Here is a 50,376-nt window from a genome sequence, read left to right as displayed (position 1 = left end):
ACACAGTCCATGTCGCGCTCGATGGGACTGTGTTGGTCTCGACACGCCTCCGCCTAAAGGCTCCGGCGGCTCGACCAGCGGCGCTACTCCACCACCGAGGAGTAGGCGACGACGCCGCGCTTGAGGAGGTCCATGGTCTGCCGGGCCGTGCGGCGCAGCGGGACGTCGCCGGCGGCGTCGGCGACCTGGCCGCAGAGGTCGATGAGCTGCTTGACCCAGCGGACGAAGTCGCCGGCGGCGAGCTCGACCTCGCTGAGGACGTCGTCGAGCTCGTCGCCCTCGGCCCAGCGGTAGGCGGCCCAGGCGAAGCCGAGGTCGGGCTGGCGGAGGAAGTCGAGCTTGTGGTCGCGCTCGAGGGCGTCGAGCTGGCCCCACAGCCGGACCGTCTCGGCGATGACGTCCTTGACCCGGCCGCCGGGGAGGCGGGGCGGGGTGGCGTCGTCGGCGCGACGGGCCTCGTAGACCAGCACCGAGAGGGCGGCGGCGAGCTCGGAGGGGGTCAGGTCGTCCCAGAGGCCCTCGCGGAGCGCCTCGGCGGCGACCAGGTCCATCTCGGAGTAGAGCCGCATCAGGTGGGTGCCGCGCTCGGTGACCGTCTCGCCCTCGAGGTAGTCGAGGGCGACCAGGACTTCGCAGACCCGGTCGAAGGTGCGCGCGACGGTGTTCGTACGCGCCTCCACCCGGCGGCGCAGCGTGTCGGTGTCGCGTGACAGCTTGAACCAGCGCTCGGCCCAGCGGGCGTGGTCCTCGCGGTCGGGGCAGTCGTGGCAGGGATGCATCTTCAGCTCGCGCCGCAGCTCGGAGATCTGGGTCTCCGCCGAGCTCTTGCGCTCCTTGCGGGCGGTCGGCGACCCCTCGTAGGGCACCGGTCGCAGGTCGCGGGTCTTCTCCCGAAGCCGGGAGGCCATGTCGCGCCGCATCTGCGGGTTGCGGCCGTTGAACGACTTCGGCACCCGCAGCCGGGTCTGGGCGACGATCGGCACGTTGAAGTCCATCATCGCCAGGCGCCGCGCCTGCCGGTCCTGGGTGATCACGTAGGGACGCGGCCCTTCGGGGTCGAATCCCGGGTCGAGGACGACGGCATATCCGGCGAACTTGCCCGTCGGCACGTCGATCACGTCACCGATCTTCAGCTTCGAGAGCGAATCGATGATCTCGTCGCGTCGGTCCGAACGCCGCTCGCGGGAAGAGGACTTCTCGACGTCGGAGATCTTGCGGCGGATCGCGGCGTACGCCATGAAGTCGCCGCGGTCGCACGTCACCGCCTCCTGGTAGCCCTCGAGCGCGTCCTCCGCCTTGCGCACCTGACGGGCCAGCCCGACGACCGCCTTGTCGGCCTGGAACTGCGCGAACGACTGCTCCAGCAGCTCGCGCGAGCGCGCCCGGCCGAACTGGTGCACCAGGTTGACCGCCATGTTGTAGGACGGCCTGAAGCTCGACCGCAGCGGATAGGTGCGTGTCGAGGCGAGGCCGGCGAGCTCGCGCGGGTTGAGCCCCTGCTGCCAGAGCACGACGCCGTGGCCCTCGACATCGAGGCCACGTCGGCCGGCGCGGCCGACGAGCTGGGTGTACTCCCCCGGCGAGAGGTTGACGTGGGCCTCGCCGTTCCACTTCGAGAGCTTCTCGATGACCACCGTGCGGGCAGGCATGTTGATGCCCAGCGCGAGCGTCTCGGTGGCGAAGACTGCCTTCACCAGGCCGCGCAGGAACAGCTCCTCCACGACCTGCTTGAACGCCGGCAGCAGCCCGGCGTGGTGGGCGGCGACGCCGCGGGAGAGGCCGTCGATCCAGTCGTGGTAGCCGAGGACGTGGCGGTCCTCGTCGGGCAGGTCGGCGCAGGCCTCCTCGACGTAGGCGAAGATCTCGTCGCGCTCGTCGGGCGTGGTCAGCCGCAGGTTGGCCTGGATGCACTGGCCGACCGCGGCGTCGCAACCGACCCGGGAGAAGACGAAGTTGATCGCGGGGAGCAGGTTGTCGCGCTGCAGGGCGGTGATGACCTCCACGCGCGACGGGATCCAGACCCGCCTCCCGTTGCCCACGCGCCGGTTCCCGTTGCCCTTGCGCTTGTCCTTGGGCGTACGCCGGTCGGTCATCCGTCCGGCCGCCCAGTCGTCGCGCGCCAGCCTCATCAGCTCGCCGTTGACCGGGGCGCCCTCCTTGACGAACCCGGCCGCCGCGTCGACGTCGGAGGAGGCGAACAGGTCCATGATCCGCCGGCCGGCCATCACGTGCTGGTAGAGCGGCACCGGCCGCTTCTCCTCGATGATCGTGGTGGTCTCACCACGCACCGTGGTCAGCCACTCGCCGAACTCCTCGGCGTTGGAGACGGTCGCGCTCAGCGAGACGACCGAGACCGACTCGGGCAGGTGGATGATGACCTCCTCCCAGACCGCGCCGCGGGAGCGGTCGGCGAGGTAGTGGACCTCGTCCATGACCACGAACCCGAGGCCCATCAGGGTCTGCGAGCCCGCGTAGAGCATGTTGCGCAGCACCTCGGTGGTCATCACCACGACCGGCGCCTCGCCGTTGACGACGTTGTCGCCGGTCAGCAGGCCGACCTGGTCGGGGCCGTAGCGCTTGACCAGGTCGTTGTACTTCTGGTTGGAGAGCGCCTTGATCGGGGTCGTGTAGAACGCCTTGCGACCGGTCGCGAGCGCCAGGTGGATGGCGAACTCGCCGACGATCGTCTTGCCCGACCCGGTCGGCGCGGCGACCAGAACGCCCTTGCCTTGCTCGATCTCCTTGCACGCCTCGATCTGGAAGTCGTCGAGCCCGAAGTCGTAGAGCGAGGCAAAGTCCCGGAAGACGGGGTAGTCCTTGTCACGCTTGAAAGCGGCGTACTTCTCCGCTGGCGAGGCGTCCATGGTCCCGAGCCTATCGACCGAGGCCGACAGTCAGGCGCGCGGTGGCACGAGTACGCCGAGAGCGGACGGCACGCACTCGACATCGAGCGGCAGGGGGCCGAGGCGCTCTCCGTCGCTGTAGGCGATCACACCGGGGGCGGAGGCCTTGATCCGGCGGGCGTGGATGCGCTCGAAGGCCGGATGGGTGAGGTGCTTGGCCTGGCGTACGCCGGGGAAGACGCGCAGGAACTCCAGCCGCGAGACCGGCTTGATGAGGATGGCGTCCAGCAGGCCGTCGGCGGGGTCGCAGTCCGCCGCGATCCGCAGGCCTCCTCCGTACGACTCGGTGTTGGCGATCGCCAGCAGCATCGCCTCCTGCTCGCGAACCGTGGTCGCGCCGGTCGAGTCCTCGATCTCCAGCCGGTAGGGCACCGGCTTCCAGCTACGGATCACCGACAGCGCGGCGAGCGTGTAGCGAAGATCGCCGTGGGGCCACCTCATCGCGTTGGCCCGCTCGTTGACCGCTGCGTCGAACCCGGCGGCCAAGACCGTGGCGAACCAGGTGTCATCGCTGCGGCCGAGGTCGATGCGACGGGTGTGGTTGCCTACGACCACGTCAGCGGCGGCGAGCGGATCGACCGTCGGGATCCCGAGCGCACGCGCGAAGTCGTTGCCGGTCCCGAGCGGGACGACTCCGAGGCTGACCTCGGTCTCGGCCAGTGCCTGGACCGCGACGTGGACCATGCCGTCACCGCCGAGGGTCACGACCGTGTCGACCCCGTCGGCAGCCGCCTTCCGGGCCAGCTCGAGAGCATGCTCGGCGTCGTCACCGATCAGGTGCTCGACGACGGCCCCCGAGGCCGCCAGCCTCGCGGTGACCGCATCGAGGATCTGGTCGGCGTGGCCACGGCCGGCGGTGGGGTTGGCGAGCAGGGCGATCTGGCGCGTCACCCGGTGAAGACTAGTGGTCAGATCACCGACGGGACGTCAGGATCCCCGATCATGTCCTTGCGCTTGCTGGCCTTCCGCCTGTCATGAGCCCGGGCGATGACCTCGGAGATCCCGAAGAGGACGACCATCGGGCCGGCCATGATCGTCATCGTGAACGGGTCACCCGACGGCGTCGCGACGGCGGCGAAGACGAAGGACCCGACGATGATCCAAGCGCGGTACTTGCCCAGGGCGGCACCGGGCAGGACCCCGATCCGGTTGAGCAGGATCACGAAGACCGGGATCTCGAAGGCGATGCCGAAGACCAGCAGCGTACGGCTCAGGAAGCTGAGGTATTCGCTGAACTCGACGATGTTCGTCAGGCCGTCAGGGACGAAGGCGAACAGGATCTCCAGGCCCTTGGGCAAGGTGACGTACCCGAGCAGGACACCGAGGAGGAAGAGCGGGCCGGCGACGGCCACGAAGATCCTCGACATCTTCTTCTCGTGGGCGTGCAGGCCCGGCATCAGGAACGCCCAGATCTGGTAGAGCCAGATCGGCGCGGTGCCGATGAACGCGGCCAGGCCGCACAGCTTCAGGTAGAGCATGAAGCCGCCCGCGGCGCCGTTGACGGAGCTCAGCGAGGCAGCGCCGCCCTCCTGGTCCATCATCTTGACGGCCTGGAGGTACGGGTCCATGACCAGATCGAAGAGCTGTTCGAAGAAGAACAGCGAGACGATGAAACCGACGACCAGAGCCAGGGCAGCCTTGATCACCCGCGCGCGTAGTTCACGCAGGTGGTCGGAGAGCGCCATCCGGCCGTCGTCGCCGATGGCGTGCTTGGGGGTGCCGCTGAAGATCGCGACAACACCGGCGATGGACAAGGTCGGCCTCAGTTGCCGGAGAGGCGCTCGCGCTCGGCCTTGATCTCGGCCTCACGACGCTCGAGCTCGGCGATCCGCTCCTGCTCGGAGGCGGTCAGCTCGGCCGGCTTCTCGGCCTTGTCGCCCTTCTCCTTCTCGTCCTCGTCGCGAAGACCCTTGGTCTCGGTCTTGAAGATGCGCAGCGCCTGACCGGTGCCGCGAGCGAGCTCAGGAAGCTTGGCGGCACCGAAGACGAGGATGACGATCGCCAAGATGATGAGCCACTCGGCTCCCTGCGGCATACCGATCAATGGAGTGAACATGAACTACCTCATCTACGTCTAGGGGGAACGCCAGAAGTCTACGCGCCCGTACGGTACAGGCTGAGTGCCTGCCGCGCAGACGCGGCAAACGATTCGGTGAACTCTGTGCTCATTTGCGCCCTTCGGGCGTCGGCATCCACGCTTCGGGCGTCCTCGGCCACGAGCTCAGCGTAGGGCGCGAGCCGGAGCAGGAAGCGGGTGAGCCAGCGCTGGTCGTAGACCCGCAGTCCCACCTCGAGCCCGCCGCCGGGCAGCTCGACCGGGTCGATCACCGAGTAGTACTCACCGACCCAGCGGGCCTCGGGAGCCAGCCGCACCCGGACGACCGTGCCGTAGTCCGTACGCTCCAGCAACCCGGCCGCGTCCTCGGCGCTCGCGCCGTCCTCCGGGTCGGTGGCCACCGGAGTCGCGAGCACCTCGGCGCCCCTGATCCGGTCGAGGCGGAAGCTGCGCGGCGCCTCTGCGGTGTGGCACCAGGCGTCGAGATACTCGATGTCGCGGATCGAGACCAGCGCGCGCGGATCGATGACCCGCGATGACTCCTCGTCGCGCGCCGGGACCCAGTAGTCGATGCGTACCTGGCGACCCTGGTCGATCGCGGTCGCGATCGCGGCATGGATCTGGACGAGCGAGGTGTCGACCAGTTCCTCGCCGGGGTCGACACGCGCCGCGGCGCCCTCGGCCGCCGCCTGTTCGAGCTTGGCCAGCGTACGGTCGACGACCTCCTTGGTCGCAGCAGCCACCGCTCCGCCCCGCAGCGCACGCAGCGCGACGATCACGGCGGTGGCCTCGATCGGGGTCAGCCGCAGCTGACGGTCGAGGTAGTCGGCGTTGGAGATCCGGATGACCCGGTCGCCGTCGGGCTCGGTCAGCGAGTCGATGTCGACGTCGATCAGGTCGTCGGGGTAGCCGCCGGGCAGGCCGCACATGAAGAGCACCTGCAGGTCCTTGACCAGCTGCTTCTCCTCGACGCCGAGGTCGGCGACGGCCTTGTCGAGGCGTACGTCGTCCTCTTGGGAGTAGAGGTAGGGCACCAGCGTCAGCAGACGCCCGACCTGGCCCTTGGCACCGCTCGCACCCGTCGCACTCATCGTGCGGCTCCGTCCAGGCGCGCCACCAGCTGCTCCAGCCGCGTGCCGACCTCGCGGCGCAGGTTCTCGGGCTCCTCGACGTAGGCGTCGGGGCCATGCCCCAGCACCGCCCCGACCAGGTCGGCGGGCACCCGGGTGAGCACCACACGGTCCCAGTCGTCGCTGCCGTCGGGTCCGGTCACCCCGGACTCGGTGGAGTCAGCGGCCCGTCGCAGGGTGTAGCCGCTCCCCTGCCGCAGCAGCAGGACGGCCTTGCCCGTGGGCGGGGCCGGCGCCAGGGTCCGTGCGATATCGCGTACGTCCACCTCGGCCGGCACCTCAAAGGCGTCGAACTCACCGACTGCCCGAGCCTCCCCCAGGACGCGGGAGAGCCGGAAGATGCGGGTGTCGTCGCGGTCGACGTCGTGGCCGACGGCGTACCAACGGCCCGAGTAGCGCACCACGCCCCACGGCTGCAGTCGCCGATGTGAGGGCTCGGCCGCCCGCGACCCGCGGTAGTCGAACTCGACGATCTGCCGGTCCTGCGTCGCGGCCACGAAGACGTCGAAGGAGCCCTCCTCCGCGGCCAGCCGCGGCTGCACGATCTCCAGCGCCGAGACGTCGGTCTCGAGCCCGGCGGCGTTGAGCTTGCGTACGGCCTCCGTGGTCGCCTCCGCCATCGAGGCGTTCTCCCAGACCTTGGTGGCCAGTGCGACCACGGCGAGCTCGTCGGCCTCGAGGGTGATCGGCGGCAGCGCGAACTGCTCGGGGCTGACCCGGTAACCGATCTCGTCCTCGAAGAAGGAGTCGATCACCCCGGTCTCGATCGGCACGCCGAGGCTGCGCAGCTCCTCCTTGTCGCGCTCGAACATCTTCTCGAACGCCTCACCGTGGGACGACGGGTAGAGGACCTCGCGGATCCGCTCCTTCGACACATTGTCACGCTGCACGAGCAACATGATGAGCAGGTTCATCAACCGCTCGGTCTTACCCGCCGCCACGGTGTGTTCTCCCCCTAGAGACTCTTCTACTGCGGAGCCGGGGTGGCTTCGGCCTTGACGACGTCGATGACGAAGTAGAGCGTGCTGTTGGCCGGGATCCCCGGCGTGCCGCCCTGGCCCGGCTTCTCCTCTGCACCGTAGCCCAGCTCCGGCGGGATCTGCAGCAGAACACGACTGCCGACCTTGACGCCCTCCAGGCCGTTGGTCCAGCCCGCGACCACCTGGTTGAGAGCGAACGGCACGGCCTCCTTGCTGAAGCTCTCGTCAAAGGGCTTCTTGGCGCCGTAGGTCATGCCGAGGTAGTTGGCGGTGACCGTCTGGTCGGTGGTGATCTCCTCGCCGTCGCCCTCGGTGACGATGGCCCGCTTGAGCCCCTCGTCGGCCTTCGGCTTGGCGATGCCGGTGAAGTCGAACCCGGTCGGCTTGCCGTTCTTCTCGACGACCTTCGGGAGCTCGGAGGCGTCGACGTCCTGCGGCGTCTTGTCGGCGGCGGGCTTCACCACGTCGACGACGACCAGCAGCGTGTCGTGGTTGCCGATGCCCATCTGCGGGTTGCCGCCCTCGCCGAGCAGGTCGGCCGAGCCGACGATGGCCTCGATCCGGTCGCCGACCTTGGCGCCCTTCAGGATGGTGCTCCACGGCTTCTCCGCCGGGAGCTCCTCACCCTCGGGCGCCTGGCTCTCGTAGGCCCAGTCCTTGTCCAGAGTGGTGGCGTTGCCGATGTAGATCTTGGCGAACACGCCGCGACCCTCCGGGATCTCCTCACCCTCGCCCTCGGTCAGCGTCTTGACCTTGGGGTCCTTGGGGTAGGCGATCGCGGACTCCCACTTCAGCGTGGGCGCCTTGTCGACCGCGGCCGAGACCGTGACGCCGTCGAAGCCGGAGACGGTCTCGTCGCCGTACCCCGTCTTCTCCTCGCCGCCGCAGGCGACCAGAGCCGGAATGAGCAGGGTGACGGCCAGCGCGCTCAGCGCGTGGCGCAGACGAGGCCGAGGAGCAGTGGGCACAGTGCAAACCTTCGTGAAATAGAGATAGACGACAGCGGAGCACACCATATCCGCCCGGTGGTTACCCCGCAGCGAAGCCACCCCGGCAGGGGTGTCACATGCCGTCGATCAGCCGCTGGACGCGCTCGTCGTACGCCTTCAGCGGGTCCTTGCACAGCACGGTGCGCTGCGCCTGGTCGTTGAGCTTGAGGTGGACCCAGTCGACGGTGAAGTCGCGGCGGCGCTCCTGCGCCTTCTTGATGAACTCGCCGCGGAGCCGGGCACGGGTGGTCTGCGGCGGCACCGACTTGGCCTCGAAGATCTTCAGGTCGGTGGTCGCGCGCTTGACCGCGCCCTTCTTCTCCAGCAGGTAGTAGAGGCCGCGGTTGCGGTGGATGTCGTGGTAGGCGAGGTCGAGCTGCGCGACGCGCGCGTGGCCCAGCGGAATGCCGTGCTTGGCGCGGTAGCGGTCGATCAGCTTCCACTTGATCACCCAGTCGATCTCGCGGTCGACCAGGGAGAGGTCGTCGGACTCGATCGCCTTCAGGCCGCGCTCCCACAGGTCGAGGGCGGCGAGCATGGTCGGGTCGGTGATCTCGCGGCGGTCGACGAACTCGCGCGCCTTGGACAGGTATTCGTTCTGGATGTCGAGGGCACTGGCCTCGCGGCCGTTGGCCAGCCGCACCTTGCGGCGGCCGGTCAGGTCATGGGCGATCTCGCGGATGGCGCGAATCGGGTTCTCCATCGTCATGTCGCGCAGGACGACGCCCTCCTCGATCATCCGCAGCACCAGGTGGCAGCTCGCGATCTTGAGCATCGTGGTGGTCTCGGACATGTTCGAGTCACCGACGATCACGTGCAGGCGCCGGTACTTCTCGGCGTCCGCGTGCGGCTCGTCGCGGGTGTTGATGATCGGCCGGGACCGTGTCGTCGCAGACGACACGCCCTCCCAGATGTGCTCGGCACGCTGCGAGACCGCGAACCCGGCACCCCGCGGGGTGTGGGTGACCTTGCCGGCGCCGACGATGAGCTGGCGGGTGACCAGGAACGGGATGAGCACGTCGGCGAGCTTGGAGAACTCCCCGGCGCGGCTGACCATGTAGTTCTCGTGGCAGCCGTAGGAGTTGCCGGCCGAGTCGGTGTTGTTCTTGAACAGGTAGATGTCGCCGGCGATGCCTTCGTCGTGCAGCCGCTGCTCGGCGTCGAGGAGCAGCCCCTCCAGGATCCGCTCCCCCGCCTTGTCGTGGGTGACGACCGAGATCACGTCGTCGCACTCGGGCGTGGCGTACTCGGGGTGGGAGCCGACGTCGAGGTAGAGCCTCGCGCCGTTCCTGAGGAACACGTTCGAGCTGCGGCCCCAGCTCACGACCTTGCGGAAGAGATAGCGGGCCACCTCGTCCGGGCTCAGCCGCCGCTGGCCGCGGAACGTGCAGGTCACGCCGTACTCGTTCTCGATGCCGAAGATGCGCCTGTCCATACCTGAAACCCTAGACGGTCGGCGGTCACTCCGGAGGCGTTCAGAGGTACGACACGGCGGGGCGCGCCGTCCACCGGCACGGCGACCGCGAGCCGGCGCCGGACGGGTCGAATCTCACATCGCTCACGAAGCCGGCGACGGGGGCGGCCAGCCCTAGGATTGCGGCTCGTGCCCTCACCGCTGTCTTCGTCCTCCACCGGCAACCAGCCGGGCGTCCTCGCGGCGCTGCGTTCGCCGCGGCTGCTGCGTACGGAGGTGCTGGCGGGTCTCGTCGTCGCGCTCGCGCTGATCCCCGAGGCGATCTCGTTCTCGATCATCGCCGGGGTCGACCCACGGGTCGGGCTGTTCGCCTCGTTCACGATGGCGGTGGCCATCTCCTTCCTCGGCGGGAGGCCGGCGATGATCTCGGCGGCCACCGGCGCGGTCGCGCTGGTGATCGCGCCGGTGATGCGGGACCACGGCTATGACTACCTGATCGCGACGGTGCTCCTGGGCGGCCTGATCCAGATCGGGCTGGCGCTGGCCGGGGTGGCCCGGCTGATGCGCTTCCTCCCCCGCTCGGTGATGGTCGGCTTCGTCAACGCGCTCGCGATCCTCGTCTTCGAGGCGCAGATCGTCCACATGGTCGGCGTGCCCTGGGCGGTCTACCCGATGATCGCCGTCGGCATCGCCGTCATCGTCGGATTCCCGCGGATCAACAAGGTGATCCCGGCCCCGTTGGTAGCGATCGTCGCGCTCACCGCCTTCACCGTCATCGGCGCGGTCGACGTGCCGAACGTCGGCGACCAGGGCAAGCTGCCCGACAGCCTGCCGACCTGGTTCCTCCCCGACGTACCTCTCACCCTCGACACCCTTCAGATCATCGCCCCCTACGCCCTCGGCATGGCGCTGGTCGGCCTGCTCGAGTCGCTGCTGACCGCCAAGCTCGTCGACGACATCACCGACACCCACTCCGACAAGACCCGCGAGGCCGGCGCCCAGGGTCTGGCGAACCTGATCACCGGCTTCTTCGGCGGCATGGGCGGCTGCGCGGTGGTCGGTCAGACGATGATCAACGTGAAGGTCTCCGGCGCCCGTACGCGGCTGTCCACCTTCCTCGCCGGCGTCTTCCTGCTCATCCTGGTCGTCGGCTTCGGCGACACCGTGGCGCTGATCCCGATGGCCGCCTTGGTCGCGGTGATGATCATGGTCTCGGTCAGCGCCTTCGACTGGCACTCGGTCCGGCCCGCCACCCTGCGGCGGATGCCGCTCTCGGAGACGGTGGTGATGCTCACGACCGTTGCGGTCACCGTCGCGACCCGCAACCTCGCGATCGGCGTCATCGTCGGGGTCCTGGTGGCGATGACCCTCTTCGCGCGCCGCGTCGCCCATCTGACCCACACGCACCGGGAGCTCGTCGAGGACGCCGACGGCAGCATGAGGGCCGTCTACCGGGTCACCGGCGAGCTCTTCTTCGCCTCCAGCAACGACCTCTACACCCAGTTCGAGTACGCCGACGACCCCGACGAGATCGTCATCGACCTCTCCGACTCCCACATCTGGGACGCCTCCACGGTCGCGACCCTCGACGCGATCACCCACAAGTACGAAGCCAAGAACAAGTCAGTACGCATCGTCGGCCTCAACGCCTCCAGCGCCGACCGGCACGAGCGGCTGACCGGTCAGCTCAGCGGTCACTGACCTCCGCGCGCAGAACTCGTGTCGCCGACGATGTAGAGATCGGCGCGCCAGCCTCGTTCCCTCGTCGAAGGCACCCGCCACAACGACGAGCACAGTACGAGGATGGCAGTCATGACACACCTGTTGAAGTTCGACCACGTCGGCATCACCGTCGCCGACATCGACCTGGTCACGGAGTTCTTCGTCGGCCTGGGCCTGGAGATCGAGGGACGTACGTTCGTCGAGGGCGAGTTCATCGACACCGTCTGTGGGATCCCCGGGGCACGCTGCGAGGTCGTGATGCTGCGTCCGCCGGGTGGCGACACCACCCTCGAGCTCGCCCGGTTCGTACGTCCCGACCACGTGCCCGGCGCGCCTGAGGCGATGGCCAACATGCTGGGCCTGCGCAACGTCTGCTTCCAGGTCGACGACCTCGACGTGGTCCTCGCGGCCATGGCGGAGAAGGGCTACGGGCTGGTCGGCGGAGTCGGCGTCTACGAGGACGTCGTGCGAATGGCGTACGTGCGCGGGCCCGAGGGCATCGTCGTCTCGCTCTCGGACCAGATCGGCTGACACCTGAGATGCGACGTGGGAGTGCTGCGGTCACCTGGTGACCTCAGCACTCCCAGGTCTCTGGACTCAGTCGATCGGCGGGGCGATCGGCGGCTCGCCGTCGTCGTCGGCCGGCGGGGCCAACGGCGCGTCGCTGACCGGCTTCTCCGCGGGCTTCTCCGTCGGCTTGTCGGCGGGCGGCTCGACGGCGGCCGGCTCGACCTCCGGGGTCGCGACGGCAGCGCCGAGGATCTCGAGCAGCGTCGCCGGCCGGATCCTGCGGAACTTGCGCGGCTGGGTGCGGTTGCGGTCGAGGACCGCGACCTCGAGGTCCTTGGCGGCGATCTCGCGGTCGTCGGTGTCGGTGTGGCCGAGCGCCGCCACCGCCAGCTTGATGGCGTCTTCGAGCGAGGCACCCTCGGTGTAACGCTCCTTGAGGTAGCCACCCACAGCCTCGGCGGCGCCACCGATGGCGGCGAAGCCGTGCTCGTCGACGACCTGGCCGTCGTAGGTGAGCCGGTAGAGTTGGTCGTCCTCGGCGGAGTCACCGATCTCACCGACGAACAGCTCGACCTCGTAGGGCTTCTCCCCACCCGAGGAGAAGATCGTGCCGAGGGTCTGGGCGTAGGCGTTGGCCAGGCCACGGCCGGTGACGTCGCGCCGGTCGTAGGCATAGCCGCGCATGTCGGCCAGCCGCACCCCGGCGATGCGAAGGTTCTCGAACTCGTTGTAGCGCCCGACCGCCGCGAAGGCGATCCGGTCATAGATCTCGCTCACCTTGTGCAGCGCCGCCGAGGGGTTCTCGGAGGCGAACACGATGCCGTCGGCGTACTGCAGCGAGACCAGCGCCCGACCCCGGGAGATGCCCTTGCGCGCGAAGTCCGCGCGGTCGCGCATCAGCTGTTCGGGAGAGACATAAAAAGGAGTGCTCATCGGCCACCCTCCAGCTCGGCGATGGGACCGTCGGGCCGCTGCAGCCTCCCGGTGATGACGGCCTCGGCAACCGCCGCGACGTCGGCGTCGGGCAGAGTGCGCCCACCGTCGGCGGTGATCACGTGGACCAGCGGGAACAGCTTGCGGGACAGGTCCGGGCCGCCGGTGGCCGAGTCGTCGTCGGCCGCGTCGTAGAGCGCCTGGACCAGGACCGCGACCAGCGTGGCCTCGTCGAGGTCGGCCCGGTAGAGCTTCTTGAGGGCGCCCTTGGCGAACAGCGAGCCGGAGCCGACGCCGGAGTATCCGGTCTGCTCGTAGCGGCCGCCGGTCGGGTCGTACCCATAGATCCTTCCTTCGCCGGCCTCGGGGTCGAACCCGACGAAGAGAGGCACCACGACCAGGCCCTGCATGGCCATCGGGAGGTTGCCCCGGACGAGGGCGGAGAGCCGGCTGGCCTTGCCCTCGATCGAGAGCGTGGTGCCCTCGATCTTCTCGTAGTGCTCCAGCTCGGTCTGGAAGAGCTTGACCAGCTCGACCGCGAGCCCCGCGGAACCGGCGATGCCGACCGCGGAGTATTCGTCGGACGGGAAGACCTTGCGCATGTCGCGCTCGGCGATCAGGTTGCCCTGGGTCGCCCGCCGGTCACCCGCGATGATCACGCCACCGGGGAAGGTGGCCGCGACGATCGTGGTGCCGTGCGGGGCGATGTCGCTCAGATTGCCCGGAACGGCGTCGCGTCGCGGGAGCAGCTCCGGGGACTGGGCCGTCAGAAAATCGGCAAAGGACGAGGTGCCCGGCGTCATGTAGGCAGCCGGGATACGGGATTCGGACATCTACTACTGCCCGCCCTTCTGGATGAAGGACTTCACGAAGTCCTCGGCATTGGTCTCCAGGACGTCGTCGATCTCGTCCAGGATGTCGTCGACGTCGGAGTCAAGCGCTTCCTTGCGCTCGTTCACATCGGTCTCGGGCGCGGTCTCGACGGACTCCTCCGTCTCGGAGGACTTCTTCGGCTGCTTCTGCTCCTGTGCCATGTCTTCAACCTATCCACTAGCACCGACAAACCTGAGGAAACAATGCCCGATTTCGCTACGGGAGGAAGCAGAAGTCGAACGTTGGGCCGAGATGTGGCACGAGTCGCGATCGAGCTCAGGAACCGGTCAGCCGGTTGAAGAGGTCGACGGCGGTCTCGGAGGAGTCGAGCAGGCCACCGACGTGCTTCTTCGTGCCGCGCAGCGGGTCGATGGTCGGCACCCGCTGCAGCGACTCGCGCCCGGGCAGGTCGAAGATGACCGAGTCCCAGCTGGCCGCGGCGACGTTCTCGGAGTACTTCTCCAGGCAGCGGCCGCGGAAGTAGGCCCGGGTGTCGGTCGGCGGCTCGTGCATCGCCTTCTCCACCAGGTCGTCGGTCAGCAGGCGCTGGATCCGCCCGGCACGGACGAGACGCTGGTAGAGGCCCTTCTCGGGCCGGATGTCGGCGTACTGCAGGTCGATCAGGTGGAGCTTGGGGTCGTCCCACTCCAGACCGTCGCGGTCGCGGTAGCCAAGGAGCAGCTTGTACTTGGCCACCCAGTCGAGCTCGGTGGCGCACTCCATCGGGTCGCGCTCGAGGCGGTCGAGCACCGACTCCCAGCGCTCCAGGACGTCCTTGGTCTGGTAGTCGGCGTCGGAGCCGTAGCGCTCCTCGACGAACTTCTTGGCCAGGTCCAGGTACTCCATCTGCAGCTGGACACCGGTCAGCTTGCGACCGTCCTTGAGCGTGATCAGCGTCTTCAGCGACGGGTCGTGGGAGACCGCGCGCAGCGCCGAGACCGGGCCGTCGACGCTGAGGTCGCGGGTGATGTAGCCGTCCTCGATCATGGCGAGCACCAGCGACGTACTCCCGAGCTTGAGGTACGTCGAGATCTCCGCGAGGTTGGCGTCGCCGAGGATCACGTGGAGGCGGCGGTACTTCTCCGGGTCGGCGTGGGGCTCGTCGCGGGTGTTGATGATCGGCCGCTTGAGCGTGGTCTCCAGCCCGACCTCGACCTCGAAGAAGTCGGCGCGCTGGGAGATCTGGAAGCCGTGCTTGGGGCGCTCCTGGCCGATCCCGACCCGCCCGGCGCCGGCGAAGACCTGCCGGGAGACGAAGAACGGGGTCAGATGCTTGACGATGTCGGCGAACGCGGTCGAGCGGCGCATGAGGAAGTTCTCGTGCGCACCGTAGGAGACACCCTTGTTGTCGGTGTTGTTCTTGTAGAGGTGGATCTGCGGGTTGCCCGGTAGCCGCGCGGCCGCGCGGGAGGCGTCGAGCATCACCTGCTCACCCGCCTTGTCCCAGCGCACCGCGTCCAGCGGGTTGGTCACCTCGGGGCAGGAGAACTCCGGGTGGGCGTGGTCGACGTAGAGCCGCGCACCGTTGGTGAGGATGACGTTGGCCAGCCCCAGATCCTCGTCGGTGAGCTGGCTGGGATCGGCCACCTGCCGCGACATGTCGAAGCCGCGCGCGTCGCGCAGCGGCGACTCCTCCTCGAAGTCCCAGCGCGCTCTCCTCGCCTTCAATGTCGAGGATGCGTACGCATTGACGACCTGGCTCGAGGCCACCATCGGGTTGGCCTGGGGCTGTCCGGCCACGGAAATTCCGTATTCGACCTCCGTGCCCATCACCCGTCGTACGCTCATGCCTGCAAGGCTACCGGCCACGTGCACGAAGGCACGTGAGCATCCACACGCCACGCTGAGGTTTGCCCGAGGTTGTTCGGCTGGGCGGCACCAGGAGGAGACCGCTAGTGAAACGCCATGTCCGGGGGTATGTCGTCGGCGGAAGCGGGTCATGGTGAGGTTGGGCCATGGGAACTCCTGAGATCCGGCGGGCCACCGCCGACGACCTCGACGACATCTTCTCGATCTGCCTGCTCACCGGGGCATCGGGCGAGGACGCCACCGAGTTCTACGACGACCCCCGACTGCTGGGGAACATCTACGCCGCTCCCTACATCGTGCTGCGTCTCGGGCTCGGGTTCGTGGCGGTCGACTCCGAGGGCGTGGTGGGCTACGTCGTCGGCACCCCGTTCACCCGCGCCTTCGAGAAGGAGTGCGAGGAGGACTGGTGGCCCGCGCTCCGCGTGGTCAACCCCGATCCGGGGCCTGATCACGACCGGAACGACTGGAACGCCCGGCTCCGCTCCCAGATCCACCGCCCGCCGCGGATGCTGGGTGAGATCCTCAGCGAGTTCCCGGCACACCTGCACATCAACCTGCTCCCCCGCGCCCAGGGCCAAGGCGTCGGCAAGGAGCTGATCGGGATGATGCTCGGCGCCTTCCACGTCGCCGGCGTACGCGGCGCGCACCTCGGCGTCGCCGCCGGCAACACCCGCGCGATCGGGTTCTACCGGCGCATCGGCTTCACCACGCTCGTCGAGGGCGAGGATTCGATGCTGCTCGGTGTCCAATGGACCGGCGAGATGGAAGAGTGATCTCCCATGGGCCTCTGGGAAGCGCGGGTGGTGCCACACATCGTGGACCGCACCTGCGGCATCGCGCAGCTCGAGCCACTGCGCGAGCAGGCCTGTGACGGCCTCCGCGGCCAAGTCGTCGAGATCGGCTTCGGCAGCGGGAGCAACATCGGCCTCTATCCACCGTCGGTCACCGAGATCATCGCCGTGGAACCCTCCGACGTCGCCTGGCAGCTCTCGGCCACGCGCCGTTCGGGATCATCGGTCCCGGTGAGCCGCGTCGGCCTCGACGGCGCCCAACTCCCGCTCGCCGACGCCTCGGTCGACACGGGGCTGGTCACCTTCTCGCTGTGCACCATCCCCGACGTCGCCGGCGCCCTGGCCGAGCTGCGCCGCGTCCTGCGCCCCGGCGGCACCCTCGGCTTCCTCGAGCACGGCCTCTCCCCCGATCCCGGCGTCGCCCGCTGGCAGCACCGCCTCGACGGCCTCCAGCAGCGCCTCTTCGGCGGCTGCCACCTCGCCCGCGACATCCCGCGGCTCGTCGAGGCCGCCGGCTTCACCCTCGACCGTCTGGAGCAGTCCTACCTCCCCGGCCCGTCACTCTCGCGGCCGTGGGGGTATCTCTCGGTCGGGCGTGCCGTTCCTTCGTAAAGGTATGCAGGTCAAGGCTCACATCCCCGGCGGAGCTCCGCCCGGGATGTGTTACTTCGTCTGCATACCTTTCGACAGGTTCAGCGCGCGGCGTACGCGTGCGGCGGTCATCGCGGCGTCGGCGAAGTCGCTCCAGATCAGGCGGATCATCGAGAAGCCAGTGATCTCGCGCAGCTCGTCCTCGCGCCGCTTCTCTGCGAAGACGACGTCGCCGGGATCCTGGCCCGGCTCGAGCAGGCGACCGTACTTGATCCGTCCGTCGAACTCGCCCAGCAGCCCGTACTCGGGCCAGGCCCAGTCGGTCACTCCCGCGATCGAGCCGTCGGCTCGACGCACCTCGTATTGAAGCTCCGGCTGCGGTAGGCCGAAGGAACGGAACAGATGCTTGCCGCGCGACTCTCCGATCGAGCCCGACCTTCCGTCCGCGAACGGAACCAGACCTCTCACTCGGTGCATGAACGGCCAGTGCTGCATGATCTCGTACGCCGCATCCAGGCGGTCTCGATCGAACGTTCCGCTCCGCAGCCCGGCGTCGAGCAGGCACCACGCGGTCTCCGTGTCGACGCGAGATGCCGCTTCGAGCACGCATCGCTCCGGAAGCACCGCCTTCATCCGGTCGGCCTCCACCACCTCATGGCCCAGGCTGAAGCCTTCGTGATGGACGACGTCACCTTCGATCCTGCCGGCGCCGCCGTCGAGACGGGTGACGTGAACCCGGTCGAGCGGCAGGTTCCAGACGTCGATGCCGTGGGCGACCACGCCTGAGGCATGGCTCAGCGCAGCAGAGTCGCCGAGCGAGCGCATCACCGCCCGAGCCCTGACCTGATGCTGTGCCACCGGGTCGAGCTCGAGCCACATGGCGCCCGGCGCGTACGCACCGCGGCGAATCCGGTGCCACTCGCCCGAACGTGCCATACGAGTGATGTCCCGCTTCGCGTATCCCACCTCCAGCGCCATCTGGGTGGTGAAGAAGCCGTCTCGCTCGATGAAGTAGTGAAGTGCATCCATGGCCGCAACCCTCACGCGGCGGTTCGAGGCGGGAAAGCCCAATTCCCTCGCCCTGTGGATAACTCCCGATCGAACCGGAGTTTGGACGGCCGGTGGCACAGGCGCACGTCGTGTTCCTTCGTCAAGGTATGCAGGTAAAGGCGCACATCCCCAGCGGAACTCCGCACGGGATGTGTTCTTTCGTCTGCATACCTTGACGGAGGAACACCCAGCGCCTCAGCGCTTACGCGTACGCAGCGCGTGGGCGACGTTGACGCCGACGAGGCCGACCCAGGAGATCACCAGGGCACCGAGGTTGTCGGTGACGCCGAGGGTGATGCTGATCGGGATGCCGGCGACGGCCGAGCCGGCGCCCAGGACGAACTGGAAGACCGAGGTGCGCGACTCGTTGCGCTCGGCGAGAGTACGGGCGGCGGCGGTGGTGCCCACCCGCTCCTGGACGGTCTTCTCGATGCGGTCGGCGAAGCCGGCTACCAGCTCCGCGTCGAACGCATCGCCCAGCTCATGGCGGGTCTCCAGCCCTGCCTCGATGTCCTTGCGCGCCATCTCGTCTGCCACGTCGATCAACCTTAGGGGATCAGATGCCGGGGTCGATGTCCCCGACGTTGTGCTGAATGTTGGTTCGCTCGGTTCGACCGGACAGCGCCGCGACCAGCGCCACGACAGCTGCCACCACGACGACTACGACGAGTGCCACTACTCCGGCCGCGATCAGCAACCACGCTGCCATCTGGCTCCCCAATCTCACCGGCGCGCGAACGCTCAAACACTAGCCCGCGAGCCGCCCACCCGCAGCCGAATAGACGCCGCTACCGGCTTCAGAGGACCACGACGAGCTTCCCGCTGGCCATGCCCTCCTCCATCCGCCGGTGGGCCTCGCGGATCCCGTCGAGGTCGTAGGTCGTGTCGATCGGCACCACCGCACGACCGGCCGCCACGTCGTCGAGGAATCCCTGAAGAACGTGGGCCGGGAGATCGTCGGCCTCCCCGGCGTACGCGGTGAGCCGAACACCTGTGGGGAGATAGTCGATCGGGTAGAACTCCTGGACGGTCCATACGTTCGAGAGCATCCCGGTGAAACAGACCGTGCCGTGGACGCGGGTGGACCGTAGCGTGTCGGGGAGCGTCGGCGTTCCGATCAGCTCGATCGCGCCGTCGACCCCTTCAGGAAGCAGGCGCCGCACCTGGGCCGCGACGTCGCCGTCGTCGACCAGTACGTCATCGACCCCGATCGCCTCGAGGGCCTCGGCCTTGGCCGCGCTCCGGGTCGTGGCGAGGACGCGAAGACCACCCCGCTTGGCGAGCACAGCTGCCGCCATCCCGACCGAGGAGGTGCCGCCTCGGATGAGAAGGCTCTGACCAGGCTCGATGTCGACTCCGACGGTCAGGGAGCCGTACGCCGTCTGCAGCATCTCCGGCACGGCCCCCAACGTCGCCCAGTCGAGGTCGGAGTGGAACGGGATGACCTGTGCGGCGGGGACGCAGGTGTATTCGGCGTAGCCGCCGTCGAACGTACGTCCCATCCCACCCATCATCGTCATCACCTGCTGCCCGGGCTCGAACTCACCGCTCGGCGCGAGATCCACGACGCCGGTGGCTTCGATGCCCAGCACGCGCGGGTACGTCACCGAGTCCCCCGCGAGCCCCAGTCGGGTGTGCAGCTCCGAGCGGTTGAGCCCGAACGCCTTGACCCGGATCCGCACCCAGCCCGGCTCAGGCTCCGGGACAGGCACGTCCCGGACCTGCAGGGCCTCCACCGGTCCGGGCGCCTCCAGCACAACAGCTCGCATGGTCTCGCTCGAGCTCATGAGTCGATCTCCTCTCTGATCCAGGCCCTCTCGGCGGCACTGGTGGCACGGGCGGTCAGCAGCAGCCCGCGACGGTAGGGGTCGCCGACCTCTTCGGCCCGGACCGGGCGGTCACCGTCGTAGAAGAAGCTCGCCGGCGTCTCCAGGAACTCCAGTCGCCGGCGCAGGACCGCATGCCGATCGGCACGGTCCGGCAGCAGCGACAAGAAGGTGAGCACGACGAAGAACCGGCTCGCGTCGGTGATGTCGTGGCCGTCGGCGGTGCGAATCGCTTCGAGCAGATGAGCCCGCCCGGCATCGGTGAGAGTGAGCGTGTGCCGACCGGCCCGACCACGCCCCGACGCCAACTTCTTGACCACATGGCCGTTGCGCTCGAGCCGGTCGATCGCAGGATAGAGCGTGCCATCGCTGACGCGGCGAGTGTGGCCGTACAGCTGCTCGATCTTCCGTCGCAGCTCGTAGCCGTGCTGGGGCCCATCGGCCAGGAAGCCGAGGACCATGACGTCGACGATGCTCACACGGCGGAACAATACCTCGAATCGAGGTATTGTTCCATCAGTCCGACTCCCCGGGCAGCCCACGATCGAGTCTCGCTCGGTCGGCAGGACTTCCGACGACGGCGGGCAGCGCGCCTACCGCTTGGGCTGGCCGAGAGCCATGGGTGGCGTATTGCCAGCCGTGGCGCCCTCGGCGTACTGCGGCGTGACCACGAAGACGAACTCGTACACGTGGTCGTTGGAGAGCTCCTCGGAGACGTAGGACTCGCCGATTCGGATTCCGTTGCGCATGAGTAGTTCTTGGTGGGCCGGGAAGGCCGTCCAGTCATTGTTGACGGAGTTCCCCAGAACCTCGAGTGCCCAGGTGTCGCTGCCGACCATTGCAGGTCTGAACTGTGCGAGCCAGCGTGCTTCGCGCAGGTAGATTCCAGGCAGGCCGGAGGCGCCTTCCCACCGGCGGATGTCGGCCTCGTCTCGGGTCTTGAGGAGCTCGTTCCATCCGGTGTGGAAGAGGAGGGCATCTCCGGGCTCGATCTGGGAGATCCCGCCGAACTCCATCGCCTGCTCGATGTCTTCGACCGTGATTCGGTAACCCTCGCGGAGCAGCGGCTTGTTGTTGGCTGCGGGTTCGGCGAGGTCGGAGGTGGCGTTCTGCGCCAGCTTGACCCCGAGAATGTCGAGCAGCACGCCCCGGGTTGCGATCGGCCCCATGTGTTCTGACCCGAGCTTGGTCGTGCCGTGGCTCTTCGCGATCTCGGGCCCGCGGTGTCCGTTGTAGAAGTACTCCCCTGCCCCGATGTGGTTGAGGTTGTCCAGCTGGGAACCGATCTGATAGGTCGTTGCAAGCGGCGCGGGGTGCTTGTTGGAGGCGAACCCCTGGAATCGCTCCTCGTGAATGCTGAGCTTGTTCTCGCCGAGTGGGTCGACCCCGACGAGGACGCCTCCGTCGTCGATGAACCCGGGCGGCGGCTCGTAGCCGGCGATGGTGAGCCGCTGTTCGTAGTTGCGGGGCGGGTTGGTCTTGAAGGCCGGGAACCCGTTCCACATGAGCTCGCCCAGGTTGTACGTCTTGACCGGTCGGTGTCGCTTCAGCAGGCCGACCGTGGCAGCGGTCTTCAGGTCGGTGACCTCGTTGAAGCTGCCTCGCTGGTCCTCAGGGCCGTACGGTCCAGGTGCCCAGTGGGACAGCTTCGAGGGATCGGCGTAGTCGAACGGGATGTCGTCGAAGTCCTGCGTCGTCGAGGGTCGCCTCGCCCGGGCCGACGGCGTCGCCGCTGCCGCGCCCGCGTCAGCGTGGGTGCCGAGGGCTGCGGCCGCGCCGACGGCACCCGCCATTCGAAGGGCGTCACGACGGCTGGGGCGGTGCTTGTCCAGGTAGTTGGTCAACAGTGCGGGGTTCACGATGAGTGCCTTTCGTCGCGAGATGGTCGGGTGATGTCAGGCCTCGTCGAGCACCCGGTCGTGGCGAAGCGAGGACCGCGCCGTCTCCTTTGCGGTGAGCACTGCCGCCAGAGTGAGCACGGCGGCGATCGTCACGTAGACGGCAACGGCGGTCGTGTTGGGGGTCTCGACGTCGCCGAGAAGCTTCAGGGCGATGATCGGCGCGAGTGCTCCGGCGAAGATCGAGGCCAGCTGGTAGCCGACCGAGGCCCCGGTGTAGCGCACCGAGGTGCCGAACAGCTCGGAGAAGAACGCCGCCTGCGGTGCGTACATCAGTGCGTGCAGCAGCAGACCCACGACCACGGCAAGGATGATCTTGGTGTCGTCCTTGCTGCCGATCAGGTCGAAGAACACCCAGGACCATGCGGCGACGCCGATCGCGCCGATGATGTAGAGCGGGCGCCGACCGACCCTGTCGGAGAGTGCTCCGATGATCGGGATCGCGACGAAGTGGACGACAGAGGCGAGCAGCAGCGCCTGGAGGATGGGGCCCTTCTCCCCGCCGGCGTAGTCGACCAGGTAGGTGATCGAGATGATCGTGAAGATGTAGTAGGAGATGTTCTCGGCCAGCCGCATGCCCATCGCCACCAGCACCTCACGCGGGTACTTGCGGATCACCTCGAGCAGCGGCATGTGGTTCGCCTCAGCCTTCTTGTGGCTCATCTCGGCCCGCGCTTCCGCATAGACCGGAGACTCCTCGATCTGCAGCCGCACCCACAGTCCGACGCCGACGAGTACGGCGCTGAGGAGGAACGGAATCCGCCAGCCCCAGGCGTTGAACGCGTCGTCGGACTGCATCATGGCCAGCAGCCACAGCACCCCGGTGGCGAGCAGGTTGCCCAGCGGTACGCCCGCCTGGACCCAGGACGACCAGAACCCGCGGTGGGTGTCCTTGCCATGCTCGGCGACCATCAGCACCGCGCCACCCCACTCGCCACCAACGGCAAACCCCTGCAGGAGTCGGCACGCCAGCAGGAGCAGAGGCGCAGCCAGCCCGATGGTGGCGTACGTCGGCAGCAGCCCGATCGCGATGGTGGACAGGCCCATCATCATCAGCGAGAAGACGAGCATCTTCTTTCGGCCGACCTTGTCGCCGAAGTGGCCGAAGACGATGCCGCCGAGCGGCCGGGCGACGAAGCCCAGCGCGTAGGTGCCGAAGGCGAGCAGGGTTGCCGTGACCGGCTCGGACTCGGGGAAGAACAGCTTGCCGAACACGAGCGCGGCCGCGGAGCCGTAGAGGAAGAAGTCGTACCACTCGACGGCGGTGCCGACCAGGGAGGCGAAGACGACTCTGACGACGCTGACCGGTCGCTTGCTCATCGGGGGCGAACTCACGTCAGGGGTGTTGAGGTTGGACATGTGACTCTCTCTTCGAGGGCGGGTGGGAGTAGGTCGGTGAATGCGTGGGTCGCTCACGGCTCATCGAGGACGATCACCTGGCGTACGGCGTCGCCGTTCGCGAGTGCGTCCATGGCGGCATTGATGTCATCGAGCCGGATCCGACTGATCAATTTCTCGACAGGCAGCCGTCCGCTCCGCCACCACTGGACGAAGCGCGGGATGTCCCGTGAGGGAACAGCCCAGCCGAGGTAGCAGCCGAGGACTGTGCGCGACTCCATGGTCAGCGTGAGCGGTGAGATCTCGCTGCGCGCCTCAGCTCGGGGAAGCCCGACAGTGACGGTGCGGCCGCCCGGAGCGGTGGCGGCGTAGGCGGTTTCGAAGGCACGGGCGTCACCAGCGCACTCGAGGACATGGGAAGCCGTGATGCCGAGCTTGGCCACTTCCGTAGCGGTGTAGACAGCGTCGGCCCCCAGCTCGCGGGCGAGCTGCAGCTTGTCGAGGTTGTTGTCCACTGCGATCACTTCGCCCGCGCCCTGCGCCGCTGCCGCCAGCAGTGCTGCCATGCCGACACCGCCGAGGCCGACGATCATGACGCTGTCGCCCGCGGCCGGCTGAACGGCGTTGAGAAGCGCGCCGCCGCCGGTCAGCACGGCACAGCCGAGGATCGCGGCCACGTCGGGAGGCACGTCGTCATCCACCGGCACCACCGAGGCACGGTCGACGACGGCATGGGTGGCGAAGGCCGAGACGCCGAGGTGGTGGTGCACCACGTCGCCGTCCCGGGTGAGCCGCTGGGCGCCGGACAGGAGAGTGCCGGCGGCGTTGGTGGCCGAGCCACGTTCGCAGGGCATCCGGCCATTCGTGTCGCAGGTAGAGCACTCCTGGCAGCGCGGCAGGAACACCATCACGACCCGCTGACCGATGCGGAGGTCCCCGACGTCGGCACCGACCGCCTCGACACGTCCGGCTGCCTCGTGACCGAGCAGCATGGGGACCGGCCGTGGGCGATTTCCATCGACAACAGAGAGGTCGGAATGACAGACGCCCGCGGCCTCGATCCGGACCAGCACTTCGGAGGGGCCCGGAGGTGCGAGGTCGAGGTCGGTGATGGTGATCGGGCGCGACTGCGCATAGGGGCGCTGACGCCCAAGCTCTTCCAGAACGGCTCCGGTGATCCGCACGTTGGCCTCCTCGGCTTCTTTGGGTGATGCCGGTCACGCTATGCCCGCACCAACCACCGGACCTATGGGCACGGATCCATGTGCATGGGAGGCTTATGTGCATGGATGCCATGTCATCGCGCTCCCGAGAGGACCTGCTCAGGGTTCTTCTGGACACCGCTGCCGACCTCACCGCGCTTCGAGACGTCGAGGCAGTGCTCCAGGCGATCGTTCGCCGGACTCGCGCGATCGTCGGTTCGGACATGGCGTACGTGAGCCTGAACGACGCCGGACGGCGGGAGACCTACATTCGCGCATCCGAGGGTGTGGCCACCGCTGCGTACCGGACGATCCGGATGCCGCTTGGCACCGGGGTGCTGGGCCAGGTGGCCACCGGGCTTGCGCCGTACCAGACGGCTGACTACCTCACCGACGACACCATCAAGCACCTGCCCGAGGTCGACGAGGTGGTCCGGGCCGAAGGTGTGTACGCGATCATGGGGGTTCCGCTGACCGTGGTCGGCCGCGTGATCGGGGCCCTCGTCGTCGCCGAGCGCCGCCCTCGGAGCTTCAGCGCCGAAGAGGTCGACATCGTGGACTCGATCGGCACCCACGCCGCGGTCGCGCTCGACAACTCGATGCGGTTCGAGGCGACCGAGCGGCTCGCTGAGGACCTGGGGCGTCAGCAGGAGCGCAGCGCCGAGGAGCTCGCCGTGATCACCGACGTGCTCGACCTCGACCGTCGACTCATGGATGCCGTGATGGTGGCCCCCGAAGTACATCGGATCCTGAGAATGGGTCGGTCCGCGCTGGGTTGCGACCTCCAACTGCTCGATCCCGAGGGCAGAGTCGTCGTCACTGCCACCGAAGACAGCACCGCTGCCGAGAACATCCCACCGTTGCCATCGGCCACGGTCGTCCCCGTCACCGCCGCAGCCGAGCATCTGGGCAGCATCGTCGCGCCGGTGGTCCTCTCAGATCACGACGTCACCCTTCTCGAACGGGTCGCTGTCCACGTCACGCTCGCGATGCTCTTCGCCCGAGCGCAGGAGGACACCGAGCTGCGCCTGCAGTCGGAGCTGCTCGACGACCTGCTGGAAGGACGCGTCGCGGCACGCGAGCGCATCGAACGTCGCATGCACCACTGGGGTCTGCGCCCCACAGACGGTCTCTTCACCGTCGCGATCGAGGCTCCGATGGGCGAGGCCCGGCGCCGACTGCAGACGATGAGGACCGCAGGCGTACGCGGCGCGATGATCGTCCATCGCGACCACGTCTGCATCCTGACCTCCGACCCACGCTGGCGTTCGAGCCTGACCCGCCTGTACACGGAGCGAAACTGGCCATTGCGCGCCGGCTTCGGTGGGCCGAGCACCGACGTCCGCGCGATCGCCGATGCCCACCGCTCAGCCGAGCTCGCCCTCAGCTCACTGACGACCCTGGGACGCGAGGGCGTGATCGACGGGTCAGAGCTCGGAATGCTCGGAGCTCTCCTCGACCTCGATCGCCGCGGTCACCTGCCACGTGGCCTCACAGCCATCATCGATCCACTCCTCGACTACGACGCCGCCCGAGGCACCGACCTGGCTCACACGGCATTCCACTACCTCGAGACCGACGGCAACATCGCCCGCACCTCTCAACTACTCCATGTGCATCGGAACACCATCCGCCAACGACTCGAGCGGATCACGACCCTGCTCGGTGCCGGCTGGGACGCCTCCCCCCGTCGTCTCGAGATCCACCTTGCTCTCCGCGTGCTCCAAGCGCGCGGCGACCTCGGCTGATCCGAAGCTGCCGGGCAGCCGGCAGAGGATCGGCCAGCGCCGAGCAGTTCCGCGTGCCCGCAGCGCATAAACCCTATGCGGGTCTGGTCTTGGACGTCGCAGCGCAACGGGCATCAGGGTGGACGGCAATCAGGCCGCGTTGGACGGCCTGCGGCGCTCTGGAGGAGTTCCATGATGTCTACCCGATTCATCGCAGCAGGCTTGTGCGCGGCCGTCGTTGCGGCCTGCATCACGTTCGTACCGTCGAACTCGCCGGCCGCCGCGGCGGGAACGGCCGTGCCCGGCGACCCCTTGACCGGCGACGGCGCGGTGGTGCGCGCCGTACTGACCGCCCGCGATCTCGCCTCTGCGACGCCGACGGCAACCGTGGCCGACAGCGCCTTCGCACTCCCCGCGAACGCGGCGCCTCCGTCTCACGAGTTCCAAGGAGCGCTGACGCTCAAGGGCCTGGCCACCGCTGGTGGCATCTCGGTGATCCGCGACCCGTACCGCTACAGGTCGATCGCGACTGTGCGGCACCTGCCTGAGATGACGCTGCCCTTCGTCCAGAACGGCAGTCATCTGATCCCGGCGAAGCGCGGCCTCCAGATAACCGGCAATCCGAGCTGGAACTACATCGTGAGTCCTGGCCGGGCCTGGGACGAGGATGGTGACGGTGGTAAGACCCGGGCCGCGTTCCCGTTCGCCCTGGTGGAGCGGAACGCGAACTGTGTGCACAACGGGGTGATGACGTTCCTCTTCGACGGCTCGTCGAACTCGCAGGTCCGCTATCAGATCACGCAGGAGACCTGCGAGTACTTCAAGTTCGACATGTGGGGTCAGGTGGGCGCAACCTACAACCGTACGCCGGTCGCTGACGCGGCTGGCATCGCCGGCCGTTACGTGTCCGAGGTCGGCGACCGCATCCCGGTCAAGCCGATCGCCGCGCTCGCGACGGACTACCCGGGCGCCGGCATCGATGTCGGCAAGTTCGGCTCAGGCGTCACTCCGGCGCACATGAGCACGTACGGGTTCTACTTCGGTGGCACCAACTACGTCGCATCCTGTGGCACTAGAAAAGGTACGTATCCGTTCTGCGGTCAGATGGTTCTGCCGTCGTACTCGACCGCGAAGACGATGCTCGGGACAGTGGCGATGGCGCGGCTCGCACAGCGCTATGGAACCGGAGTCCCGAACGAGAGGATCTCGAGCCACGTCGCGGAAGCAGCAGGGAAGTCCTGGAGCGGTGTCACGTTCGACAATGCCGCAGACATGGCGACCGGCAACTACACCCGGGCCGGCTACGAGCTCGACGAGGGCAGCGCGACCATGGCGGACTTCTTCGCCGCCGAGCCGTATTCCGAGAAGATGGACATCGCCGCGAACGGATACCCGCGCAAGATCACGCCGGGGACCAAGTGGGTCTACCACACGTCTGACACCTTCCTGCTCGGGCGCGCGCAGCAGCAGTACCTGAAGGCTCAGGATGGAGGGACGGCCGACATCTTCAACATGGTCCGCGACCACGTCCTCAAGCCGATCAAGACCTCGCCGGAGACCTGGACAAGCGTCCGAACGGACAACTCTGCGACTGGTCAAGCGTTCGGCGGATACGGGATGTTCTGGACACAGGACAACATCGCCAAGGTCGCGCGTCTGCTCAACAACGACGGCGGAAAGTCGCCGGCCGGTACTCAGCTGCTGGCGCCGTCGGTCCTGGCCGCAAGCATGCAACAGAAATCTTCGGATCGTGGGCTCCCGACCGGGACCGGACTCATGTACAACAACAACGTCTGGGCCAAGCAATTCACCGCCTCGGACGACCCGAGCTACCTCTCGCCGTTCTACGTGCCGTTCATGTCCGGGTTCGGCGGCATCACCGTCGCGATGATGCCGAACGGCGGGACGTACTACTACTTCAGCGACGACAACGAGTTCGCGTGGAGCGCGGCCGTGAAGGAATCCAGCAAGCTGGCGCCCATGGCCGACTAGCCCGAGGACGGGGCTCGGTCCTCATCCGAGTCCCGTCCGTACCGGCGGGCAGCGAACTGCCGAAGGGAGCGGACGGTCGCGTCGATCTCGCTGGCGGCGTAGTGGTCCTGATCCCACACGGCATACAGGGTGACGGTCAGCGGATCGCCGTTGACCAGAACCTGGGCTCCGGACAGACCGTAACGTGGGTCGTCCGAGGTCACGCATACGCCCCGCCCGGCCGCGGCCAGCGCTTGGCCAAGCCGTGGGTTGTGGGTCTGGGAGACCGCGTCATAGCTCAGGCCGAGCCGCGCGGCTGCGGCGTCGAAGGTACGACGGACCGCGTGCCCCACGTGCAGGTGGACCAGGGGCATCTCGACCAGATCGACGATGTCGATCGCGGACTCGTCAAAGAGTTCATGTCCGGCCGGCACCTGTGCCCAGACGTCGACCTCGATCAAGACGTCGGCGTGGAGCCGGTGTGTTGGCACCGAGCTACCAAGGCCGAAGTCGGCGTCGCCGCGCATGACCGCGTCGTAGACGTCTGCCGGTGCGCTCTCGACAACGTCTGCGACCGAGACATGGCCTCCGGATGCGATGAACGGCGCGACGATGTCGTTGATCGTCGTCGCCGGAGCAGCCACGACGAGGTCTGGGTCGGTGCCCGTCGCGATGGCGCCGGCCATCGTCTCTGCCTGTGCTGCCCGAGCCACCAGATCGCGGGCGATCGGCACGAACTCACGCCCAGCCGCGGTGAGCGCGAGCCGTCTATCGATCCGGCTGAACAGTGTCAGGTTCAGATCGGTCTCGAGACGACGCAGCTGTCGCGACAGCGCCGGTTGCGCAACGAACAAAACCTTTGATGCCGCGGTGACAGATCCCATGTCCACGATCGCGAGGAAGTACCTCAGCAGCCGAAGGTCCATCATGCCTCCCAGGCATATCAAATGAGCTTTTCAAGTATTGGACTGTATGTGACGAGGCTCTCAGAATGGCAATTACCAAAGTCCCGCACAAGGAGCACACGTGAAACACCGACGAATCGCCGCCTCTCTGATGGCGGCGGCGAGCTTGATCTCAGTAGCCGCATGTTCTGGCGGGGGGACGGCCGGCAACGGGGGCGACGCAAGCACGGACGTCCTCACCGTCGCGTCGTCGGCTTCCGTCACGACCTGGGACCCGGTCAAGTCGTTCTCGACCGAGGCCACCTATATGGGCAACATGTACGAGCCGCTGATCTGGAAGAACCCGGCCGGAAGCGACGAGGAGTACACCCCAGCACTTGCGACCGAGTGGAGCTCGTCCGAAGACGGGCTCACCTGGACCTTCCAGATCCGCGACGGCGTCAAGTTCCACACCGGCGAGGCCGTCGACGCCGCGGCGGTGAAGGCGAGCCTCGACGCCGCCCGTGATCACGCAGGGGCGTCGTTCATCTGGACCCCGGTGAAGCAGATCCTGGCTCCGACCAAGGACGAGGTCGTCATCAAGCTCAGCTACGCCGCGCCCGTAGACCTGATCGTGTCGTCCACCTACGGGGCCTGGATCGTCGCCCCGTCAGCACTCGATGCCGTCGAGAAGGACGAGAAGTACTACGAGTCTGGTGTCGACGCCGGCACGGGCCCGTACACCCTGGACTCCTACAAGCCCGGAGAGAGGGTCGTCCTCAAGAGGTTCGAGGACTACTGGAGCCCCCAGGACGCTGCCACCTACGAGACCGTCGACGTCGCGATCACGTCCGATGCGGTGACAGCCCAGCAGATGCTCACCGCCGGCGAGGTGCAGTACTCCACGCAGATCCCGTTGGAGAACGTCGACACCTTCGAGAACGATCCGGCCTTCAACGTGGAGGTGTCGAAGTCGCCGTTCAACTTCCTGGCGTTCTTCAACACGACCCGGCCGCCGCTCGATGACCCCAAGGTCCGCCAGGCCCTGTCCTACGCAATGCCTTACGACGACATCATCGAGGTAGGCGCCAAGGGGTACGGGTCGCAGAGCCGTGGCCCGGTCCCGGACGGCATCTTCCCCTTCTCCAGCGACGTACCGCAGTACAAGCAGGACATCGGCAAGGCACAGGCCCTGCTGGCCGACGCCGGACACCCCGACGGGTTCGACCTCACCTTGACCTATGCCTCCGAGAACGCCGCCGAGAAGAGGTTCGTCCCACTCATCAAGGACGCGTTCGCGAAGGTCGGCGTCGATCTCGAGGTCAAGAGCCAGCTCTTCAACCAGCAATGGGAGGACGCCAAGGCGAACCCCGCCGAAGCGCAGGACATCTTCGTTCTCTACTACTGGCCGACCTACAGCGACGCCGGTTCGGACAACCTCTACTCGCTGTTCCACTCGTCGAAGGACCCGTACTTCAACCTCAGCTACTGGAAGAACACCGAGTACGACAAGCTGATCGACGACGCTGGCAAGCTCACCGCGACGGATCGCGAGAAGGCGCAGGCGACGTACGAGGACGCCTTGGGTGTGCTGTACGAGCAGGCGCCAGGCGTGTTCCTCTACGACGCTCAGACCGTGTCGGTCGTCCCCAAGGGCCTGGACGCCCCGGTCGCGAACGAGAACTACCCGTTCACGACCTTCTTCGCAAAGTTCAAGCCGGCGAGCTGAGCACGAGACACAGACCATGCCACTCTTCATCGCAAAGCGGCTGCTCGCCGCCGGCGCTGTGATGCTCACCATCACGTGCCTCACCTTCGTCCTCGCGCGCATGGTGCCGTCCAACCCGGCCGTCGTGTACGCGGGGCCGAAGGCCACATCCGAAACCCTCGATCAGATCAGGACGCAGCTCGGGCTCGACGATCCCCTGCCCGTGCAGTTCATCGACTTTCTCGGGCGCATCATCACCGGCGACTTCGGCAACTCACTGGCAACCAAGCAGCCGGTCCTGCCCGACCTCCTCTCACGACTCCCAGCGACGCTCGAGCTGATCGCCGCAGCAATGTTCATCGCGACGGTCCTAGGGGTCGCGCTCGGCGTCCTGGCCGCCCGTCGTCAGAGCGGCGTGCTCGACGGGGCCATCCGCTTCCTGTCGATCGGCGGCGTATCGATGCCGGCGTTCTGGCTGGGCCTATTGCTGCAGGTCGTCTTCGTCGGACGCCTGGGGATCCTTCCGGCCACCGGCCAGTTCAGTACGACGATGGCGTACTCGAACCCGGTTGATCCGATCACCCACTTCGCGCTCATCGACTGTGTGCTCACCGGCAACTGGGCAGCCCTCCAGGACGGCCTTGCCCATCTGATCCTTCCCGCGGTCACACTCGCCGCGTACCCGCTCGGGCTGATCGCCCGGATGACACGGGCATCGATGCTGGAGGCGCTTGACCAGGACTACACGCTGACCGCTCGGGCCTACGGGCTGAGTCCACGCAGCATCGTCTGGAAGCTCACGTTGAAGAACGCACTGTCATCCCCACTCACGGTCATCGGACTCTCGATCGCCTACATGCTGACGGGCACCTTCTTCGTCGAGGTGGTCTTCAACTGGCCCGGCATCGGTCAGTACGCCACACAGGCGATGTTGGCCGTCGACTACCCCGTGATCATGGCGGTCACGCTCCTCGGAGCCGCCGGCTACCTGATCTCCAACCTCGTCGTCGACCTGTTGCAGGCCGAGATCGACCCCAGAACGCGGAGCTGACCATGGCAGAGATCCTCACCGAACCGGCAACCGCCTTGGCCGAACCGCCACCCACCAGGCAGTCCTTGGTGCGCACCCTCACCCGCGATCGCCTCGCTCTGGTCGGCCTGATTCTGGTCGTCGGCCTCATCGTGATCGCCATCCTCGCGCCATGGCTGGCGCCCTACCCGGACCAAGGACGGGGTGCGGCCAACGTCGTGGACGCGAACCTCGCGCCCAGCCTGACCCACCCGTTCGGCACCGACGACCTCGGGCGCGACATGCTCAGCCGCATCCTGATGGGGGCACGACCGGCACTGCTCATCTCGGTCTCCGTCGTCGCCGCCGCGGCCGCGATCGGAGTGCCCCTCGGCGCCATCGCCGGATACCGCGGAGGATGGCTCGACAGCGTGCTCATGCGCGTCACCGAGATCTTCCAGTCCTTTCCCCCGCTGCTGCTCGCGATGGTCGTCGTCGCTCTTCTGGGACCAGACCTCAAGAACGCTGCCCTGGCGCTGGTGGTGTCGTGGTGGCCCTGGTACGCACGGCTGGTGCGGGCCGAGGCGAAGTCGCTGCGCGAGCGTCCTTTCGTCGCGGCGGCAGAGGCGATCGGGGTGCCGACCTGGACCATTCTGCGACGGCACATCATGAAGAACTCCCTGACACCGGTCCTGGTCCAAGCCACTGTCGACGTCGGGACGGTTGTCCTCGCGGCCGGGTCACTGGCGTTCATCGGTCTCGGAGCGCAACCACCGGCGCCCGACTGGGGCCTGATGGTCGCGGAGGGACGTAGCCAGATCTTCACGTCGTGGTGGGTCTCCACCTTCGCCGGACTGGCGATCTTCGTGACCGTGCTCGCGTTCAACCTTCTCGGGGACTCGCTGCGTGACATTCTCGACCCACGGAGGCACAGCCGATGAGCACCGCCCTGCTTCATGTCCGAGACCTGTCGATCGAGTTCGTCGAACGCAGACGCGTCACCAACCGTCCGGTGCGCGGCGCCGAGTTCGAGATCGGACGCGGGGAGGTGCTCGGCATCGTCGGCGAGACCGGCTGCGGGAAGTCGATCACGGCCCACGCCATCCTCGGCACCCTGCCACCGCAGGCCCGTACGTCGGGTCAGGTGCTCTTCGACGGGGAAGACCAACTGACGTTGACGGAGAAGAAACGCGCACTCGCGCGTGGGGACGTCATCTCCATCGTGTTCCAGAACCCCGGGACCGCGTTCAATCCGGTGTTCAAGCTGGGCCACCAGCTCCGCATGGTGCTGAAGAGGCACCGAGGGATCACGGGCGAGGATGCCATGACGGCGATCGTCCAACGGCTCCGCGATGTCGGCCTGACTGACACCGACCGGGTGATGAAGTCCTACCCGCACGAGCTCTCCGGCGGAATGCTCCAGCGGGTCATGATCGCGATGGCCCTGTTGTGCGAGCCCAAGCTACTGATCTTGGACGAACCGACGACGGCGTTGGACGTCACGGTCGCCCGGCAGATCCTGCTGCTGATCCTCGAGCTGCAGCGAAGCATCGGATTCAGCGTCCTGCTGATCACGCACGACCTTGGCGTCGTCAAGGCGACGTGCGACCGCGTCGCCGTCTTCTATGCCGGGCGTGTGGCCGAGACCGGGCCGACCGACACTGTGCTCAGGGAGCCGAAGCATCCCTATACCCAGGGCCTGATCGGCGCGCTTCCACGTCGCTCGGAGAATCGGCTCGTGTCGATTCCCGGCCAGGTTCCGGCGAATCTTCTGAGCGTGCAGGGTTGCGCGTTCGCCGACCGGTGCTTCGCCGTCATCGCCGAGTGTCGTGACCGCGATCCCGACCTGCGTCCGATCTCGCCCGAGCACGAGGTGGCCTGCCACCGTGGAGGTGACGTATGAACCCGCTCGTCTCAACCGATGACCTCGTCTGTCGGTTCACGTCCCGACGCTCATCGTTTCTGGCACTGGATCATGTCTCGATGACCGTCGAGCAGGGGACGTCTTTGGGCGTCGTCGGAGAGTCTGGCGCAGGCAAGACGACTCTGATCAGGTGCCTGCTCGGGCTCCAGCAGCCAACCGAGGGCACGGTCACCTTCGACGGATCCGACATCGGCACGATGTCGGCCAAGCAACGACGCGCGATGCGACGCCGTGTCGGCATGGTGTTCCAGAACCCGGTGATGGCGTTGAACCCGCGCATGACCGTCGAGGAGTCAGTGGCCGAACCCCTGCGGCTGCACACCAAGCTTCGCGGCGTGGACCTGCGCAGGCGTGTCGGGACCGCGTTGGAGTCCGTTGGACTCGCCGAGGCGCACCGCTCCCGACTGCCACACCAGATCTCCGGTGGACAGTGTCAGCGCGTCGGGATAGCCCGGGCACTCGTCACCGATCCGGAACTGGTGATCCTCGACGAACCGACCTCCGCGCTGGACGTCTCGGTACAGGCGCAGATCCTCAATCTGCTGACCGACCTGAAGGCCGAGCACGACCTGACGTTCGTCATGGTCTCCCACTCGATCGACGTGGTGCGCTACCTGTCCGATCGAGTGGTCGTCATGCTCCAGGGTCGCGTAGTCGAGGAGGGCCTCGCCGGCGAGGTCCTCACAGAGCCCCGGCACGAGTACACCCGCAACCTGGTCGCAGCCAGCCCAACCGTCGAGAGCGACAGCCTTCGCATCGCGCTCTCGAGCCGAGAGGAAGTAGTCAGTTGAGCATCCCATCCGGATCCGATCTGGACCGTACGCCAGGCCCCGGCGAGGTCAACCTCAGCAATTGGCAGGACCCGCCGTGGAACAGGTGGGGTTTCGGCCATCTCAGCGAGATCGTCCCGACTGCGGTGGTCTCACGGGTGGCACCGGCCGACCAGGTACCCGCGAGGCCCCTCGCGGCCGCCAAAGACGCGGCATTCCAGGAGGCCGTGAGGATGACGGCCGCGCAGTCGGTTGTCGTGCTTCGCCGCGGAGCCCTTGTCGGGGAGTGGTACGGCCCCGGTATGGCGCCGACATCGCGGCATGCACTGATGTCAGTGTCGAAGAGCTTGTGCGGACTGGTGGTCGGCCAGCTGATCGACGAAGGTCTTGTCGAAGAGCAGTCCGAGATCGGACGGGTGGTGCCGCGCCTGAAGCGATCGGCGTACGGAAACGCCACCATCAGGGAAGCCTTGGACATGCAGGTCGCCGTCGAGTATGACGAGACGTACCACGACCCGACCGCGCATGTCGCCCAACAGGACCGCGTCGCCGGTTGGCGCCCTGCGCGCCCGGACGACCCGGCCGACACCTACGAGTTCCTGACGTCGCTACGGTCGGCCGGTCGCCACGGCGAGCGCCTCCAGTACTGCTCAGCGACGACCGACGTCCTGGCATGGGTGGTCGAGGCGGTCACCGGCGAGCGCTACCACAACGTGCTCTCCACCCGACTGTGGTCGCGGTTGCCGACCCAGGACGACGCGGGGATCACCGTCGACCGTGGAGGCTTCGCATTCGCCAACGGAGGATTTGTCTGCACGACCCGTGACCTGGCACGGCTCGGCCAACTCGTCCTCGACAGGGGCGCCGTGAATGGCCAGCAGGTCGTACCACGTTCGTACGTCGTGGACATCCTGGCCGGCGGGGACATCACGGCCGCCAGTGGCACGCACTTCCATACAGTGCACCCCCGCGGCAGCTACCGCAGCCAGTGGTGGATCACAGGCGACGATCGCGGCACCATCTACGGTGCCGGGATCCACGGACAGTACCTCTGGATCGACCCCACGGACGAGGTCGTCGTCGCCAAGTTCGGCGCCCACCCGCGGGCTCTGTCGGCCGACGCCTTGGCCGCCAACAGCGCCTTCATGCGCTGGCTGGTCGCCCGGCATCGATAGCGAGGAGCACGGGGCGTCGTTGCACCCGTGGCGCGTACGGTCATCAGCGTCGTCGTGTGTTGACACAGTCTTGACACGGCAAGAGAGGGCTCCAGATCAAGGAGATGCCGTACGGACGACGAGCACTTGTCGAATCAACCGAGACCCTTCAGCAGACAGCAATCGGCCCGCTACCCTTTTCGCAGGTGGCGGGCCGATTGTGCAGTCCAGACGGGTTACAGATACTGACCCGTGTTGGAGACCTGCTCGATGGAACGGCCGGGCTCGGTGCCCTGCTTGCCGGTGATGAGCGTACGGATGAAGACGATCCGCTCGCCCTTCTTGCCGGAGATGCGGGCCCAGTCGTCGGGGTTGGTGGTGTTGGGGAGGTCCTCGTTCTCCTTGAACTCGTCCACGCAGGCCTGGAGCAGGTGCTGCACCCGCAGGCCCTTCTGACCGGAGTCCTCGCCGGAGTCCAGGAACGACTTGATGGCCATCTTCTTGGCCCGGTCGACGATGTTCTGGATCATCGCGCCGGAGTTGAAGTCCTTGAAGTAGAGGATCTCCTTGTCGCCGTTGGCGTAGGTGACCTCCAGGAAGCGGTTCTCCTCGGACTCCGTGTACATCCGCTCGACGACAGTACGGATCAGCTCGTCGACGGTGGCCCGCTTGTCGCCGTTGAACTCGCCCACGTCGGTCGGGTGCAACGGCAGGTCGGTGACCAGATACTTCGAGAAGATGTCACGAGCACCCTCGGCGTCGGGACGCTCGATCTTGATCTTCACGTCCAGACGGCCCGGGCGCAGGATCGCCGGGTCGATCATGTCCTCACGGTTGGAGGCACCGATGACCAGCACGTTCTCCAGAGCCTCGACACCGTCGATCTCGGAGAGGAGCTGCGGGACGATGGTGTTCTCCACGTCGGAGGAGACACCGGTGCCACGCGTACGGAACAGCGAGTCCATCTCGTCGAAGAAGACGATCACCGGAGTGCCGGCCGCGGCCTTCTCACGAGCCCGCTGGAAGACCAGGCGGATGTGGCGCTCGGTCTCACCGACGTACTTGTTGAGGAGCTCTGGGCCCTTGATGTTGAGGAAGTAGGACTTGCCGTCCGCTCCCGTCTTCGCGGCGACCTTCTTCGCGAGGCTGTTGGCGACAGCCTTCGCGATCAGGGTCTTGCCACAGCCCGGAGGACCGTAGAGCAGCACGCCCTTGGGTGGCTTGAGCTGGTGCTCGATGAAGAGGTCGGGGTAGAGGTACGGCAGCTCGACCGCGTCCTGGATCTGCTCGATCTGGCCGGCGAGGCCACCGATCGACTCGTAGGAGATGTCGGGCACCTCCTCCAGGACGAGCTCCTCGACCTCGGACTTCGGCACCTTCTCGTAGACATAGCCCGATCGCGGTTCGAGCAGCAACGAGTCACCCGCGCGGATCGCGTCCTGTAGGAGCGGTTCAGCGAGGCGTACGACCCGTTCCTCGTCGGCATTGGCGATCACCAGGGCGCGCTCACCGTCGGCGAGCAGCTCCTTGAACATCACCACCTCGCCGACCTTTTCGTACTCCATCGCGGCCACGACGTTCAGCGCCTCGTTGAGCATGACCTCCTGGCCATAGCGCAGCTCGTCGAGGTCGACGTTGGGCGATGCGGTCACCCGGAGCTTGCGCCCACCGGTGAAGACATCGATCGAGTCGTCCTCGTTGCGCTCGATGAAGGTGCCGAAGCCTGCTGGCGGCTGTGCCAGCCGGTCGACCTCCTCCTTGAGCTTGATGATCTGGTCACGGGCATCCCGAAGCGTCACGCTGAGTCGCTCGTTCTGCGACGTCACGGCGGCCAGGGAGCGCTGCGCGTCAGCGAGCCGCGCCTCCAGGCCACGCGAAGATCCGGGCATCTCGGTCAGTCTGTGCCGCAGGTCGGTCACCTCAGCTTCGAGGAAACGGACATGACTCTCAAGCTCCTCGGGGCTGCGCCCCTCGGAATGGAATCCATCGGATGTCGACATCAGCACACCTCCTCTACTCCCTCGACCCTACAAGGGTCAGGGGTAGGAGCGGAGAAGGATTTACCGGTGTTGGACACTATTCGTCGACAACGGCCAAGTTCGTGTCAACCCGTGGCACACCGGAAAGATGTGTGCCTTCGCAGAGCGGACTCAGTCCACTTCGTTGCCATCCTCGGGCAGGACCTCCACGACGGGCTCGGGAGCCGGCATGTCGGCCGGGCGCGGGCCGGTGTAGTCAGATCCGTACGCCCCGGGTGCAGGTCGGCGTGTCTTTCGCGGCGCGCGCTCGCCCGGTGCCAGCTTTCGCGCCGTCACCAGGAAGGCCGTGTGGCCGATCATCTTGTGACCCGGCCGGACCGCGAGACCCTCGACGTGCCAGTCGCGAACGAGCGACTCCCACGCCTGCGGCTCGGTGAACCCGCCGTGGGCCCGGACCGTCTCGACGAAGCGGGACAGCTGGGTGGTGGTCGCGACGTAGGCGCAGACCATGCCGCCGGGGTAGAGCGCCTCGGCCGCCGCGTCGACGCACTCCCACGGAGCGAGCATGTCGAGGATCAGCCGGTCGCAGCGGATCTGCTGGCGAGGCAGCTCCTCCTGGAGGTCGCCCAGGTTGAGCGACCAGCTCGGGTGGGACTCCCCCGCCGGGGTGCCGAAGAACTGGTCGACGTTCTTGCGGGCAACCTCGGCGAACTCCTCGCGGCGCTCGAAGGAGGTGACCTTGCCGAACGGACCCACCGCCCGCAGGAGCGAGCAGGTCAGGGCGCCGGAGCCGACCCCGGCCTCCACGACGGAGGCACCCGGGAAGATGTCGGCCATCGCGACGATCTGGGCGGCGTCCTTGGGGTAGACCACGGCGGCGCCGCGCGGCATCGAGACCACGAACTCCGACAGGAGCGGGCGGAAGACCAGGTACTCACCGCCCGTCGAGGCGGTGACGGTGAAGCCCTCCTCGCGGCCGATCAGCTCGTCGTGGTCGATGTGGCCCTTGTTGGAGAAGAAGCGCTTGCCGGCGACCAGCTCGAAGTTGTGGCGGCGACCCTTGGTGTCGGTCAGCCGCACCCACTCGCCCTCACGAAGCGGCCCGCGGTGCACGCCCGCTCGGGCCTCGGCCGGAATGTCTGGAATATCAGCGCTTGACACCCGCCGAGGCTACCCGTTCTTTCGGCCAACCCGGCAAACCGCGGCTCAGGCTCCCGCGCGGAAGGCCGCGTCGACGTCGGAGGTGACCAGTACGCCGTAGATCGAGCCGTCGGGCTCGACCAGGAGGTATTCGGGTGCCGGGGTCTTCGAGATCGCCTGGATCAGGGACTCCCCGTCGATGTCGGCCGGGAGGGTGAGGCCGTCCTCGAGCTGGCGGGTGACCGTCGAGGTGGCCATCCAGGGACGACGGTCCTCCGGTGTCGCCAGGAGCGCGCCCTCGTGGACGAGACCGATCGGCTCGCCGCCGCTGCTCACGGTGACGATGCTGCCGGCCTCGGCCTCATGGGCGCGGCGTACGGCCTCGGCGAGCGGAAGGTCGGCGGGTACGGCCAGGGTGCGGCGAGCGAGGTCGCGTGCGACGAGGAGCGGGAGCCGCATGCGCGCCCTCCCCGACATGATCGCCGCGGAGGCACCGCTCCAGAGGAAGACACCGATGATGACGGCGAAGACGTAGTGCCTGAGCTGCGGCTCGTTGCCGAGGATCTGACCCTGGATGAAGGGCCACAGCAGCACGATCACCGCGAGAACCCGGCCGGCCCAGCCGGCGACGATGCTGCCGCGGTTGCTGTTGCCGGTCGCGGCCCACACGCCCGCCTTGAGCAACCTGCCGCCGTCGAGGGGCAGGCCGGGGACGAGGTTGAGCACGCCCACGAACAGGTTGGTGAACCACAGGCCGGTGACGAACAGCCCGACCAGGCCGCCGGAGGTGAGGAACGAGATACCGAAGGCAGCGGCGGCGACGGCCAGCGAGGCCAGCGGTCCCACCACAGCGATCCAGAACTCGTCGCGGGGCCGTTTCGCCTCTTTCTCCACGGCGGTCGCGCCGCCGAGGAAGTGGAGCATGATCACGCCCACGGGGTAGCCGAGCCGCTTGGCGACGACCGCGTGGGCAGCCTCGTGCAGCAGGACAGCGCCATAGAGGACAACCGCGAAAGCGAAGCCCGCGACGTACGTCAACCAGCCCAAGCCCGGCTCCACGGCATCGATCTGGGGCGCCATCACCCAGGCGATCAGCGCCGCGATGAGGAACCAGGACGGCGTCACCAGGACGTCGCTGCCGGCGACGGAGCCGACCTTGATCGTGCCGGGGACTCGGGAGGTGGGCTCCGCCTCTTCGACCGGCTTGTCGCCGCCGGGGCGTGGGTCAGGGTCTGCCACATTCCGAGCGTACTTGAGCGGCGGTTGTCAGGTGGTGGCGACCCGGATTGTCGGTGCCTGCGAATAGTCTCGATGTTCATGAGCACCTCACCCGCCGAATCGCTGTCGACCCCGGTCGACGGCGTCAACGTGCTGGGGTCGCTCTCACCGAGCCGCGCGAGCGACTTCACCTCGTGCCCGCTGCTCTACCGGTTCCGCACGATCGACCAGCTGCCCGAGCCGCCCTCGGAGGCGGCCGCACGCGGGACCGTCGTGCACAAGGTGCTCGAGGACCTCTTCGACCTGCCCGCTCCCGAGCGCACACCGCGGCAGGCGAAGTCGATGGTGGAGCAGGCGTGGGAGGACGTACGCAGCCTCGACCCGGCCCTGGCGACGCTCTTCACCTCCGAGGCCGAGGGTGCGGAGGAGGGCTGGCTGGAGTCGTGCCGGCAGGTGCTGCGGCGCTACTTCGACCTGGAGGACCCACGTCGTCTGGAGCCGGCCGAGCGCGAGCACTACGTCGAGGCGCTGCTCGACTCCAAGCTGCTGCTGCGTGGGTTCATCGACCGTGTCGACGTCGCCGCCGACGGCCGGATCCGAGTGGTCGACTACAAGAGCGGACGCGTCCCCAGCGAGGCGTACGAGGCGAAGGCGCTGTTCCAGCTCAAGTTCTACGCCCTGGTGATCTGGCGCACGCGAGGCGTGGTGCCGGCGATGCTGCAGCTGATCTACCTCGGCTCGGGCGACATCCTGCGCTACGTGCCCGACGAGGCCGACCTGCTGGCTACCGAGCGCAAGGCCGAGGCGATCTGGCGGGCCATCCGCACGGCCCAGGAGACCGGCGAGTGGCAGCCGAACCCGGGGCGGCTGTGCGGTTGGTGCGCCCACAAGTCGCTGTGCCCTGCCTTCGGCGGCACTCCTCCCCCGCTCCCGGCGACCGCGGGCCCCGTCGCCGCCGGAGACGACGTCGATCTGGACTAGGACCCTAGGCGCGTCTACCAGGATCGGCCGGTTACGGGAGTTATCGTCGCGACGAATGTGACGTATGCGCTTGGCTGAGGAGGTGCGGCTGCTCGTGGGCTCGACGGACTCGTCCACCGGCTCGACCAGCGAGAGCGCGACCTCGTCTCGGCACCGTCCCGACATCCAGGGGCTCCGCGCCATCGCGGTGCTCGCGGTCGTCGCACTGCACGTCGGCTTCGGATCGCTGACCGGCGGCTTCGTCGGCGTCGACGTCTTCTTCGCGATCTCGGGCTTCCTGATCACCCAGCAGCTCATGCGGCAGGCACGCGCCGAGGGCGGGGTCAGCCTGCTCGGCTTCTACGCGCGCCGGGCCCGCCGCATCCTTCCGGCGGCGACCCTGGTGCTGCTCGCGACGGTCGTCTACGCAGCTCTCTTCCTCGGTTTCGTACGCACCCGGGAGATCGCCCTCGACGCACTGTGGTCTGCCGCGTTCGCCGCCAACTTCCGGTTCGCGTCGCTGGAGACCGACTACTTCTCGGCGGCGCTGCCGCCCTCGCCGCTGCAGCACTTCTGGTCCCTCGCGGTCGAGGAGCAGTTCTACCTGGTCTGGCCCCTGATGATCCTGGGATGCCTGTGGGCGATGAAACGGCGTAGCCAGAACGCCGCGACGGACGGCCCCATCGACCAGCGCAGGCGCAGGCGCGTGCTGGTCATCGCTCTCGGCGTCGTCATCGTGGCATCGCTGCTGGCCTCGGCGGTGCTGACCCGGACGAGCCCGGAGGCGGCGTACTTCTCGCCCTTCACCCGCGCCTGGGAGCTCGGCCTGGGCGCGATCGCGGCGATCGCGTTCCGTGACGACGGGCCGCAGGACGCCACCGCGCGGTGGCGGGCGCAGGTGCTCTCGGCGTTCGGGATGTTCTTCATCGTCTGCGCCTGCCTGCAGTTCAACGACGCGACCCCGTTCCCCGGCACCCCGGCGCTGGTGCCGGTCCTCGGCAGCGTCTTCATCATCGTGGCCGGCACGCTGTGGCACGGCCCGACGGTGGTCGGCCGGCTGCTGTCGGTGCCGCCGCTGCAGGTCGTCGGCAACTGGTCCTACTCGCTCTACCTGTGGCACTTCCCGGTGCTGGTCCTCGCCGAGCTGCAGCTGGGCCGCGAGCTGCGCTGGTGGGAGCAGGTTCTTCTCGTCGCACTCGCGCTCGGTCTGGCGGGGCTCTCCTACCACTACGTCGAGGAGCCGTTCCGGCGCGGCATCCTCTGGCGCCGTCCGGCGTTCGGGCGAGCCGCCACGCTGGGCCCGGTGGCGCTCTACCCGCTGAGCATCACCCTGGTCGCGGTGACCTGCTTCGGGGCCAACACCTACGCGACCGGGACCGCCCGCGACGGCTACCAGCCGGCGATCACGCTGGCCGAGGCAGACTCTTCCGGGTCCTCCGGGCCGTCCAAGCAGCCCGACCGGCCCGCGTCGAGCGCCGCACCGCCAGCCGCCAAGGCGCAGGAGCCCGACCCGCTCCCGGCGCTGCTGAAGGCCTCGGTGCTCGCGGCCCGCAAGAACCAGGCGATCCCCACCAACCTGAAGCCGGGCCTCACCAACCTCTCCGACGACGTGGAGTCGGTCGGCGAGTGCAACTACTACTCGACGAACGTACGCAAGCTGTGCCCGCGCGGTGACGCCGACGCCGAGAAGACGATCGTCGTCATCGGCGACTCCCACGCCCGCCACTGGACGCCCGCGGTCGAGGAGATCGCCGAGCGCTCCGGCTACCGCGCCTACATGCTGGCGATGCCGCAGTGCACCGTCTCGCTGGTCACCCCCGACAAGATCGACAGCACCGACCCAATGACGTCGTGCGACGACTTCCACGACTTCATGCTCTCCTCGGTCAAGAAGTTCCGCCCCGACCTGCTGCTGATCTCCTCCCGGCCGATCAGCGCCGCCTACCACGACTCCTCGGGCCGCCACACCGACCGCGCAGACGTACGCCGCGCCGTCTACCGCGGCTACCAGCGCCTCCTGGACCAGGTGAAGCCCGCAGCGAAGCGGACCGTGTGGCTGCGCGACGTACCGGCGCTCGAGTTCGACCCGGCCACGTGCCTGAGCAGCAACAAGACGCTCTCGCCCTGCACCTACAAGCCGCTCGAGAGCCAGCAGGACGGCGCCGACCTGCAGATGCAGGCGGCCAAGTCAGCTCGCGTCGAGACCGTCGACCTCGACGACATGTTCTGCGACAGCGTCGGCATCTGCACGACCGTCGTCGGCGACACGATCACCCATCGCGACGGCCACCATCTCACCGCGACCTACTCCAAGGAGCTCGGTCGCACCCTGGGCGAGCGTCTCAAGATCTGGTGACGCTCACCCGGCGTCAGACTCCGGTGGTGTCTCGGCGCCGTCGCGCTCGTCCCGGTCGGCCCACTCGAGCAGCGGCTGGATCGAGAACGGATGGTCGTCGATGTCGGCGTGCAGGTCGCCGATCTCCGCGAACCGGGCCGGCACCGTACGCATCGTGAACTCGCGCGGGTCGACGTCCTTGGTCTCCTCCCAGGTGATCGGGGTGGAGACCCGGCCGTCGGCGACGCCGCGGATCGAGTAGGCGCACGCGATGGTGTGATCCCTCGTGTTCTGGTTGAAGTCGACGAACAGCTGCGCCGGGTCGCGATCCTTGCGCCACCACGCGGTGGTGACCAGCTTCGGGGCCCGACGCTCGACCTCGCGGGCGAAGGCGTGGGCGGCGCGGCGTACGTCCTGGAATCCGTGCTCGGCCGGGATCCGGACGTAGACGTGCATGCCGGAGCCACCACTCGTCTTCGGATAGCCGACCGCGCCGAGCTCGTCGAGGAGCTCGCGTACGACGCCCGCCACCGTCTGCACGGTCGAGAACGGGCAATCGGGACCGGGATCGAGGTCGATGCGCCACTCGTCGGGCTTCTCGGTCTCCTCGCGGCGGCTGTTCCAGGGGTGGAACTCGACCGTCGACATCTGTACGGCCCAGATCACCGCACCGAGCTCGGTGACGCAGAGCTCGTCGGCGGTGCGGCCCCAGCGCGGGAAGTAGAGGCGTACGGTCTCGATCCAGTCGGGCGCCCCCTGTGGCAGCCGCTTCTGGTGCACCTTCGGCCCGGCCAGGCCCTTGGGGAACCGGTGCAGCATGCACGGCCGCTCCCACAGCGCGTTGACGATCCCCGGGCCGACGGCGAGGTAGTACTGCGCCACGTCGAGCTTGGTCGCACCGGTCTCAGGGAAATAGACCCGATCCGGGTTGGAGATCCTGACGACGCGGTTGTCGACCTCTATCTCCACCGACGGCGATGCCTTGGCCATGCTCGCCAGCGTAGGCGCTGAGATGATGCGGTGAAACGAAACTCGCTGATCCGGATCCTCACGGGGGTGTCACGTGGACCTCAGCCCGAGGCGTCGAAGGGATGTGAGCACATCGACCGCGACGACCCCCGCCGAGGAGTTCGCCGACTTCGTCCACGCGACGGGCGGCGCGCTCTACCGCACCGCGCTGCTGCTGACGGGTGACCATCACCTCGCCGAGGACTTGACCCAGACGACGTACGCCCGGGTCTTCGCCTCCTGGCGGCGGGTCAGCAGGGCGGACAACCCGACGGCCTACGCACGACGTGTGCTCCTCAACGGATTCATCTCCCACCGACGGCTCCGGCGCAGCGCCGAGACGCCGACCTCGACGCTGCCGGAGGATCCGGGCAGCGATGCCGACCCCAGCGCCCGGATCGACCTGCTTGCCGCCCTCCAGCGGCTGTCGCCGACCGACCGGGCCGTGCTCGTCGCGCGCTATTGGGAGGACCGATCCGTATCCCAGACAGCTGCCGACCTCGGACTGACCGAGACGGCGGTCCGCACCCGCTCGAAGCGTGCCCTTGAACGGCTGCGCCCGCTGGTTGCGGACATCTTCCCGGAGAGGGCCACCCGATGAACGACCCAGAGACCAGCTTCCGTACGGCACTGCACGAGCAGGTCGCCGACCAGCACCCTGACTATGCCCGGATCTCGGCCGGCGCGATCAGCGCGGGCTCACGCATCCGTCGCCGCCGGCGCATCACCGTGACCGTCGGCGCCGCTGCCACCGTCGGCGCCTTCGCCGCGGGTGGGCTGGGGCTCTCTCAGCTCCTGAACACGACCGCGGTCGACCAGGCTCCCCTCGGCGCTGCCGGCGCACCGTCCGCGTCGGCTTCGACGGCACCCCTTGCCTCCGGGCAGAGTCTCGACCTCGGCAACGGTGTCACCGGACAGGTCGTCACCAACGACGAGGCGAGGACGATGGACATCACGGTGCAGGCGGTCAGTGGTCTTCGGGGCGCCGGGACCGGCTTCACGATCGTCCTGTCCGGACCGGCCGGCGCGGTCGAGCAGAAATGGAGCAACGACACGCTCCTTGAGGACTATCCCGGCGTCAGGATCGCCACCGAAGGCGCGCGCAAAGGGCTCGTCGACAAGGTTCCCGTCGAGCAGCCGCCCGGTTGGACGTGTGAGTGGTCGCTGATCGATGACAAGGCCTCCTGCACGTCCGAGGACGGTGGCGTGGCCGGCCTGGTGATCCGCCCGGCGGAGGACTACCAGGTGTGGAGCACGAGCCCTGACAAGGCAGGGCCCGGCTCGGGTTCGTACATCACCCCGGTCCACGGCGACATCTTCATCAGTGTCCAGAGCGGGCAGGGCACGACCAACGCCGAGCTCGAGGCGCTCGCGAGCTCGCTCAGGTGGACCGACTGAGCCGCTACGGGGTGCGCCGCAGCAGCGCGAGGAACATCGCGTCGGTGCCGTGACGGTGTGGCCACAGTTGCACCGTGCCTGGGATCGGGCCGGCGCTGTCGGGCACCGTGCCGGCCGTGGCGCCGATCGGCTCGAGGACCACATCGGAACGGTCCTCGAGCACGCTCTGCACCACACCCTTCGTCTCGGCCAGAACCGGCGAGCAGGTGGCGTAGAGCACGACACCGCCCGGCCGAGTCAGGTCGATCGCGCGGTCGAGCAGGGAGCGCTGGATATCGACGAGTACGTCGAGGTCGGCCGTGGCGCGCCGCCACCGTGCTTCCGGCCGGCGGCGCAGTGCCCCCAGGCCGGTGCACGGGGCGTCGACGAGGACCCGGTCGAACGTCGAGTCCTTGAACGGCGGCCTGGTCCCGTCGCCCGCCACGACCCCAGCTGACCCGTCCACGCGCGTGCCGGACGACCGGTCGGTCAGGTTGGCGAGGACGAGCCCGGCACGGTGCGGCTGGCGCTCGTTGGCGACCAGCGCCGCGCCCTGTTGCGCTGCCAGGGCGGCCAGCAGCGCCGACTTGCCGCCGGGCCCGGCGCACAGGTCCAGCCACGACTCCGTCCCGGCGTCCTGTCGGTCGAGTTCGGCCTCGGCAAGAGCGATGGCGACGAGCTGGGACCCCTCGTCCTGCACCCCGGCGCGCCCCTCCGCGATCGCGGCGATGCCGGCCGGTGAGCCGGAGTCGAGTGTGACGCCGAAGGGCGAGTAGGGCGTGGGTGCCCCACCGAGCTCGTCGACCGTCGCCCGTCCGGGACGGGCGACCAGCGTGACCGAGGGCGGCACATTGTCGGCCTCGAGCAGCGCGTCGACCTGGTCGCGACCGACGGCCTCGGCGAGCCGCTGGACGACCCAGCGCGGGTGGCTGAAGGCGACCGCGGCCCAGCCGTCGTGGTCCTTCTCGCGAGCGGGCGCGACCTCGGCGACCCACTCGTCGAGCGACTTGCGGGTGACCTTACGCAGCACGGCGTTGACGAATCCCGCCGGCCCCTGGCCGACCTTCGACCGGGTCAGGTCGACGCTCGTCGAGATCGCGGCATGGTCGGGCACCCGCATGGACAGCACCTGATGGGCGCCCAGCCGCAGCACGTCGAGCACCTTCGCCTCGACCTTGGCCAGTGGCCGGTCGATGCAGGCAGCCAGCACGGCGTCGTACGTCCCCTGCTGCCGCAGCGTCCCCGAGGCGAGCTCGGTGGCGAAGGCCGCATCGCGACCTTCGAGCCCGAGGCGGCCGAGGACGTGGGGCAGCACCAGGTTGGCGTACGCCTCATCGACCCGCACCGCCTTGAGCACCTCGAACGCGGCGAGCCGAGCCGGATCGGCGGGCTTGGTGCTGCCGCGCGGACCCGAGCGCGCCGGTCCCTGGGGCCGCCGGCCGGGGCCTGAGCGCCTACCCGGCTGTTCCCTATTCGAAGGCGACACCGGACTCCAGACGTACGCCGCGGGCCCAGTCAGCCGCGGGCATCTCCTTCTTGCCGAAGGCCTTCACCCGGCCGAGCCGGACCGCCGTGGTGCCGGTGCCGACGAGGACCTCGTTCTTGCGGACGACGAGCTCCCCGGGAGCCACCGTGTCATCGGCCATCGTGACCGGCCCGACCTTGAACCGCTCGCCGTCGAGCAGGGTCCAGGCTCCCGGCGCGGGGGTGCAGGCGCGGATCTGCCGGTCGATGGCGACGGCGTTCTGCGTCCAGTCGATCTGGGCGTCCTCGACGGTGATCTTGTCGGCGTAGGTGACGCCTTCGGTGGGCTGCTCGCGCGCCTCCAGCGAGCCGTCCTCGATGCCGTCGAGCGTGGACACCAGCAGCTGGGCCCCACCTTCGGTGAGCTTCTCGAAGAGCGACCCGGAGGTCTCGTCGGGCGCCAGCGCCTGGGTCATGGTGCCGAAGACGGGGCCGGCGTCCATCGCCTTCACGATCCGGAACGTGGTCGCCCCGGAGATCTCCTCGCCGGCCCAGACCGCGCGCTGCACCGGAGCGGCGCCGCGGTAGGCGGGCAGGAGCGAGAAGTGCAGGTTGACCCAGCCGTGCCGCGGGATGTCCAGCGCCGACTGCGGCAGCATCGCGCCGTAGGCGACCACCGGGCAGCAGTCGGGCTCCAGCGCCTTCAGCTCGGCCTGGAACTCGGGCTCGCGGGGATGCTCCGGCTTGAGCACCGGCACCCCCAGCTCCTCGGCCCGCTGAGCCACCGGCGAGGGCACCAGCCGCTTGCTGCGTCCCTGCGCGGCATCGGGGCGGGTGACGACACCGACGAGCTCGTGGCGCGAGGCGGCGATCGCGTCCAGCGAGGGGACGGCCACCTCGGGCGTACCAGCGAAGACGACCCTCATCAGAACCCGAACCCGTTCGTCGCATGCGGCGAGACCTTCACCGTTGGCTTCTCCAGGCCGAACCACTCCGACTCTCGGATCTCCTTCATCGCCGCTTTGCGCGCGGCCTCGTCGAGCCGGTCGATGAAGAGGATGCCGTCGAGGTGGTCGGTCTCGTGCTGGATGGCCCGGGCGAGCAGCTCGGAGCCCTCGATGGTGACCGGCTCGCCGTGCATGTCGAAGCCCTTCGCCACCACCGACAGGGCCCGGCGGCAGTCGAAGGTGATGTCGGGCAGCGACAGGCAGCCCTCTCCCCCGTCCTGCGTCTCCTCCGACAGGGTCAGGTCCGGGTTGATCAGGTGACCCACCTCGCCGTCGACGTACCAGGTGAAAACCCGCAGGCTCACTCCGATCTGGGGAGCGGCCAGTCCGGCGCCGGGCGCCTCGAGCATGGTGTCGGTCAGGTCGGCAACGAGCTTGCGCAGCTCCTTGTCGAAGTCGACGACCTCGATCGCTGGCTTGCGCAGCACGGGGTCGCCGAAGAGTCGGATGGGCTGGACTGCCACTGTTCTCCTAGGTGGTCGAGCGTGTCGGGACCACAATACGTGGGCTGAGGGCCGGTCAGAGCGTCGGCGGATCCACCTGGACCCGCACCGGGTCGAGCTTGCGCGCCGACCGCACCCGCTGCAACTCTCCCAGTGCCTCGGTGAGCCTCACTCCGAGGGATCGCGGCACCCGTACGACCGCACGCAGCCGTGGTTCGCCGGTCGACGTGGGCTCGGCGGGGACCGGCCCGAGCACCTCCGCGCCCGGCGGCAGCGCGAGCAGGGTGAGCGCGTCGTCGAGCGCTCCGGGAGTGGCGGTGATGGTGGCCAGCCGCGACGCCGGCGGGAGGTGGGCCTCCTGTCGGGCGGCCGCCTCGCGCTGGGCGAACCCGGGCTGGTCCCAGCGCACCAGTGCCTGCAGCACCGAGAGCGCAGGGTCGCCGACGACCAGCACCCGCCCACCGGGCCGCACCAGTCCGGCGGCGTTGCTCCAGCGGCGCAGCGCCTCCTCGTCCGTACGCAGATCCGGCCGCCCCAGCAACAGCCAGGTATCGAGCAGCAGCACCCCGGCATAGCCGCCGTCGGCGACTGGCTCGGCGCCGATGGTCGCGACCACGATCGCCGGTGTGCCCGGCACCGTCTGCTTGACCGCCCCTGCCGAGGAGGTCACCACCCGCACCCCGGCGAAGGAGCGGCCCATCTCCTCGGCCGTACGCGCCTCACCGATGATCGGCGCCCGCAGCCCGAACCCGCCGCAGGCTCTGCACGCCCATGCCGTCTCGACGTGTCCGCACCAGCCGCAGGTCGGTGGCGCCGACGGTCCGCCGAGCTGCAGCGGTCCCTGGCAGGCCGAGCACCTGGCCGTCGTACGGCATCGGTCGCAGGCCAGCGAGGCTGCATATCCGCGCCGTGGCGTCTGCAGCAGGACGGGTCCGGTGGCGAGCGCGGCCCGGATGATCTCGTGGGCCTCGCGAGGCACCCGCGAAGCGCGGGTGAGCGGGTCCTTCTCGAGGTCGAAGTCGGTGTCGCCGGTGATCTCGATGCTCACCCGCTCGCGAGCCAGCGCCCGGGTGGGACGGATCTCCTGCGCCCATCCGGTCTCGGTCAGGAACCCGGCCTCCACGGTCCGCGCCAAGCCACCCACGAGCGCGGCCGCCTGCTCCTGCTCGGCGCGCAGCAGCAGCACGTCGCGCGCGTGCGGGTAGGGCGAGCGCTGCTCGGCGAGCAGGTCGTCGCCGTCGTCCCAGACGACGACCAGCCCGAGGTCGTGCACCGGCGCGAAGGCCGCCGCGCGGGTGCCGATCGCCACCTTCACCGCGCCCCGCGCGACCCGCAGGAACTCCCGGTAGCGCGAGGCGGGCCCGGCGTCGGCGGCCAGCACGGCATGCTGCCCCTCCCCCAGAACCTTCGTCATCGCGGTGTCGAGGCGGGCGAGGTCCTTCCAGTCCGGCACCACGACCAGCGCGCCGCGCCCGGAGGCCAGGGTCGTCGCGGTGGCATGTGCGATCAGATCGACATGGTCGGTGCCGGCGGCGGCGTGCCAGACCGCACGCGGCGCTCCACCGGAGGCCAGATGTCGTAGGAACGCTGCCGCCGGCTCGTGACCGGCCCACGCCGCGGCCGCGGCAGCCGGGTCGAAGGGCCGCCCGGCAGGGGCGACCGCTGAGGGCTCCTTCTCGGTCGAGGCGTGCCGGGGCGGGATCGCCAGCCGGAGCACGTCGGCCCGGGCACCCGCGTAGCGCCGGGCGACCGACTCGCTCAGCGCGGCCACCTGCGGAGTGAGCACCGGCTCGGAGCTGACGACCCGCTTGAGCGGCTGCAGGTTCGCGTGCTCGGAGGAGTCCGCCCGCCCCACGACGAACCCGTCGACGTCCTTGGGCCCGAACCGCACCTTCACCCGGACCCCGGGCTGCGCCTCCTCGGCCATCGAGGCCGGGACCGCATAGTCGAAGGGCCGGTCCAGGTGAGCCATCGGCAGGTCGACCAAGACCTTGGCGACCGGATCGACCTCGGCGATCGACGCCTCGGCGGCCTTCCGTGCCCGCGTAGCCGCGGCCTTCGCCCGGCCTTCCTTGACCCGGTCGCGAACCAGCCCGGGCAGCTCCAGCTCGGCTGCCCCGGCTGCCTCCTGCGGTCCCCGGCTCACAGTGGTCATTTCTACCAGCAGCCGCCGACACCTCCACGGCGTTGACCCCTCGAGAACGCCGCCGGCGCCCGTCTCTGGACCGGCATGTTCCAGCCGGCGAAGTCGGTGAACGAAGCACCGAGCGCCTGGTGGATCTC

General features: G+C 68.3%; 45 protein-coding genes. 16 read left to right on the top strand and 29 right to left on the bottom strand.

From position 1 onward, the window contains the following. Window positions 1-83: 83 nt before the first annotated feature. From ABZU72_RS24245 to pafA, 8 genes are all read right to left on the bottom strand, one after another. Complete coding sequence (locus ABZU72_RS24245) at window positions 84-2,864, bottom strand: DEAD/DEAH box helicase (protein ID WP_355021343.1); 2,781 nt, start codon at window positions 2,862-2,864, stop codon at window positions 84-86. A 30-nt stretch (window positions 2,865-2,894) separates the two neighbouring features. Next, window positions 2,895-3,794 (bottom strand): YegS/Rv2252/BmrU family lipid kinase, encoded by a 900-nt coding sequence (locus tag ABZU72_RS24240; protein ID WP_355021342.1) that lies wholly within the window; start codon window positions 3,792-3,794, stop codon window positions 2,895-2,897. A gap of 17 nt (window positions 3,795-3,811) precedes the next feature. After that, the gene (gene tatC / locus ABZU72_RS24235) at window positions 3,812-4,657 is read right to left on the bottom strand and encodes a twin-arginine translocase subunit TatC (protein ID WP_355021341.1); all 846 of its coding nucleotides are present in this window, start codon (window positions 4,655-4,657) and stop codon (window positions 3,812-3,814) included. A gap of 8 nt (window positions 4,658-4,665) precedes the next feature. After that, window positions 4,666-4,959 carry a twin-arginine translocase TatA/TatE family subunit gene (gene tatA, locus ABZU72_RS24230; protein WP_141804833.1) on the bottom strand — a complete coding sequence of 98 codons (294 nt, stop codon included), beginning with the start codon at window positions 4,957-4,959 and terminating at the stop codon, window positions 4,666-4,668. A 38-nt stretch (window positions 4,960-4,997) separates the two neighbouring features. Next, entirely contained in the window at window positions 4,998-6,050 is a 1,053-nt protein-coding gene (locus tag ABZU72_RS24225; protein ID WP_355021340.1) for a WYL domain-containing protein, read from the bottom strand. Further along, a complete protein-coding gene (locus tag ABZU72_RS24220) occupies window positions 6,047-6,988 on the bottom strand; it encodes a WYL domain-containing protein (RefSeq protein ID WP_355021339.1) in 942 nt (313 codons plus the stop codon). The genes ABZU72_RS24225 and ABZU72_RS24220 overlap by 4 nt, the downstream gene beginning before the upstream one ends. A gap of 68 nt (window positions 6,989-7,056) precedes the next feature. Next, complete coding sequence (locus ABZU72_RS24215) at window positions 7,057-8,037, bottom strand: FKBP-type peptidyl-prolyl cis-trans isomerase (protein ID WP_355021338.1); 981 nt, start codon at window positions 8,035-8,037, stop codon at window positions 7,057-7,059. A 94-nt stretch (window positions 8,038-8,131) separates the two neighbouring features. Then, entirely contained in the window at window positions 8,132-9,493 is a 1,362-nt protein-coding gene (gene pafA / locus ABZU72_RS24210) for a Pup--protein ligase (RefSeq protein ID WP_355021337.1), read from the bottom strand. Window positions 9,494-9,661: 168 nt separating this feature from the next. On the opposite strand from pafA, the gene ABZU72_RS24205 reads away from it, so the two are divergent. Next, window positions 9,662-11,173: a SulP family inorganic anion transporter gene (locus ABZU72_RS24205; protein WP_355021336.1), complete on the top strand. Its 1,512-nt coding sequence runs from the start codon at window positions 9,662-9,664 to the stop codon at window positions 11,171-11,173. Between the two features lie 111 nt (window positions 11,174-11,284). Next, a complete protein-coding gene (locus ABZU72_RS24200) occupies window positions 11,285-11,725 on the top strand; it encodes a VOC family protein (protein ID WP_355021335.1) in 441 nt (146 codons plus the stop codon). A gap of 66 nt (window positions 11,726-11,791) precedes the next feature. Here the strand turns inward: ABZU72_RS24200 and prcA are convergent, their stop codons facing one another. The 4 genes from prcA to dop all read right to left on the bottom strand — a co-directional run bounded on the left by prcA (window position 11,792) and on the right by dop (window position 15,298). Next, window positions 11,792-12,637 (bottom strand): proteasome subunit alpha, encoded by an 846-nt coding sequence (gene prcA, locus ABZU72_RS24195; RefSeq protein ID WP_355021334.1) that lies wholly within the window; start codon window positions 12,635-12,637, stop codon window positions 11,792-11,794. Then, the gene (gene prcB / locus ABZU72_RS24190; protein ID WP_355021333.1) at window positions 12,634-13,470 is read right to left on the bottom strand and encodes a proteasome subunit beta; all 837 of its coding nucleotides are present in this window, start codon (window positions 13,468-13,470) and stop codon (window positions 12,634-12,636) included. Before prcB ends, prcA begins: the two co-directional genes overlap by 4 nt. A 3-nt stretch (window positions 13,471-13,473) precedes the next feature. Then, window positions 13,474-13,671 (bottom strand): ubiquitin-like protein Pup, encoded by a 198-nt coding sequence (locus tag ABZU72_RS24185; protein ID WP_008356645.1) that lies wholly within the window; start codon window positions 13,669-13,671, stop codon window positions 13,474-13,476. Between the two features lie 115 nt (window positions 13,672-13,786). Continuing rightward, window positions 13,787-15,298, bottom strand: a complete 1,512-nt coding sequence (dop, locus tag ABZU72_RS24180) for a depupylase/deamidase Dop (protein WP_355021332.1) — start codon at window positions 15,296-15,298, stop codon at window positions 13,787-13,789. Between the two features lie 167 nt (window positions 15,299-15,465). Between dop and ABZU72_RS24175 the strand changes: the two genes are divergently transcribed. Together ABZU72_RS24175 and ABZU72_RS24170 are read left to right on the top strand one after the other, a co-directional pair. Next, window positions 15,466-16,092, top strand: coding sequence for a GNAT family N-acetyltransferase (locus tag ABZU72_RS24175; RefSeq protein WP_355021331.1), 627 nt, complete (start codon window positions 15,466-15,468; stop codon window positions 16,090-16,092). A 6-nt stretch (window positions 16,093-16,098) separates the two neighbouring features. Further along, complete coding sequence (locus tag ABZU72_RS24170) at window positions 16,099-16,722, top strand: class I SAM-dependent methyltransferase (RefSeq protein ID WP_355021330.1); 624 nt, start codon at window positions 16,099-16,101, stop codon at window positions 16,720-16,722. 51 nt (window positions 16,723-16,773) lie between these two features. Here ABZU72_RS24170 and ABZU72_RS24165 read toward each other — a convergent pair whose 3' ends face one another. The 8 genes from ABZU72_RS24165 to ABZU72_RS24130 form a co-directional block, all read right to left on the bottom strand. Next, window positions 16,774-17,730, bottom strand: a complete 957-nt coding sequence (locus ABZU72_RS24165) for a type IV toxin-antitoxin system AbiEi family antitoxin domain-containing protein (protein WP_355021329.1) — start codon at window positions 17,728-17,730, stop codon at window positions 16,774-16,776. A 216-nt stretch (window positions 17,731-17,946) separates the two neighbouring features. Continuing rightward, window positions 17,947-18,288 carry a hypothetical protein gene (locus tag ABZU72_RS24160; protein WP_355021328.1) on the bottom strand — a complete coding sequence of 114 codons (342 nt, stop codon included), beginning with the start codon at window positions 18,286-18,288 and terminating at the stop codon, window positions 17,947-17,949. Window positions 18,289-18,307: 19 nt separating this feature from the next. Further along, window positions 18,308-18,460 (bottom strand): hypothetical protein, encoded by a 153-nt coding sequence (locus tag ABZU72_RS24155; RefSeq protein WP_355021327.1) that lies wholly within the window; start codon window positions 18,458-18,460, stop codon window positions 18,308-18,310. Between the two features lie 88 nt (window positions 18,461-18,548). Further along, window positions 18,549-19,538 (bottom strand): zinc-binding dehydrogenase, encoded by a 990-nt coding sequence (locus ABZU72_RS24150; RefSeq protein ID WP_355021326.1) that lies wholly within the window; start codon window positions 19,536-19,538, stop codon window positions 18,549-18,551. Next, window positions 19,535-20,056, bottom strand: coding sequence for a PadR family transcriptional regulator (locus tag ABZU72_RS24145; RefSeq protein ID WP_355021325.1), 522 nt, complete (start codon window positions 20,054-20,056; stop codon window positions 19,535-19,537). Before ABZU72_RS24145 ends, ABZU72_RS24150 begins: the two co-directional genes overlap by 4 nt. Window positions 20,057-20,170: 114 nt before the next feature. Beyond that, window positions 20,171-21,436, bottom strand: coding sequence for a cyclase family protein (locus ABZU72_RS24140; protein ID WP_355021324.1), 1,266 nt, complete (start codon window positions 21,434-21,436; stop codon window positions 20,171-20,173). Between the two features lie 36 nt (window positions 21,437-21,472). Further along, window positions 21,473-22,834: an MFS transporter gene (locus ABZU72_RS24135; protein ID WP_355021323.1), complete on the bottom strand. Its 1,362-nt coding sequence runs from the start codon at window positions 22,832-22,834 to the stop codon at window positions 21,473-21,475. A 53-nt stretch (window positions 22,835-22,887) separates the two neighbouring features. Next, window positions 22,888-23,997 carry an alcohol dehydrogenase catalytic domain-containing protein gene (locus ABZU72_RS24130; RefSeq protein ID WP_355021322.1) on the bottom strand — a complete coding sequence of 370 codons (1,110 nt, stop codon included), beginning with the start codon at window positions 23,995-23,997 and terminating at the stop codon, window positions 22,888-22,890. A gap of 101 nt (window positions 23,998-24,098) precedes the next feature. On the opposite strand from ABZU72_RS24130, the gene ABZU72_RS24125 reads away from it, so the two are divergent. Together ABZU72_RS24125 and ABZU72_RS24120 are read left to right on the top strand one after the other, a co-directional pair. Then, window positions 24,099-25,763, top strand: a complete 1,665-nt coding sequence (locus tag ABZU72_RS24125) for a GAF domain-containing protein (RefSeq protein WP_355021321.1) — start codon at window positions 24,099-24,101, stop codon at window positions 25,761-25,763. A gap of 174 nt (window positions 25,764-25,937) precedes the next feature. Next, window positions 25,938-27,734, top strand: coding sequence for a serine hydrolase (locus ABZU72_RS24120; protein ID WP_355021320.1), 1,797 nt, complete (start codon window positions 25,938-25,940; stop codon window positions 27,732-27,734). Here ABZU72_RS24120 and ABZU72_RS24115 read toward each other — a convergent pair. Continuing rightward, window positions 27,731-28,639: a LysR family transcriptional regulator gene (locus tag ABZU72_RS24115; protein ID WP_355021319.1), complete on the bottom strand. Its 909-nt coding sequence runs from the start codon at window positions 28,637-28,639 to the stop codon at window positions 27,731-27,733. The two genes, ABZU72_RS24120 and ABZU72_RS24115, sit on opposite strands and share 4 nt — an antisense overlap. Window positions 28,640-28,739: 100 nt before the next feature. On the opposite strand from ABZU72_RS24115, the gene ABZU72_RS24110 reads away from it, so the two are divergent. The 6 genes from ABZU72_RS24110 to ABZU72_RS24085 all read left to right on the top strand — a co-directional run bounded on the left by ABZU72_RS24110 (window position 28,740) and on the right by ABZU72_RS24085 (window position 35,183). Further along, window positions 28,740-30,326: an ABC transporter substrate-binding protein gene (locus ABZU72_RS24110; protein WP_355021318.1), complete on the top strand. Its 1,587-nt coding sequence runs from the start codon at window positions 28,740-28,742 to the stop codon at window positions 30,324-30,326. A gap of 16 nt (window positions 30,327-30,342) precedes the next feature. Then, window positions 30,343-31,356 carry an ABC transporter permease gene (locus tag ABZU72_RS24105; RefSeq protein WP_355021317.1) on the top strand — a complete coding sequence of 338 codons (1,014 nt, stop codon included), beginning with the start codon at window positions 30,343-30,345 and terminating at the stop codon, window positions 31,354-31,356. Window positions 31,357-31,358: 2 nt separating this feature from the next. Beyond that, window positions 31,359-32,255: an ABC transporter permease gene (locus ABZU72_RS24100; protein WP_355021316.1), complete on the top strand. Its 897-nt coding sequence runs from the start codon at window positions 31,359-31,361 to the stop codon at window positions 32,253-32,255. Then, on the top strand, window positions 32,252-33,217 hold the full coding sequence (locus tag ABZU72_RS24095) for an ABC transporter ATP-binding protein (RefSeq protein ID WP_355021315.1): 966 nt from the start codon (window positions 32,252-32,254) through the stop codon (window positions 33,215-33,217). Before ABZU72_RS24100 ends, ABZU72_RS24095 begins: the two co-directional genes overlap by 4 nt. Then, window positions 33,214-34,029, top strand: coding sequence for an ABC transporter ATP-binding protein (locus ABZU72_RS24090; protein WP_355021314.1), 816 nt, complete (start codon window positions 33,214-33,216; stop codon window positions 34,027-34,029). The genes ABZU72_RS24095 and ABZU72_RS24090 overlap by 4 nt, the downstream gene beginning before the upstream one ends. A gap of 212 nt (window positions 34,030-34,241) precedes the next feature. After that, complete coding sequence (locus ABZU72_RS24085) at window positions 34,242-35,183, top strand: serine hydrolase (RefSeq protein ID WP_355021344.1); 942 nt, start codon at window positions 34,242-34,244, stop codon at window positions 35,181-35,183. A 215-nt stretch (window positions 35,184-35,398) separates the two neighbouring features. On the opposite strand, the gene arc is transcribed toward ABZU72_RS24085, so the two are convergent. From arc to ABZU72_RS24070, 3 genes are all read right to left on the bottom strand, one after another. Continuing rightward, the gene (gene arc / locus ABZU72_RS24080; RefSeq protein WP_355021313.1) at window positions 35,399-37,162 is read right to left on the bottom strand and encodes a proteasome ATPase; all 1,764 of its coding nucleotides are present in this window, start codon (window positions 37,160-37,162) and stop codon (window positions 35,399-35,401) included. Between the two features lie 150 nt (window positions 37,163-37,312). Beyond that, on the bottom strand, window positions 37,313-38,302 hold the full coding sequence (locus tag ABZU72_RS24075; RefSeq protein ID WP_355021312.1) for a tRNA (adenine-N1)-methyltransferase: 990 nt from the start codon (window positions 38,300-38,302) through the stop codon (window positions 37,313-37,315). A gap of 45 nt (window positions 38,303-38,347) precedes the next feature. Next, entirely contained in the window at window positions 38,348-39,520 is a 1,173-nt protein-coding gene (locus ABZU72_RS24070) for a site-2 protease family protein (protein ID WP_355021311.1), read from the bottom strand. Window positions 39,521-39,598: 78 nt separating this feature from the next. Here ABZU72_RS24070 and ABZU72_RS24065 point away from each other — a divergent pair, with 78 nt between their 5' ends. Together ABZU72_RS24065 and ABZU72_RS24060 are read left to right on the top strand one after the other, a co-directional pair. After that, complete coding sequence (locus ABZU72_RS24065) at window positions 39,599-40,480, top strand: PD-(D/E)XK nuclease family protein (RefSeq protein ID WP_355021310.1); 882 nt, start codon at window positions 39,599-39,601, stop codon at window positions 40,478-40,480. Window positions 40,481-40,544: 64 nt separating this feature from the next. Next, window positions 40,545-42,815, top strand: coding sequence for an acyltransferase family protein (locus tag ABZU72_RS24060; protein WP_355021309.1), 2,271 nt, complete (start codon window positions 40,545-40,547; stop codon window positions 42,813-42,815). Window positions 42,816-42,818: 3 nt separating this feature from the next. Here ABZU72_RS24060 and ligD read toward each other — a convergent pair whose 3' ends face one another. After that, window positions 42,819-43,784, bottom strand: coding sequence for a non-homologous end-joining DNA ligase (ligD, locus tag ABZU72_RS24055; protein ID WP_355021308.1), 966 nt, complete (start codon window positions 43,782-43,784; stop codon window positions 42,819-42,821). Between the two features lie 103 nt (window positions 43,785-43,887). Between ligD and ABZU72_RS24050 the strand changes: the two genes are divergently transcribed. Both ABZU72_RS24050 and ABZU72_RS24045 read left to right on the top strand, forming a co-directional pair. Next, window positions 43,888-44,403, top strand: coding sequence for a SigE family RNA polymerase sigma factor (locus tag ABZU72_RS24050; protein WP_355021307.1), 516 nt, complete (start codon window positions 43,888-43,890; stop codon window positions 44,401-44,403). Further along, complete coding sequence (locus tag ABZU72_RS24045; RefSeq protein WP_355021306.1) at window positions 44,400-45,200, top strand: hypothetical protein; 801 nt, start codon at window positions 44,400-44,402, stop codon at window positions 45,198-45,200. Before ABZU72_RS24050 ends, ABZU72_RS24045 begins: the two co-directional genes overlap by 4 nt. Before the next feature lie 4 nt (window positions 45,201-45,204). On the opposite strand, the gene ABZU72_RS24040 is transcribed toward ABZU72_RS24045, so the two are convergent. From ABZU72_RS24040 to ABZU72_RS24025, 4 genes are read right to left on the bottom strand one after another with little or no spacing between them, the layout of a single operon-like run. Continuing rightward, window positions 45,205-46,665: a transcription antitermination factor NusB gene (locus ABZU72_RS24040; protein WP_355021305.1), complete on the bottom strand. Its 1,461-nt coding sequence runs from the start codon at window positions 46,663-46,665 to the stop codon at window positions 45,205-45,207. After that, on the bottom strand, window positions 46,649-47,569 hold the full coding sequence (gene fmt, locus ABZU72_RS24035) for a methionyl-tRNA formyltransferase (RefSeq protein ID WP_355021304.1): 921 nt from the start codon (window positions 47,567-47,569) through the stop codon (window positions 46,649-46,651). The genes ABZU72_RS24040 and fmt overlap by 17 nt, the downstream gene beginning before the upstream one ends. Further along, complete coding sequence (gene def / locus ABZU72_RS24030; RefSeq protein WP_355021303.1) at window positions 47,569-48,114, bottom strand: peptide deformylase; 546 nt, start codon at window positions 48,112-48,114, stop codon at window positions 47,569-47,571. Before def ends, fmt begins: the two co-directional genes overlap by 1 nt. 55 nt (window positions 48,115-48,169) lie before the next feature. After that, window positions 48,170-50,248: a primosomal protein N' gene (locus ABZU72_RS24025; RefSeq protein ID WP_355021302.1), complete on the bottom strand. Its 2,079-nt coding sequence runs from the start codon at window positions 50,246-50,248 to the stop codon at window positions 48,170-48,172. Window positions 50,249-50,376 lie beyond the last annotated feature (128 nt).

Source organism: Nocardioides sp. NPDC004968 (assembly GCF_040608935.1).
Taxonomy (GTDB): domain Bacteria; phylum Actinomycetota; class Actinomycetes; order Propionibacteriales; family Nocardioidaceae; genus Nocardioides.
The sequence above is the reverse complement of the archived record's forward strand: the minus strand, read 5'-3'. Positions and strand labels throughout refer to the sequence as shown.

What these genes read in the sequence shown, in the direction of transcription:
- ABZU72_RS24065 (WP_355021310.1), top strand. Translation starts at nt 39,599, where the DNA reads ATGAGCACCTCACCCGCCGAATCGCTGTCGACCCCGGTCGACGGCGTC.
- fmt (WP_355021304.1), bottom strand. Translation starts at nt 47,569, where the DNA reads ATGAGGGTCGTCTTCGCTGGTACGCCCGAGGTGGCCGTCCCCTCGCTG.
- ABZU72_RS24025 (WP_355021302.1), bottom strand. Translation starts at nt 50,248, where the DNA reads ATGACCACTGTGAGCCGGGGACCGCAGGAGGCAGCCGGGGCAGCCGAG.
- ABZU72_RS24125 (WP_355021321.1), top strand. Translation starts at nt 24,099, where the DNA reads ATGGATGCCATGTCATCGCGCTCCCGAGAGGACCTGCTCAGGGTTCTT.
- ABZU72_RS24170 (WP_355021330.1), top strand. Translation starts at nt 16,099, where the DNA reads ATGGGCCTCTGGGAAGCGCGGGTGGTGCCACACATCGTGGACCGCACC.
- ABZU72_RS24120 (WP_355021320.1), top strand. Translation starts at nt 25,938, where the DNA reads ATGTCTACCCGATTCATCGCAGCAGGCTTGTGCGCGGCCGTCGTTGCG.
- prcB (WP_355021333.1), bottom strand. Translation starts at nt 13,470, where the DNA reads ATGTCCGAATCCCGTATCCCGGCTGCCTACATGACGCCGGGCACCTCG.
- ABZU72_RS24060 (WP_355021309.1), top strand. Translation starts at nt 40,545, where the DNA reads ATGCGCTTGGCTGAGGAGGTGCGGCTGCTCGTGGGCTCGACGGACTCG.
- dop (WP_355021332.1), bottom strand. Translation starts at nt 15,298, where the DNA reads ATGAGCGTACGACGGGTGATGGGCACGGAGGTCGAATACGGAATTTCC.
- arc (WP_355021313.1), bottom strand. Translation starts at nt 37,162, where the DNA reads ATGTCGACATCCGATGGATTCCATTCCGAGGGGCGCAGCCCCGAGGAG.
- ABZU72_RS24155 (WP_355021327.1), bottom strand. Translation starts at nt 18,460, where the DNA reads ATGGCAGCGTGGTTGCTGATCGCGGCCGGAGTAGTGGCACTCGTCGTA.
- ABZU72_RS24175 (WP_355021331.1), top strand. Translation starts at nt 15,466, where the DNA reads ATGGGAACTCCTGAGATCCGGCGGGCCACCGCCGACGACCTCGACGAC.
- ABZU72_RS24220 (WP_355021339.1), bottom strand. Translation starts at nt 6,988, where the DNA reads ATGTTGCTCGTGCAGCGTGACAATGTGTCGAAGGAGCGGATCCGCGAG.
- prcA (WP_355021334.1), bottom strand. Translation starts at nt 12,637, where the DNA reads ATGAGCACTCCTTTTTATGTCTCTCCCGAACAGCTGATGCGCGACCGC.
- ABZU72_RS24225 (WP_355021340.1), bottom strand. Translation starts at nt 6,050, where the DNA reads ATGAGTGCGACGGGTGCGAGCGGTGCCAAGGGCCAGGTCGGGCGTCTG.
- ABZU72_RS24165 (WP_355021329.1), bottom strand. Translation starts at nt 17,730, where the DNA reads ATGGATGCACTTCACTACTTCATCGAGCGAGACGGCTTCTTCACCACC.
- ABZU72_RS24135 (WP_355021323.1), bottom strand. Translation starts at nt 22,834, where the DNA reads ATGTCCAACCTCAACACCCCTGACGTGAGTTCGCCCCCGATGAGCAAG.
- ABZU72_RS24245 (WP_355021343.1), bottom strand. Translation starts at nt 2,864, where the DNA reads ATGGACGCCTCGCCAGCGGAGAAGTACGCCGCTTTCAAGCGTGACAAG.
- ABZU72_RS24200 (WP_355021335.1), top strand. Translation starts at nt 11,285, where the DNA reads ATGACACACCTGTTGAAGTTCGACCACGTCGGCATCACCGTCGCCGAC.
- pafA (WP_355021337.1), bottom strand. Translation starts at nt 9,493, where the DNA reads ATGGACAGGCGCATCTTCGGCATCGAGAACGAGTACGGCGTGACCTGC.
- ABZU72_RS24185 (WP_008356645.1), bottom strand. Translation starts at nt 13,671, where the DNA reads ATGGCACAGGAGCAGAAGCAGCCGAAGAAGTCCTCCGAGACGGAGGAG.
- ABZU72_RS24150 (WP_355021326.1), bottom strand. Translation starts at nt 19,538, where the DNA reads ATGAGCTCGAGCGAGACCATGCGAGCTGTTGTGCTGGAGGCGCCCGGA.
- ABZU72_RS24105 (WP_355021317.1), top strand. Translation starts at nt 30,343, where the DNA reads ATGCCACTCTTCATCGCAAAGCGGCTGCTCGCCGCCGGCGCTGTGATG.
- ABZU72_RS24095 (WP_355021315.1), top strand. Translation starts at nt 32,252, where the DNA reads ATGAGCACCGCCCTGCTTCATGTCCGAGACCTGTCGATCGAGTTCGTC.
- ABZU72_RS24085 (WP_355021344.1), top strand. Translation starts at nt 34,242, where the DNA reads ATGACGGCCGCGCAGTCGGTTGTCGTGCTTCGCCGCGGAGCCCTTGTC.
- ABZU72_RS24045 (WP_355021306.1), top strand. Translation starts at nt 44,400, where the DNA reads ATGAACGACCCAGAGACCAGCTTCCGTACGGCACTGCACGAGCAGGTC.
- ABZU72_RS24115 (WP_355021319.1), bottom strand. Translation starts at nt 28,639, where the DNA reads ATGGACCTTCGGCTGCTGAGGTACTTCCTCGCGATCGTGGACATGGGA.
- tatA (WP_141804833.1), bottom strand. Translation starts at nt 4,959, where the DNA reads ATGTTCACTCCATTGATCGGTATGCCGCAGGGAGCCGAGTGGCTCATC.
- ABZU72_RS24100 (WP_355021316.1), top strand. Translation starts at nt 31,359, where the DNA reads ATGGCAGAGATCCTCACCGAACCGGCAACCGCCTTGGCCGAACCGCCA.
- ABZU72_RS24090 (WP_355021314.1), top strand. Translation starts at nt 33,214, where the DNA reads ATGAACCCGCTCGTCTCAACCGATGACCTCGTCTGTCGGTTCACGTCC.
- ligD (WP_355021308.1), bottom strand. Translation starts at nt 43,784, where the DNA reads ATGGCCAAGGCATCGCCGTCGGTGGAGATAGAGGTCGACAACCGCGTC.